General features: G+C 66.1%; 41 protein-coding genes (1 of these 41 running past the window's edge). 20 read left to right on the top strand and 21 right to left on the bottom strand.

All coding sequences use genetic code 11. The annotated features are described in order from the left end of the window. Nucleotides 1-499: 499 nt before the first annotated feature. The 7 genes from ACXN5S_RS07485 to ACXN5S_RS07455 form a co-directional block, all read right to left on the bottom strand. Nucleotides 500-793 (bottom strand): Dabb family protein, encoded by a 294-nt coding sequence (locus tag ACXN5S_RS07485; RefSeq protein ID WP_458604781.1) that lies wholly within the window; start codon nt 791-793, stop codon nt 500-502. A gap of 67 nt (nt 794-860) precedes the next feature. Next, nucleotides 861-2321, bottom strand: coding sequence for an aminotransferase class V-fold PLP-dependent enzyme (locus tag ACXN5S_RS07480; protein ID WP_458604780.1), 1461 nt, complete (start codon nt 2319-2321; stop codon nt 861-863). A gap of 79 nt (nt 2322-2400) precedes the next feature. After that, complete coding sequence (locus tag ACXN5S_RS07475; protein ID WP_458604779.1) at nt 2401-2874, bottom strand: Lrp/AsnC family transcriptional regulator; 474 nt, start codon at nt 2872-2874, stop codon at nt 2401-2403. Between the two features lie 70 nt (nt 2875-2944). Further along, nucleotides 2945-4510, bottom strand: coding sequence for an ABC transporter substrate-binding protein (locus ACXN5S_RS07470; RefSeq protein WP_458604778.1), 1566 nt, complete (start codon nt 4508-4510; stop codon nt 2945-2947). A 14-nt stretch (nt 4511-4524) separates the two neighbouring features. Beyond that, on the bottom strand, nt 4525-5910 hold the full coding sequence (locus ACXN5S_RS07465; protein ID WP_458604777.1) for an MmgE/PrpD family protein: 1386 nt from the start codon (nt 5908-5910) through the stop codon (nt 4525-4527). A 1-nt stretch (nt 5911) separates the two neighbouring features. Continuing rightward, on the bottom strand, nt 5912-6922 hold the full coding sequence (locus ACXN5S_RS07460) for an ABC transporter ATP-binding protein (protein ID WP_458604776.1): 1011 nt from the start codon (nt 6920-6922) through the stop codon (nt 5912-5914). Then, nucleotides 6915-7892 (bottom strand): ABC transporter ATP-binding protein, encoded by a 978-nt coding sequence (locus ACXN5S_RS07455; RefSeq protein ID WP_458604775.1) that lies wholly within the window; start codon nt 7890-7892, stop codon nt 6915-6917. Before ACXN5S_RS07455 ends, ACXN5S_RS07460 begins: the two co-directional genes overlap by 8 nt. 67 nt (nt 7893-7959) lie before the next feature. Here ACXN5S_RS07455 and ACXN5S_RS07450 point away from each other — a divergent pair, with 67 nt between their 5' ends. Genes ACXN5S_RS07450 through ACXN5S_RS07435 form a run of 4 tightly spaced genes read left to right on the top strand, consistent with a single transcriptional unit; the run spans nt 7960 to nt 11792 of the window. Further along, nucleotides 7960-8895 carry an ABC transporter permease gene (locus ACXN5S_RS07450; RefSeq protein ID WP_458604774.1) on the top strand — a complete coding sequence of 312 codons (936 nt, stop codon included), beginning with the start codon at nt 7960-7962 and terminating at the stop codon, nt 8893-8895. Beyond that, the gene (locus tag ACXN5S_RS07445) at nt 8892-9722 is read left to right on the top strand and encodes an ABC transporter permease (protein WP_458604773.1); all 831 of its coding nucleotides are present in this window, start codon (nt 8892-8894) and stop codon (nt 9720-9722) included. The genes ACXN5S_RS07450 and ACXN5S_RS07445 overlap by 4 nt, the downstream gene beginning before the upstream one ends. 1 nt (nt 9723) lies before the next feature. Then, nucleotides 9724-10974 carry an FAD-dependent oxidoreductase gene (locus tag ACXN5S_RS07440; RefSeq protein WP_458604772.1) on the top strand — a complete coding sequence of 417 codons (1251 nt, stop codon included), beginning with the start codon at nt 9724-9726 and terminating at the stop codon, nt 10972-10974. Then, on the top strand, nt 10971-11792 hold the full coding sequence (locus ACXN5S_RS07435) for an SDR family NAD(P)-dependent oxidoreductase (protein ID WP_458604771.1): 822 nt from the start codon (nt 10971-10973) through the stop codon (nt 11790-11792). The genes ACXN5S_RS07440 and ACXN5S_RS07435 overlap by 4 nt, the downstream gene beginning before the upstream one ends. 191 nt (nt 11793-11983) lie before the next feature. On the opposite strand, the gene ACXN5S_RS07430 is transcribed toward ACXN5S_RS07435, so the two are convergent. Genes ACXN5S_RS07430 through ACXN5S_RS07400 form a run of 7 tightly spaced genes read right to left on the bottom strand, consistent with a single transcriptional unit; the run spans nt 11984 to nt 21079 of the window. Continuing rightward, nucleotides 11984-13186 (bottom strand): MFS transporter, encoded by a 1203-nt coding sequence (locus ACXN5S_RS07430; protein ID WP_458604770.1) that lies wholly within the window; start codon nt 13184-13186, stop codon nt 11984-11986. Beyond that, nucleotides 13183-14406 carry an MFS transporter gene (locus ACXN5S_RS07425; protein WP_458604769.1) on the bottom strand — a complete coding sequence of 408 codons (1224 nt, stop codon included), beginning with the start codon at nt 14404-14406 and terminating at the stop codon, nt 13183-13185. Before ACXN5S_RS07425 ends, ACXN5S_RS07430 begins: the two co-directional genes overlap by 4 nt. Before the next feature lie 13 nt (nt 14407-14419). Then, nucleotides 14420-15511: an ABC transporter ATP-binding protein gene (locus ACXN5S_RS07420; protein ID WP_458604768.1), complete on the bottom strand. Its 1092-nt coding sequence runs from the start codon at nt 15509-15511 to the stop codon at nt 14420-14422. Between the two features lie 13 nt (nt 15512-15524). Beyond that, nucleotides 15525-16868 (bottom strand): hypothetical protein, encoded by a 1344-nt coding sequence (locus ACXN5S_RS07415; protein WP_458604767.1) that lies wholly within the window; start codon nt 16866-16868, stop codon nt 15525-15527. Nucleotides 16869-16893: 25 nt separating this feature from the next. Further along, nucleotides 16894-18387, bottom strand: a complete 1494-nt coding sequence (locus ACXN5S_RS07410; RefSeq protein ID WP_458604766.1) for a M81 family metallopeptidase — start codon at nt 18385-18387, stop codon at nt 16894-16896. Nucleotides 18388-18390: 3 nt separating this feature from the next. Then, nucleotides 18391-19905, bottom strand: a complete 1515-nt coding sequence (locus tag ACXN5S_RS07405) for a M81 family metallopeptidase (protein WP_458604765.1) — start codon at nt 19903-19905, stop codon at nt 18391-18393. Nucleotides 19906-19915: 10 nt separating this feature from the next. Then, complete coding sequence (locus ACXN5S_RS07400) at nt 19916-21079, bottom strand: ROK family transcriptional regulator (RefSeq protein ID WP_458604797.1); 1164 nt, start codon at nt 21077-21079, stop codon at nt 19916-19918. A 361-nt stretch (nt 21080-21440) separates the two neighbouring features. Between ACXN5S_RS07400 and ACXN5S_RS07395 the strand changes: the two genes are divergently transcribed. The 3 genes from ACXN5S_RS07395 (at nt 21441) to ACXN5S_RS07385 (ending at nt 24530) form a co-directional block, all read left to right on the top strand. Next, complete coding sequence (locus ACXN5S_RS07395; RefSeq protein WP_458604764.1) at nt 21441-22712, top strand: ABC transporter substrate-binding protein; 1272 nt, start codon at nt 21441-21443, stop codon at nt 22710-22712. Nucleotides 22713-22815: 103 nt separating this feature from the next. Continuing rightward, nucleotides 22816-23724, top strand: a complete 909-nt coding sequence (locus ACXN5S_RS07390; protein WP_458604763.1) for a carbohydrate ABC transporter permease — start codon at nt 22816-22818, stop codon at nt 23722-23724. Continuing rightward, complete coding sequence (locus ACXN5S_RS07385; protein WP_458604762.1) at nt 23721-24530, top strand: carbohydrate ABC transporter permease; 810 nt, start codon at nt 23721-23723, stop codon at nt 24528-24530. Before ACXN5S_RS07390 ends, ACXN5S_RS07385 begins: the two co-directional genes overlap by 4 nt. 167 nt (nt 24531-24697) lie before the next feature. Here the strand turns inward: ACXN5S_RS07385 and ACXN5S_RS07380 are convergent, their stop codons facing one another. The 3 genes from ACXN5S_RS07380 to ACXN5S_RS07370 form a co-directional block, all read right to left on the bottom strand. Continuing rightward, the gene (locus tag ACXN5S_RS07380; protein WP_458604761.1) at nt 24698-25879 is read right to left on the bottom strand and encodes a GDSL-type esterase/lipase family protein; all 1182 of its coding nucleotides are present in this window, start codon (nt 25877-25879) and stop codon (nt 24698-24700) included. Between the two features lie 13 nt (nt 25880-25892). Then, nucleotides 25893-26474: a TetR/AcrR family transcriptional regulator gene (locus tag ACXN5S_RS07375; protein WP_458604760.1), complete on the bottom strand. Its 582-nt coding sequence runs from the start codon at nt 26472-26474 to the stop codon at nt 25893-25895. 190 nt (nt 26475-26664) lie between these two features. Next, a complete protein-coding gene (locus ACXN5S_RS07370; protein ID WP_458604759.1) occupies nt 26665-27324 on the bottom strand; it encodes a TetR/AcrR family transcriptional regulator in 660 nt (219 codons plus the stop codon). Between the two features lie 76 nt (nt 27325-27400). Here ACXN5S_RS07370 and ACXN5S_RS07365 point away from each other — a divergent pair, with 76 nt between their 5' ends. From ACXN5S_RS07365 to ACXN5S_RS07345, 5 genes are all read left to right on the top strand, one after another. After that, complete coding sequence (locus ACXN5S_RS07365) at nt 27401-27736, top strand: darcynin family protein (RefSeq protein ID WP_458604758.1); 336 nt, start codon at nt 27401-27403, stop codon at nt 27734-27736. Then, complete coding sequence (locus ACXN5S_RS07360; protein WP_458604757.1) at nt 27733-28482, top strand: SDR family oxidoreductase; 750 nt, start codon at nt 27733-27735, stop codon at nt 28480-28482. Before ACXN5S_RS07365 ends, ACXN5S_RS07360 begins: the two co-directional genes overlap by 4 nt. Before the next feature lie 95 nt (nt 28483-28577). Beyond that, on the top strand, nt 28578-28913 hold the full coding sequence (locus ACXN5S_RS07355; RefSeq protein ID WP_458604756.1) for an ArsR/SmtB family transcription factor: 336 nt from the start codon (nt 28578-28580) through the stop codon (nt 28911-28913). Between the two features lie 41 nt (nt 28914-28954). Next, nucleotides 28955-30364, top strand: a complete 1410-nt coding sequence (locus ACXN5S_RS07350) for an NAD(P)-binding domain-containing protein (protein WP_458604755.1) — start codon at nt 28955-28957, stop codon at nt 30362-30364. After that, nucleotides 30361-31539, top strand: coding sequence for an MFS transporter (locus ACXN5S_RS07345; RefSeq protein ID WP_458604754.1), 1179 nt, complete (start codon nt 30361-30363; stop codon nt 31537-31539). Before ACXN5S_RS07350 ends, ACXN5S_RS07345 begins: the two co-directional genes overlap by 4 nt. 197 nt (nt 31540-31736) lie before the next feature. Here ACXN5S_RS07345 and ACXN5S_RS07340 read toward each other — a convergent pair whose 3' ends face one another. Further along, on the bottom strand, nt 31737-32108 hold the full coding sequence (locus tag ACXN5S_RS07340) for a winged helix-turn-helix transcriptional regulator (RefSeq protein ID WP_458604753.1): 372 nt from the start codon (nt 32106-32108) through the stop codon (nt 31737-31739). Between the two features lie 87 nt (nt 32109-32195). Between ACXN5S_RS07340 and ACXN5S_RS07335 the strand changes: the two genes are divergently transcribed. From ACXN5S_RS07335 to ACXN5S_RS07315, 5 genes are all read left to right on the top strand, one after another. Beyond that, entirely contained in the window at nt 32196-32771 is a 576-nt protein-coding gene (locus tag ACXN5S_RS07335; RefSeq protein WP_458604752.1) for an FMN-dependent NADH-azoreductase, read from the top strand. Nucleotides 32772-33336: 565 nt separating this feature from the next. Continuing rightward, entirely contained in the window at nt 33337-35262 is a 1926-nt protein-coding gene (locus ACXN5S_RS07330; protein WP_458604751.1) for a PhoX family protein, read from the top strand. A gap of 427 nt (nt 35263-35689) precedes the next feature. Further along, the gene (locus tag ACXN5S_RS07325) at nt 35690-37177 is read left to right on the top strand and encodes an NAD-dependent succinate-semialdehyde dehydrogenase (protein ID WP_458604750.1); all 1488 of its coding nucleotides are present in this window, start codon (nt 35690-35692) and stop codon (nt 37175-37177) included. After that, complete coding sequence (locus tag ACXN5S_RS07320; RefSeq protein WP_458604749.1) at nt 37177-38406, top strand: iron-containing alcohol dehydrogenase; 1230 nt, start codon at nt 37177-37179, stop codon at nt 38404-38406. The genes ACXN5S_RS07325 and ACXN5S_RS07320 overlap by 1 nt, the downstream gene beginning before the upstream one ends. A gap of 113 nt (nt 38407-38519) precedes the next feature. Then, nucleotides 38520-39425: an MBL fold metallo-hydrolase gene (locus ACXN5S_RS07315; protein ID WP_458604748.1), complete on the top strand. Its 906-nt coding sequence runs from the start codon at nt 38520-38522 to the stop codon at nt 39423-39425. A gap of 25 nt (nt 39426-39450) precedes the next feature. Here the strand turns inward: ACXN5S_RS07315 and ACXN5S_RS07310 are convergent, their stop codons facing one another. The 3 genes from ACXN5S_RS07310 to ACXN5S_RS07300 form a co-directional block, all read right to left on the bottom strand. Continuing rightward, the gene (locus ACXN5S_RS07310; protein ID WP_458604747.1) at nt 39451-40095 is read right to left on the bottom strand and encodes a GntR family transcriptional regulator; all 645 of its coding nucleotides are present in this window, start codon (nt 40093-40095) and stop codon (nt 39451-39453) included. Nucleotides 40096-40260: 165 nt separating this feature from the next. Further along, complete coding sequence (locus tag ACXN5S_RS07305; protein ID WP_458604746.1) at nt 40261-40974, bottom strand: SDR family NAD(P)-dependent oxidoreductase; 714 nt, start codon at nt 40972-40974, stop codon at nt 40261-40263. An 89-nt stretch (nt 40975-41063) separates the two neighbouring features. Further along, nucleotides 41064-42683, bottom strand: a complete 1620-nt coding sequence (locus ACXN5S_RS07300; protein ID WP_458604745.1) for a flavin-containing monooxygenase — start codon at nt 42681-42683, stop codon at nt 41064-41066. Between the two features lie 201 nt (nt 42684-42884). Between ACXN5S_RS07300 and ACXN5S_RS07295 the strand changes: the two genes are divergently transcribed. The 3 genes from ACXN5S_RS07295 to ACXN5S_RS07285 all read left to right on the top strand — a co-directional run. Next, nucleotides 42885-43604: an SDR family NAD(P)-dependent oxidoreductase gene (locus ACXN5S_RS07295; protein ID WP_458604744.1), complete on the top strand. Its 720-nt coding sequence runs from the start codon at nt 42885-42887 to the stop codon at nt 43602-43604. Nucleotides 43605-43844: 240 nt separating this feature from the next. Next, nucleotides 43845-45011 carry a substrate-binding domain-containing protein gene (locus tag ACXN5S_RS07290; protein WP_458604743.1) on the top strand — a complete coding sequence of 389 codons (1167 nt, stop codon included), beginning with the start codon at nt 43845-43847 and terminating at the stop codon, nt 45009-45011. A gap of 81 nt (nt 45012-45092) precedes the next feature. Continuing rightward, on the top strand, nt 45093-46683 hold the 5' portion of the coding sequence (locus ACXN5S_RS07285) for an ATP-binding cassette domain-containing protein (RefSeq protein WP_458604742.1). It continues 941 nt past the right edge of the window; only the first 1591 of its 2532 coding nucleotides appear in the window; the start codon lies at nt 45093-45095; its stop codon lies off the right edge, out of view.

Below are 46683 nucleotides of genomic sequence, written 5' to 3'. Positions count from 1 at the left end.
CACCTATTCACTCGCTGACGCGCGCAAGGCTCATGAGCGCGCCGCCGCAGGTCACATCCAGGGCAAGATCGTGTTGGCGGTGAATAGGTGGATGTAGATCAGGTCCGATTGGGATCGGCAATCCGAACGGTTTTCGCCGTCTCAATTCGGAGTGTTCAACGGGTCGGTCAGAACTGGCACGGAAATGCGGTGCAATTCTAGAGAGCGGCAGGAAGGTCCCGCTTAACAGAGTTTGCGAACCTGCCAAGGTTCGCAAACGGTGCGAACGGCAGTTTGGCGGGGCTACGCGCTCAGCTGCCTGCATTGCCTCAGGTTAGGTTTGAACGGGACCCGCAGGGCAACCATTACATCTGAGCTGGCGATGGCTAGGTTGAAAAGCGTCAGCTCCCGGGTTTGCTGAGCGATGTCGAGGCGAACCCGTATTGCCTACACGTGTTTCCGGCTCGGGCGGTCGCTTCTGGCCTACAATGCGTCCCCTGTTCCAGGCACGGCGGCCGGGTCAGAAATCCGAGGCGACTCTCATATCTCGGAGGGGACGGACGATGTCGATGGATTTTTGATAGAGCGGGTGGGCCTTGTATTGCTCCAGAGCGGCCCGATCCTTGAATTCTGCATAGACGATGACATCGACCTCGCTCGAAAGCGCGTCGAGGCTGGCGTTTTCGGTCACTTCGAACAGGCTGGAATGCGGGATGTCAGCCAGGATCGACAATCCTTCGATGATGCGCGGGATGTCTTCCTTGTTGGTGGCGCTGAACATCACAACGTGACGGAGGAAACTTCTGTCGGGCATCCGGGTCGCCTTTGCTGAGGGGCTTGAGATTAGGGGCAGGGGGCTGGCGCTTGGTCAGGCCAGGCTGTCAGGCACTGGCCGGCATCGCCAATCTGGGGCTGAACCGCGCCGTCGCGGGGTCGGCAGAGTAGGCGTCTTCCAGGCTGTCGGCCTGGTCCGCCACACTGATCACGGCAGAGAGGATGCGTTCGGCTTCGACCGGGCTATGCATGTAGCTGAGGTTCAGCCGGACCCAGCCCAGCTTTTCGAGTTCTTGGCCCGCAAGGATCGCGGCCCGCATCTCCTGCGAACCCTGCTGGTCCAGATCCAGCAAGTCGTGGGCATAGGGGCCAGCACAGGCGCATCCGCCGCGCGCCTGGATGCCGTAGCAATCGCTCAGCAGCCGCGTCGCGAGCTGGTGGTGCAGCCAGCTGCCGTCGGCCTTGCGGATCCGGAAGGAGAAGACCGGCAGCCGGTTCTGCGCGTCCGGGTTGCCGAGGAGGTCGATGCGGGGGTGATTGCCGAGGCGATCGCGGCCTTGACGGTAGAGCGCATCGTCGCGGCGCAGGATGTCTTCGGTGCCGATGGCGTCCTTCACGATCAGGCAGAGCGCGGCCCGGATATCACCGACGATATTGGGTGTGCCGCCCTCTTCCCGCGCCTCGGGGGAGGGCGCGTAATCGTGCAGCCAGGGCGAGACGAAACGCACCGTGCCGCCACCCGGAGCCGAGGGTTTGGCATTGCGCAAGACCGTGTCGCGAACGACCAGCAGGCCCGATGCGCCCGGTCCGCCCGGGAACTTGTGCGGCGACAGCACCACCGCGTCGATGAGCGCGTCTGGCGCGGGGGACATATCGATCGGCAGGTAGGGCCCGCCGCCGGCGTAATCCCAGATGGCCATGGCGCCGTGGCGTTTGAGGATGCGGGTGACCGGCTCTGGCGGCGTGACGATCCCGGTCACGTTGGAGGCCGCCGAGAAGGCGCCGATCACGAGGTCTGCGCCGGAGGCGGCGGTGAGGGCGGCCTCCAGCTGGTCAAGGTCGACACCGCCGGCCGGGGCCTCGGCGATGGCCTCAACCCAGGCACCGCTTTCCCGCCAGGGCAGGATGTTGGAATGGTGCTCATAGGGGCCGATCAGCACGCGCACGTCGTCACCCGCGCGCACCCGGGCCGCGACGCCGAGCAGGTGGACGATCCGGTTGAGGCCCGCAGTGGCGCCCGAGCCCGAGAAGATCGCGTGGCACGTCTCATCCGCACCGGTTTGGCGCAGAACGACACGCCTTGCCGCCTCGCGCAGGCGCGACATCTGCCGGCCGCAATAAGAGGCTTCGGTATGGCTGTTGGCGTAGTCGGGCAGCACCTCGTGCAGGATGAAATGTTCCACCTGTTCCAGCGCCCGGCCCGAGGCGACCCAATCGGCGTAGACCATTTCCACCTCTCCCCAGGGGCCGGAGTATATCTTCCGGCCCTGGCCGATCAGCCCTGCGCGCAACGCCTCGATGCCGCCGGATCGGATCGTTCTTCGGAAGGCGTCGAAGGGGTCGGTCATCGGTTGGTCCTATAGGCTTGGGCGAATCCGCGCCTTGCCTCATGGGGCAAACAAGACGCGGCGGAGTGCGGATCGCGGTTCAGTCGGGGTCCGAGACGGGCAGGGCCGTCGTCTCGAGTATCTCTTCCATGACGAAGCTCGTGGAGACGTCGGCGAGGTCGATCAGGCTGACAAGCTTTCGGTAGAACCTGTCGTAATCCTCGATCCCTGAGACGCGAACCTTGAGCATGTAATCCAGCTCGCCCGTCATGCGGTAGGCGCTCTGAACGTTGGGCAATTCGGCAATCGCGGCGCGAAACCTGCGCAGCCATTCGGCAGAATGGTCCGAAGTGCGGACCAATACGATGGCGGTGGCGCCAAGCCCGAGAGCCGCCGGATCGACGAGGGCGACCTGCTTGCGGATCGTGCCATTCGCCTCGAGCTGGCGGATGCGGCGCCAGGTGGCGTTCTTGGACAGGCCAAGTATCTCGGCGATATTGTCGATGCTGGTCGTGGCGTCGTTCTGGAGCAGTCGAAGTATCCTGCGGTCGGCATCGTCCAGCTTTCTCTCCACAACCTGTCCTCCATTCTGATGCAACGGGAAGGGGTGGCCCCGCGCGAAGCGGAGCCACCTTGAGACTGCCTTACTTGACGGTCACGTAGCCGGGCCCGAGGAGCATCCAGGGGCTCGAGATGGGCGTCCACTCCAGGCTGTCGCTGATCGCCCAGTTCGACACCGAGCGCCAAAGGATCAGCGCCGGTTGCTCGGTCTCCCAGATTTCGACCATCTCGCGGAAGAGCTCTACCTTCCGCGCGGTGTCGGTCTCGGCGAGGTAGGCCTCACCGGTCTCGACGAAGGCCTCCGGCGGAGTCCAGCTGCGGTCGTTCTCACGCGTGGCGCGGGCCGAATCCGGGCCCCAGAAGCCCCAGATCGCCCGGGTCGGCGTGCCGTCGAAGGTTGTGGTCATCGACATGTTCAGCAGGCCGAACGGGTGCTGAAGCGCCTGCGGCCAGCTGTCGACCACGTTGAGCCGGGCGTTGATGCCCATGGCGTTCCACTGCTCGACGATGAACTCCATCGCCAGGTCGAAGTTCGGATAGGCCCCCCGGACGACGTTCACCTGGAACTCGCCGCCGTCGTAATCCGATTCCTCAAGGTAGGCCTGGGCCGCCTCGGGGTCGTAGCCGATCATGGGCTCGATCTCGGGGTCGTAGAACGCCGGGAAGTCGGGGAAGTTGAACGGCGCCGGCGAGAAGGTCTCGTCGCCCCAGAGCGCCCGGGTCAGCGCGGCGCGGTCGATCGCGGCGGTCATGGCGTAGCGCAGGTTCACGTCGGCCACCGGGTTCGCCGGGTAGCCGTCGATCTCGAGCGTGTTGTAGGCGACCATGATGTAGTTGCCGATCGGGTTCGACAGGTAGGTGATGCCCTCATAGCCCTTGACCGTTTCGACCTCGTCGACCGGGATATCGGACATCATCTGGAAGTCGCCTGCGACCACGCCTGCAATGCGCGCGGAGTATTCCGGCACGGCGCGGAACTCGACCGATTGCAGCGGCGGCTCACCGCCCCAGTACTCGTCGAAGGCCTCCAGCTTGATGTAGCCGGCGGCATCGTACTCGGTGACCATGTAAGGGCCGGTGCCGATCGGGTCCTGGCCGAAGCCCTCGACGCCGACTTCGAGGTAGTAGTCCTTGGGAACGACATAGCCGAGCGGCGTGATGAAGCGCTGCGGCAGATTGGGGTCGTTGATGTCGGTCTTGATCTCGACGGTGGTGTCGTCGATCGCTTCGACCGAGATGATGGAGTCGGTATAGCGCTTGCCGATCGGGACCAGTGAATCCTCGCCGAAGACGCGCTCGGCGCCGATCGAGAAGGCGACATCCTCGGCGGTCATGGTCTCGCCGTTGTGGAACTTCACGCCCTCGCGGATGGTGAAGCGCCAGGTCATGTCGTCGACCTGCTCCCACTCGGTGGCCAGCGCGGGGCGCAGCTCGGCGCCCTCGGGGTCTTCCGCGAAGTTGCGGGTGACGATCTGGTCGAAGATGTTGGGAAGGATGCGCGAGGCATCGGTGGAATTGCCTTCGATGGGCTCCATCGTGCGATAGATGCCGGGCACGGCGACGACAATGTCGGGCCGGTCCTGCGCCATCGCGGGCAGCGCGGCCGAAGCGGCCACGGCCAGCGTCAGCAGGGGTTTCCAGAGTCTCATTCAGGGCTCCTTATTCAAGCGAAGATCTGGTGAATGGATGCCGATCCCGAGCTGTCGGACGCGGCGGTGAGGATATCGGTCAGCCGGGCGGCAGTCTGCGCATCGCAGAGGCCGTCGATCTTGGAGGCCAGGGCTGCGTCGCGTTCGGCGGCGGTCTGGCCATCGTAGGGCGTGGTGCGCTCAGCGGTCAGAGTTCGTCCGTCCGTGGTGGCAAGGCTCATACGGCTGGGGAAGACCCCTTCGGTCACGTGCCGTTGCTGGTAGTCCTCGTCGGCGTGCACCTCGATCCGTGACATGAAGTTGAGAACGCGCGGGTCAGCGATGGCTTCTGCCTCGAAATCGGCGAGCACGCTGCGGCCCCGGCAGAAGGCGCTGGCCACCGCGTATTTCAGCGAGAAGCGCGCCGAGACATGGGTGTTGATCGTGGAGGTCGACAGCGAGGTGGCGCTGGAGGTTTTGACGTAGACATCCACACGCTCGACCTCTTCGGGCGCCAGACCCTCGGCCAGCTCGATGGCGTTGCGGATCGCGCATTGGCAGCCGTAATTCGCCGGGTAGATCTTGAGCGCGTAGCGGTCGAGGTCGATCCCCGCCGGATCGTCCAGCATCAGGCTCTCATCCTCAGACCCGAAGCCGTAGGAGGCCAGCCAGCTGCGCGGCCCGCTGAGCGCCGAGCGCGGCCCCGTCGCGCCGTTGGCGGCGAGCCGGGCGCAGTCGAGCGCGTGGCGGGCGGAGAAGCCGACCGAAAGGTCCTTGTCGACCGAGAACGATCCGGTGTCCGGCGACATCGCGGCAAGCAGGCCCGCGGGCAGGCTGCAGGCGCAGATCGCGGCGGCGTGGGCGGCGATCTCGGTCTCCTCCGACAGGAGCAGCCCGCCGGCGAGGGCAGCGGCGATCGGCGCGGTCAGCGAGGTGGTGCGAAACCCGGGCCGGCCATCGCGGTGGCCCCGGCCCAGGGCGCGGGCCAGAAGCGCATTGGCGGCAAAGGCCACCCGCAGGGCGCGCATCAGCCGGTCGTCGCCGGCATTCTCGCGCAGGCTGTCCAGCGCGACGAGGGCGGGCACGATCACCACGGCCGCATGGCCGTTGTTGCGCCCGTCGATGAAGACCTCCTGAAAATCGAGCGCTTCGGCGGCGCTGCCGTTCAGGAAGGCAGCGGTCAGGGGATCGGTCCGCCTCGTGGTGCCCCAGATTTCGGCGGGGCCCTCCGCCGGCGTGCCTACCATGTCAGAGGCGCAGGCGCCGGTCTGGTTGCGCCGGGCGTAGCTGGCGATGGCTACCGTATCGATCAGCAGCCGCATGAGCTGGCGGGCATCCTCGGCGGGCACGGGCTCGCGCATCATGCCGGCGAACTGCTCGGCGAAGCGCGAGATCGAAACGTAGTCGTCGGCGGTAGTCACCTCAGGCGACCTCCTTCTCATCGGTAATCGGGAAATGGCATGCGGCCTTGTGGCTGGCGCTGCGGCCCGAACCGGGCGTGCTCTCCAGCGGCGGCGAAACGGCGCAAGCCTCGCCCGCCCGCGGGCACCGCGCCCGGAAGGCGCAGCCTTCCGGCGGGGCAGTGTTGGACGGTAGCACCACCGGCTCACCATAGCTGTCGGAGGGGCCGATGCGGCGACCGTCCGGGCTGAGTGACGAACGCAGCAGGAGGCGCGTGTAGGGGTGGGCCGGGCTGTCCATCACCTCTTCGACCGGGCCGCATTCGACGATTTGTCCGAGGTAGAGAACGGCGACGGTGTCGGCGACATATTTGATGACGCCAAGGTCGTGGCTGATGAAGATCATCGACAGGTCGAGTTCGGCCTGCAGCTTCTTGAGCAGGTTCAGGATCGTCGCCTGAACCGAGACGTCGAGGGCACTGACGGATTCGTCGCAGATCAGCAGGCCGGGACGGGTGATGACGGCGCGGCCGATACCAATCCGCTGGGCCTGCCCGCCGGACAGCTCGTGACTGAACCGTGACATGACCTCGCGCCGCAGGCCCACGGTTTCAAGCACCTCGGCGACGCGGTCGGTCATCTCGGCTCGTGACAGCGAGGGCAGGTGGGTGCGCAGCGGCTCGGCCAGGACGTCGAACACCCGCATCTTGGGGTTCAGCGAGGAGAACGGGTCCTGAAACACCATCTGGATGTCTTTGCGCAGCGCGCGGAAGTCGCGCTCGCCCAGACCCGAGATCGTATTGCCCCGCCAGCTCACCTCGCCGGCGCTGACCGGCGCGAGGCCGACAAGGGCGCGTGCAAGCGAGGACTTTCCGCAGCCGGATTCCCCCACGATGCCAAGCGTATGGCCGCGCGGCACGTCGAAGCTCACATCGCGGACGGCCTGCACCGGCGGGCGCGGATTGAACAGGCTGCGCCCGGTGCTGAAGGTCACCGACAGCGAGCGAACGGAGAGGCCGGCTGTCTCAGGCATTGGCCGGCACCTCACCGAGCGGGTAGTGGCAGGCCGCCACGGCACTGCCAACGCGCCTGCTGGCCGGGCGCTCGGCCCGGCAGAGCGGCGCGCTCTGGAAGCAGCGATCGGCGAAAAGGCAGCGGTCTCGCGGTGTCTCGGGCCCGGGCAGGCCGCCCGGTATGCCCTCGAGCATCCGTGACTTCGGGTGCGCGACGTCCGGCGTGCTCTCGATGAGTTGCCGCGTGTAGGGATGGCTGGGCGCTTTGATGAGGCTCTGCACGTCGGAGCGTTCCGCCACACGGCCGGCATACATCACCAGCACCTCGTCGCAGACCGCCGAGACCACGCCGATGTCATGCGAGATCAGAACGATGGAGACGCCGGTGCTCTCGTTCAGGGCGCGCAGGAGCTGCAGGATCTGCAGCTGCACCGTCGCGTCGAGGGCGGTGGTCGGCTCGTCAGCGATCAGAACCTTCGGCTCGGCCATCAGCGCCATGGCGATAACCACGCGCTGCCGCATGCCGCCGGACAGCTCGTGCGGATGGTTGGCGAGAACCCGGTCTGGGTCGGGGATGTGAACCTTGCTCAGCAGATCGCGGGCCCGCTCCATGGCGGCGCTGTGCGAAAGGCCGAGGTGGCGGATGGCGACCTCGCAGAGCTGGGTGCGAATCCTCAGGAACGGGTTCAGCGAGGTCATCGGGTCTTGGAAGACATACGCGATGTCGCGCCCGCGCAGGCGGGCGAGGCGGCGCGGAGGCAGCGACAGGATGTCCTCTCCCTCAAGCAGCGCCCGGCCAGTAACCTGCCCGCGAGATAATCCGGTTACGGCCTTGAAAAGCTGAGACTTCCCCGAGCCGGATTCGCCGACCACACCCAGGACCTGCCCTTGCGCGAGGTCAAGCGAGACATCATCCACCGCCTGGACGAGGGTCCCTTCTGAGCGGAAGGAAACCGAGATGTTCCTGATTTCGAGAATCTGAACGCCCAATCAAAATTTGTACCAAAATCTTCCCCAATTGGATTGTTTTGTCAACCAATCAGGGGCTATTTGAGGTATGAAGTTTCAAAACGTCCTGATTCGACTTTTTCGGATCGTGCTCACGGCATGGGCGGCGGCGACGTTTGTTTTCATCGTTCTTCGGTTGGCGGGCGATCCGGTTGCCGCGCTGATCCCCAGCGACCTTCCACAGGATGTCATCGACAGCTATCGCGAGCGCTACGGCCTCGATCGGTCGCTGGTCGTGCAATACGTGAACTACCTGCTGGCCTTGCTTCAGGGCGATTTCGGCTACTCGTTCCGCACCGGTGACCCGGCGATCAAACTGTTCCTCGACAGGGTCCCGGCGACGCTCATTCTCGCGGGGGCGTCGCTGGTGCTGGCGATCGTGATCGGCGTTATCTCGGGCGTAATCGCGGCGCTGTATCGCAACACCTTTGTTGACCGTTTCTTTATGACCCTGTCGGTCTTCGGCTTTGCCATGCCGAACTTCTTCTTCGGCATCCTGCTCATCCTGTTCTTCACGCTCAATCTGCGGCTGTTGCCCAGCAGCGGCTTCGAGAGCTGGAGCAGCCTGATCATGCCGGCGGTGACGCTCGGCTTCGCGGCCTCTGGCAGCTACGCGCGAATGACGCGCTCGGCGCTGCTGGAGGTGCTGAGCCAGCCCTATATCGAGATGGCCCGCGCCAAGGGCCTTGCGCCCATGCGGGTGCTGGTGGTGCACGCGATGCGGGCGATCACGGTGCCGCTGGTCAGCCTGCTGGGCTTCAGCATCGGCGCGATGCTCGCCGGCGCGGTGGTGACCGAGACGGTCTTTGCCTGGCCCGGGATCGGGCGGCTGCTGGTGGTGTCGGTCACCGAGCGTGACCTCGCCGTGGTGCAGGTCGTGGTGATCTTCTCGGCGCTGGTCATGGCGATCTCGAACACCCTGATCGACCTGGCGCTTGCGGTGCTCGACCCGCGCATCGGCACGGCACGGAGCAACGCGTCATGAAGCTGCCGTCGCTTCGCATCGCCTTTCCAGCGCTCATGCTCGTGCTGATCTTGCTGTTCACCGCGTTCGGCTCGTTCCTGACGCCCTACGACTACTCCACATCCTCGCTGCTCGATCGCAACATGCCGCCCGTCTTCCTTGGCGGGGAGTGGGAGCATCCGCTCGGCACCGACGGGCTGGGGCGCGACTATCTGGAACGGCTGGTGGTGGGCAGCCGGGTGAGCCTTGGCCTTGCCCTCGTCGGCACGGTGATCGGCGCGATCCTCGGCACCGGGCTGGGCCTTCTGGCCGCCCGCGGCAACCGCTTCATCGACGGCCTCGTCATGGCGGCGATCGACTTTCAGGCGGCGGTGCCCTTCATGATCATGGCCCTGTCAGTGCTCGCGGTCTTCGGGTCGACCCTCTCGCTCTTCGTGGTCCTTCTCGGGCTCTACGGATGGGAGACCTACGCGCGGCTGGCGCGGAACAATGCGCTCTCGGCCCATACCCTGCAGTTCGTCGAGGCCGCCCGGGTGACGGGCGTGCGCCCCGGCGTGATCGACCGGCGCCACATCCTGCCGACGATTTCCAACGTCATCATCGTGCAGGCGACGCTGAATTTTCCCCAAACCATCCTGCTCGAAAGCGGGCTGAGCTTTCTCGGCCTCGGGATCCAGCCGCCGATGACCAGCCTCGGCCAGCTCCTCGGCAGCGGCCGCGACAGCCTGGCGCGCGCCTGGTGGATCGCGGTCATGCCGGGAACGCTCATTCTTCTGACGACGCTCTCGATCAGCCTTCTTGGCGATGTGCTGCGCGACAAGCTCGACCCGACGACCAGAAAGGACTGACGTGCCCGACAGTTATGACGTGATCGTCGCAGGCGGCGGATCCGGCGGATTCGGCGCGGCCATCGGGGCCGCCCGCGCCGGGGCCCGGGTGCTCCTGCTCGAAAAGTATGGCTTTCTCGGCGGGGCCGCGACCAACAGCAACGTGCTGGCCTTCTGCGGGCTCTTCGAGAACGGCGGCAAGACAGAGCCGGTGCCGGCGGTGGGCGGCGCAAACGACGTGCTCATGGCCGAGCTGAACGCGCTCGGCATGGATACATCGCCGAAGCTCAACAGCAATACCGGCAACTGGCTGGTCCTGCTGGAGCCCGAGCGTCTCAAGCTTGCCATGGATCGCTGCCTTGCCGAGGCGGGCGTCGATGTTCTGCTGCATGCGCGGACCGGCGGGGTGCAATGTGATGGCTCGGCGGTTCAGAGCATTGCGGTCGAGGCCCACGAAGGCCCGCAGACAATCGCGGCGGGCGCCTTCGTCGATGCCACGGGCGATGGGCATCTGGTTCGGCGCGTCGATACCGGGGCGGGGCACACCGAGGCGAACGCCAGCCGCCAGCCCTACACCGCCCCGCTCCGGATCGGCGGGCTGCCGGAAGGGCTGACGATCGATCGTGCCTCGCTGGCGGAGGCCGTGGCCGATTACAACCGCACCGGCGCCTATCCGATCCACCGGGCCAATGGCGGCTTTTTCGCGCCGATCCCGGGCAGCGACGACATGTGGTGGATGGTCATCGACATCCCTTGCGAAGACGCAACTTCCGCCGAGCTGACAAAGGCAGAGATGTACCTGCGCCGCGCCGCGCATGACTACATCGCGCTCCTGCGCCGCGTGCAGCCCGAGACGGCGAAGGCCGAACTGGTGCAGTCCGGCCCGCAGGTCGGCATCCGCGAAAGCGGCCACGGCGCCGCACAGGAGCGCGTCACCGAGAGCGACTTGCTGAATGGCCGGCTTCGGCCCGACGGCGTCGCGCGCGCGACCTGGCCGATGGAGGATTACGTCCGGCTGGGCAAGGCAAAGTACACCCAGGTTGGCGGTGTCGGCTACGCCCACGTACCGCTCGGTGCGCTGCAGGCGCGCAATGCGTCGAACTTGTACCTCGCAGGCCGCGCCATCGGCGCTGACGCTATGGCCTATGCCTCCGTCCGGGTCATGGGCACCGCCTTTGCCACGGGATTTGCCGCTGGCGTGGCCGCTGCGAATACCGGCGATGCGGCTGGCGAGATCGTCTCGAAAGTATCGAAATTCGGAGGGCTGATATGAGCGCGAACGATAACAGAGCGGAACTGTTCGGCCTTGAAGGCAAGGTCTGTGTGGTGACCGGCGCCGGCGGCGAGATCGGGCAGGGGATCGCCGCGGCTCTCGCCGAGCATGGCGCGCGCGTCGCCCTCACCGACATCAACGCCGCCGCAGTCGAAGCGGTGGCCGACGGGCTGACGAAGGCCGGCGGCACGGTCATGGCGTTGCCCCATGACGTGACCTCGCCCTCCTCATGGCAAGAGGTCTTTGCCGCTGTCACCTCGGCCTGGGGGGCACTGGGCGTGCTGGCCAATGTCGCCGGCGTGATCCCGGCCAAATCCGCAGACCTCGCAACCCTGTCGCTCGAGGAATGGCGGCGCTTTCACGCGGTCAACCTCGACGGCGCCTTCCTCGGCGTTCAGGCCGCCGTCAACGGCATGGCGCCGGGCGGATCGATCATCAACATCGGCTCCATCGTCGGCTACTTTGGTGCCCGCAGCGGCATCGCCTACGGCACCAGCAAGGCCGCGATCCGCGGGTTGTCGATGCAGGCCGCCGCGGCTGTCGTGGCGGACGGGCTCGACCTGCGCATCAACACGCTGCATCCGGGCTACATCCTGACAGATGCCGCCCTGGGCGAGCAGGTCGAAGAGCTGGGATCGCGCGAGGCGGCAGAAGAGGCGTTTGCCTCGCGCAACCCGCGCAACCGCTGTCTCACGCCGGATGCCCTTGTCGGCCCCTTGCTCTTTCTGGCATCGGACGCATCGCGCTACATGAACGGCGCGGAATTGGTGGTCGACGATGGCATGTCGGTGCAGATGCCAGGGCGCGCCTTTGCCTGAAGTTCGATGCGGTTCCTACGCCCCGGCTTGTCTTTGCCGGTGAGGCGGCCCTTCTGCAGTTTTCTGCAGCAGGTATTCCTGATCCCAGCCGCTGAACGCCTCCAGGGCCTCTCTTGAGGGGCGCCGGGACATGCTTTGTCCAGCATCCTGTCGGACTCGTTGTTCAGCTTGTAGGCCAGTCTCCGAGATGCTCACCGCCCGGCCTTGAGCCGGTGCGTCGGCATTTGGCGCAGGGAAAGGAGGCAGAAGCCCGCTGCCGCAAGACCGAGTGCGGCAGCGTAGAGGTACACGCGCGGGCCGATGGCCTCGGCGCCGTAGCCGAAGCCGAGGAGGGCGAGGAAGGCCGTGCCCTGGCGGAGGACCGACAGCAGGCTTTGCGACTGCGCCGCCAGCGCGTCGCCCGACCAGCGGGCGATGAAGGCGACCGCGGCGAGGTAGGAGATGCCGAAGGTGACGCCGTGCAGCATCTGTGCGCCGACCACCAGGGGCAGCGAGGGGTCGAAGGCCAGCAGCGTCCAGCGCAGGGCAACGGCGGCGCTGGCCGCGATCAGGAGCGCGCGGGCCGACAGGCGAGCCATCAACCGCGGAAAGACAGCCATCACGGCCACCTCGCTCGCCCCTGCGATGAACCAGAAGAGGCCGATCTGCCAGCCGGTGAAGCCGGCGTCGGCCCAGAAGAGCGTGCCGAGGGCGTTGAGCGCGAAATGGCTGGCGTTGAGCAGGGCGCTCGCCAGCGCGGGCAGGATGAACCAGGGGCGAAAGAGCTGTCCGAAGCGCTGCGCCTCCAGTCCGCCGGTGGCGCGGGAGGAGGGCAGGGGCGCGCGCGCATCGGCGATGAGGCGGGGCTCGACCTTGAACTCCGGCAGCAAAGCGGCCCCGGCGAAGCGCAGGAGGCCCAGGCCGATGAGCAGGGGCACGAAGACACCGATGCCCCAGAACCCGTAGGACCAGCTCGCCGCCACCGTGACGGACATGTGCCCGATCGTCGCCCAGAGGCGGATATGGCTGAAGCTGCCGCCCCTCAGCTTGACGTAGCGCACCGAGGCGGCATCCGAGATCGGCACCATCAGGTTCACGGGCGACAGAACCAGCACCCAGACGAGCGCCAGCGCCAGCCAGCTCTCTGCGGCGGGCAGCAACATGGGGGCGAGGAAGCCGAGCCCGGTGCCGCAGAGGATCGTCAGCTTCCACCGCTGCGCCCGGTCGGCCAGTCGCCCGATGACGAGGTTGATCGTCAGCATCACCGCCAGGGGCAGGGCGTTGACCTGGGCGATCTGGCTCTCGGTCAGCCCCTTGCCGTCGAGGTAGATGGCCAGCAGCGGCGTCGCCACCGCGCTGACGGTCATCAGCGAGAAGTAATAGCCCGAGAGGCGGGCATAGGGTGGGATCGTCACGCCCTGTCCTGCCGCCGGGCACGCCAGAGCAGCAGACCGGCAACCACGCAGCCCGCCGCGATAGCGAGGAAGGGCGTCCGGTAGGTGCCGAGGAGCGGCACGAGCAGCGAGAAGAGCACCGTGGAGGTGACGACGCCGATGAAGGTGCCGGCCAGAAGGGTGGCGGTGGCGGCGCTGGCATGCTCGGGCGGGGCGCAGCGGTCGGCCTCGGCGATCATCACGCCGGACCAGCCGCTGGAGAGCAGGCCGATGCCGGTGAGCAGCGGCAGGAGCAGCCACAGGGGCGGATGGCTGAGCGCCAGGGCTACCGTCAGCGCCGCCAGCACGGTGGCGATGCCGATCAGCACCGCCAGCCCGTCGCGCAGCCAGTCGGCCAGCCCGCCCATCCCGACCCGCCCGAAGATGCCCGCGCCCTGCACCAGCGAGAGCGAGGCGCCGGCGGCGATGGCCGGCATGCCGAAATCGGTGACGAGGAGGAGGACGAGAAAGGTCGAGACGCAGAGCTGCGCCGCCGCAAGCAGCACGCCCGCGCCGAAGATGGGCTTGAAGCGGGGCATGGCGAAGCAGCGGATGAGATCGGAGAGGGGCGCGCGCAGCACCGGGTGTTCCGGGCGGCGGTCGCCATCCCAGAGCCGGCGCACGGGGCCGAGGAGGAGAGCGAGCGCGAGACATCCCACGGCCGGAACCGTCAGCGCGACCTGCCAGCCGACGAACTGGCAGAGCGCGGCGGTGCAGATGCCGCCCAGCATCCCGCCGAAGGGCACGCCGCCCTGCTTGATGGAGAAAAGTAGGTTCCGGCGTGCTGGCGGCGTGAAGAGCCGCAGCAGATGGCTCGCCGCCGGGTTGGGCAGCCCGTAGGCGAGGCCCATCAGCACGAGACCCGGCACCAGCAGCCAGACGGCCCCCGCGGCAACGCAGAGCGCCCCCAGCCCCATGGCGCCGAGCGCCATCTGCGAGGTGCGCGCCCCGCCGAAGCGGCGCACCACGTTGGCGGAGACGAGCGAGGCGAAGACGGCGACGAAGTAGATGCCGGAGATCTGGAAGCCCACGATCCAGGGCGGCAGCCCGAGTGCGGGGGCGTAGTAGACGCTGGCCACCGGCAGCGACAGCAGCACGTAGGAGATCGCCGCCTGCACCGCCGTCGTCAGCGACACGACGGTGACAGGCCGCTGTTCCCAGCGCAGACCGGGCTGCTTGGGCGGAAGGTCCGCGATGTTCATCGGCTCTGCCTGCCTAGTAGACCACCAGGTCGGACTTCGGGTCGATCAGATGCGCCTTGGCCATGTCGAAGCGGAACTCCACCTCGCTGCCCGTCGCGGGCTCGTCCTCGGGCCCGAAGCGGGCGCAGCACTTGGCGCCGCCGATCTCGGCATAGATGAGTGTCTCGATGCCCATCGGCTCGATCACCTGCACGCGGCCCGGCACCGATGCGCCGGGGCCGTCATGGCTGACCTGCTCGGGGCGGATGCCGAGCACCATCTTGCGGCCATCATGCTTCATCCACGCATCGGCCTTCTCGTCGGCGATGGGCAGGCGGTGGCCGCCTTGCTCGAGGATCAGCGCCGGGCCGGTATCGGTGCGGGCGACCCGCACGTCGATGAAGTTCATGCTCGGCGCGCCGATGAAGCCGGCGACGAAGCGGGTGGCGGGCCGCTTGTAGAGCTCCTGCGGCGGGCCGACCTGCTGGATGACGCCGGCATTCATCACGACGACGCGGTCGGCCATGGTCATGGCCTCGATCTGGTCGTGCGTCACGTAGACCGTCGTCGTCGGCACCAGCTGGTGCAGGCGCTTGATCTCGGTGCGCATCTGGCCACGGAGCTGGGCGTCGAGGTTCGACAAGGGCTCGTCGAAGAGGAAGACCTGCGGGTTGCGCACGATGGCGCGCCCCATGGCCACCCGTTGCCGCTGCCCGCCCGAGAGCGCGCGGGGCTTGCGGGGCAGCAGAGCCTCGATCTCGAGGATGCGCGCCGCCTCGTCCACCGCCTTGCGGATCTCGGCCTTCGGCATCTTGCGCTGCTTGAGGCCGAAGGCGATGTTCTCCTCCACGCTCATATGCGGGTAGAGCGCGTAGTTCTGGAAGACCATCGCGATGTCCCGGTTGCCGGGCGCGATGTCGTTGACCTTCCGCTCGCCGATCCTCAGCGCGCCGTCGGTGATGTCCTCCAGCCCCGCGACCATGCGCAGGGTGGTGGACTTGCCGCAGCCGGAGGGGCCGACGAAGACCATGAACTCGTTGTCGCGGATCTCCAGATCGATGCCTTTGACGGCCTCGAAGCCGTTGTCGTAGCGCTTGGTGAGCTTGTCGAAGGTAACGGTTGCCATGGGGCAGGTCTCCTCAGGCGGTGATCAGCTTGTCCGGCGCCATCCAGAACGGGGCCAGGCAGAGCGGCGTGTTGGAAAGGGGAAGGATCGACGGCTTGAGCGCGACGCCGATCTGGTCGGCGAGGAACGCGCGGCGTGCCTCGATGCGGGCCCAGACCTCGGGGTGCTTCGCGGCGATCTCCCCGCGGAGGGTGTCGTCGGCGAAGACGACGGCGTCTTCGCAATTGAGCGCCTGTCCGGCCTTTTGCGGCACCGGGATCACGTCGACCTGGAAGGGCATGCCGGAGACGATGGCTTCGGTGGAGCCGGGGCGGATCGGGGAATGCGCCCATTCGTCGTAGGAGACGAGGTGGCCGGGGTTCAGCGCAGACTTCATGCCCGTGCCGTCGAAGGCGCCCGCGACGGCGTCGAACATGTCGCCGCCCGTCACGCCGATCTCGGCCGTCTCGTACCAGGTGCGCAGGACGCCAAAGTAATCCTTGCAGACCTTGAGGAAGGCCTCGTCCACCTCATCCGTGAGAATGCCCGCGCGGGAGGAGAGGCCGCCCCAGTAGCCGATGCCGCAGGTCACGCCATCGCCTTTCTGCATCAGGCGCCCAGAGGGGCTGGCGAGGCCGACGACACCGCCGCCGGGCGCGGCGCCGGAGGTCATCACGTGGCAGGAGAGCGGCTCGCCGGCATAGGCCATCAGGCTCGCCGCCTCCATCTCCGACATGCCGGGCCGGGTGCCCGAGACGATGCGCCACGCGGCATCGGAGGCGCGGGCGGCGCCCCATTCGAAGGTCGCGATCTGGTCGGCATCGACGATCGAGCGCTGGCCGGTGGCCGGGTGCATCAGCACCCGCGTCGCATCGGTGAGCCCGTCGCGTCCGGCGACCTTCGCCAGCGCGCGCACGTGGCTCTCGGGCAGCAGGAAACCCTCGCCCTCCGCGGCTTCGAGGTATTTCCAGCCGACAAGCCCGATGCTGTCGCCGCTTTTCACGCCGATCTCGGCCAGCACCTCGGCGAGGTTCGGCGCCGTGTCGCGCCATTGCGCCATCAGCGAGAGCGACTGGGAGAGGACCGTCTCCAGCCCGTCCAGACCGGCGCGCGGCGCGTAATCCAAGCTCTCGTTGCCGAGAAGGAGGATACGGCGGCCCTTGCCGAGGAGCAGCACGCCCTCTTCGAAGCGCGGCTCGATGCCGGCAAGGTGCAGCATGTTCGCCGAATGCTCGCGGTCGGCATAGACGTAGAGCCAGTCGGTGCCGGCGGCGGCCAGCGCGGCATCGCAGCGGGCGGCATAGGTGGCCGAAGGGATCGCCGGCACGGCCAGCGGCGTGCCGAAGGCGGGGATCTCGATGGAACGGTAGTCGGGCATGTGATGGTCTTTCTTGCGAGAAGGGTCAGGCCGGCAGGAGGCCGCTCTCGGCGGTCCACTCCATGTCGGGGTCGAAGGGATAGGCGGGGCGGTTGATGCGCGTGTAGCTCAGGCGCGTCAGATCGAGGTTCGACGTGCCGTCCGACATCAGCATGATGTGGCGGGGCGTCTCGTGCATCAAAAGCGGGTGCAGATAGCCGAGCTTGAAGACGATGGCCTTCCAGTCGGCGAGGGCGAGGCCCATGGCGGCAAGATGCGCCGGCGAGATGATCGCCGTGCGGTGCTTGTGGAACGTCGCCGTCACCTCGCCGAAGCGGATCACGGCCCATGGGCCGGTATCGGATTCGGCCGCGTAGCCGGCGCCGGCCACCATCGTCTCGCCCGTCGCGATGACGTCCCCGGTGCAGATCGTCGCCGTCGTCTCGCGGGAGACATGCTCGGCGCCCAGCGTCACCTCGATCGTCGCGCCGGGGCCGGCCGCCGCGGCCGCCGCCTGCACTTGGGGGGCAGCGATGCCGGGCACGAGGAGGCGCGACGCCTCGGGCAGCGCCAGCGCCTCCTGCAGCACGAAGGTCAGGTCGCCGAAGGCGCCGGCGGTCACGTTGTCTCCGCTGTCGGAGAGGAAGACGGGCTCTTCGGGCGAGGCCATGGCAGCCGCCAGACCCTCACGCACCTCCAGCGCCTCGGAGCTGAGGCCAAATTCCTCGTGACGCGACCAGATGAGCTGCGCCAGCTCCAGCGCCATGCGCTCGGCCTCGGCGCGGTCGCTTTCATGGATGACGATGGCGTTCATGCCGATCCACGGCCGGTCGTTCCACGCGAAGCCCACGAAGATGCTGGATTCCAGCACGCCCGGCCGGGCGTCGATCTCGTCCAGTGCGGCAAAGCAGCTGCGTGCCGGCTCGACATCCGTCACGCAGCGCTCGCCCGGCAGGAAGAGGGGGATGCGCACCACGGCCATCCTGGGGCTCAGCCCGTCGCGCAGGATGCGCATGAGCTGCTCCGCCGCCGCGCGCCCGGTGCGCACATCGTCGCGGTGGGGCGCGGTGCGGAAGGCGGAGAGGCCGTTCAGCAGCTTCGCCTGCTCGTCGGTAAGCTGGCCGTGATGATCCATCCCGGCGGTCATCGGCACATCGGGGCCGACGACCTCGCGCACGGCGCGCAAGAGCACGGTGTCCCCGTTGGTGTCATACTCGGCGATCTCGCAGGCGCCGTGGTTGGCCATGCAGATGCCGTCGAAGGGGCCCTGCGCCTTCAGCCCCTCCACGATTTCGGCGACGAAGCCCTCGAAGAGGTCCTTCGGAAACGCCCCGGCGGCGCCGCAGCGGACATGCAGGAGGGGGACGATCTCGACATCCGCCTCCTCGCGCAGCCGCTCAACGATCCCGCGCATGGTGAAGACGTCATCGCCCAGCACCTCGGCGCCGCGCGAGATGACGAGCGTGTCATCCGTCAGCGGCACGGGAGAGTTGAGCATGGCTTCGTGGACGATGCCGAAAACGGCGATGCGGATGGTCATATCTCAGCCCTCGCTGACGAAGAGGTTGTCTTCCGGCACCCAGGTGGCGCCCTTGTCCATCGGCCAGGCGGGGCGGTCGATCTGCACCCAGTCCAGTGCGTCGTAATCCATGTTCCCGGCGCCTTCGCTGACGAGCAGGATGAAGCGGGCGGCGATGTCCTCCAGAGCCGGCAGGAGGTAGCCGAACTTGGCGACGTAGGTCTTGTGCTCGGTCGGGTGGATGCCGAGCGCCTCGTAGTGCTGGGGGCTGGCGATGTAGATGCGCACCGCGTGGAAGGTGGCGATGACATTGCCGATCCGCACCCGCGCCCAGGCCCCGACGGAACGGCGGGGCGCCATGCTGTTGGGGTCGAGCGTGGTGAGCTCGATGGCGTCGCCAAGCGCTTCGACCCTCGCCGTCACCTCCTTCACCTGCACGGGCGCCGACTTGTGGTGCGCGCCGAGCGGCAGGACCACCTCGGCGCCTTCGCCGGCCTCCTGGCAGAGCCTGAGCAGCTCGGGCGCGAAGAGGCCCGTCACCACCACATCGTCGAGCCCCGGATGGTCGATGACCTTCTGGAGCAGGAACGTCAGGTCGCCCCCTGCGCCGGCGGAGACATTGTCGCCGCTGTCGGTGAGGTAGAGGGGCCGCTCCGGCGCTGCCGCTGCGACTTCCAGCCCTTCGTCGACGTCGTAATGCTCCATCTCGAAGGTGAACGCGGCCCGGCTCTCCCAGATCTTCCGGGCCCATTCGATGGCCTTGCGCTTCGCCAGCTCGGCATCGCCGTCGGTCACCACGACGGCCTGGGTCTTCACCCAGGGGCGGTCGTTCCAGCCGAAGCCGAGCATCATGGTGGATTCGATGACGCCCGGGTCCTTGTCGATCTCCCAGGCCTCGCCGAAGAGCGATTTCGCCGGCTCATATTGTGTCATCGCCTTCTCGCCGGGGATGTGCATCGGCAATTGCACCATGGCGCGCACGGGCCGGTGCTTGCCGCGGATCACGTCGAGCAGCTGACCGGTGCAGCGGTAGCCTGTTTCGAACTGGTCGCGGTGCGGGGCGGTGCGCAGGCCCGAGATGGCCTGCAGCTCGGCCAGCATCTCGGGGGTGATCTGGCCGTGATGGTCGAAAGCGTCGCCCAGCGGGACATCGGGGCCGACCGCCTCGCGCACGGCGAGAATGAAATCGGTGTCGCCATGCCGATCGAACCCGTCGACCTCCATGGCGCCATGGTTGCCGATCATGACGCCGTCGAAGGGGCCGTGCTCTTTCAGCAGATCCACCGTCTCGGCCTTGATCTCCTCGTAGAACGCAGGCTCGAGGCTGCCGCCGGAGAGGGCGCGCGCGAAGATCAGGGGCACGATCTCGACCTCGGGGTCTTCACGCAGGCGCGCCACGATGCCGGGGATCACCCGGTAACTGGAGACATCCAGCACCGCCTCGCCGCGGTCGACGAAGACGGTCTCGCGCGTCGTCAGGTAGGGCGAGCGCGTCATGGCTTCGTGCACGAAGCCGACGATGGCGATGCGGAGGGTCATCTCTGTCCTTTCAGGCGGGGGCCAGCGGGGCCTTGCCCCGGGCCGCGTTGGTCACGCCATCGAGCGCGACGGCGACGCCGCCGAGCGGCGTCTCGCTGGTGTTGCGCGTGGTGGTGAGCTGGATGGTGTCGCGGAAGGGCTCGAGCAGGTTGCGCTCCATCGCCTCTTTCGCGCCCTCCAGGATGAAATCGGCCCCGCGCGCGAAGGTACCGCCGAAGACGATCTCGGGCACGTCGAGCATGTGCAGCATGTTGGCGAGCCCGAAGCCGAGATAGCGGCCCGTCTCGTTGAGATGCGCGATCACCGCCTCGTCGCCCCGGCGCGCGGCGGCGAGCATCTCGGGCATGTCGGCGAAGGTGAGGCCCGTTTCGGCGGCGCGGGCGAGGATGTTGGGGTCGGCCGTGTAGGCCGAGATGCAGCCCTTGTTGCCACAGCGGCACTGCCGCCCGTCGGGCACGATCTTGGTGTGGCCGATCTCGTTGGCGAAGCCGTGGTAGCCGCGGTGCAGGTTGCCATCGACGAGCAGGCCGCCGCCCACGCCGATGCCGCTTTCGATGTAGAAGAAGTCCCCCGCGCCGAAGCTGCGGGCGAACAGGTGCTCGGCCAGCGCGGCGCCGGCGGAGTTGTTCTCGACGAAGACCGGCATCGGCAGTTCGGCCCGCAGCGACTGGCCGATCTCCACCCCGCGCAGCACCAGGTTGGGCGAGACGAGAAGGGTGCCCTCGCGGCCCACCACGCCGGGCACGCAGACGCCCACGGCGCGGACGTCCGAAACACTGCTGCCGACGGACATGCTGACGGCCTGGATGGCGTTCATCACCTGCGCGGGCAGCTGGGCCATATCGTCCGGCATCGGCATCACCAGCGTCGTGATCGGCTTGCCATCGAGCGTGGCGCCCACGTAGCGCACTTCATGCGGACGAGGATGCACGCCGATGAGCAGGCCGCCGGTGGGGGAGAGCTCGTAGCCTTCGGCGGGGCGTCCGCGCTGGCCCTTCTTGCTCTCGCCGGCCACCCGCCGAATCAACCCGGCCGCCTCGAACCCCTGCAGAACCGACGAGACGGTTGAGCGCTCGGCCCCCGTCATCTCCCTGATTTCCTTCTGCATTATGCCCGGATTCGTCCGGATCGCGTGAAAGACGCGCAAGGCATGGGTGGGGCGAAGGAGGTTCATCGGCATTGGGTGTTCTTATTTTTCCTTTGTCTGGAAAAATTATGTTTCAGGATCGCGGAGCGGTCAACCGCGTCTGATGCTCCCAAGGTAAAGAAGGCGGGTCGAAGGGTGATTCGATGGAGGTATGCTGAAGGATCGTGCGGCGAGCGCCCTGATCGGACCAAAAAATTCCCTTATATACAGTATTATAATGTGCCCTCTGGGCCCGGTTGTATTGCGTAAATTTTAGACGCCGCTGCGAGTGACCTGTCCTTCCCGCGCTCACCGGCCTTGACAGCTCGCCCATTGCTGGCGTCTCTTTTGTCCAAGACGTGGAAAAATAGTTCCCGCCAAATCCAGCACAACCTGTGAGGATGAGACCATGAAATTTACCAATCGGATCAGCGCGATAGCGCTTGCTGCTGCATTGCCGGCGGCTGCCTCGGCTCAGGATGCCGAGATTTGGCACTACCTGACGGCAGGCGGCGAGCTCGATGCGATGGTCGCGCTGACGGAGGTCGCCAACGAGCAGCACCCCGACACGCCCATCGCACAGGTGACGGTGCCCGGTGGCCCCGCGGGCCTGCGCCAGCAGGTGCAGGTCGCCGTGCTAGGCGGTGACCCGCCGGCGCTCTACCAGACGTCACTTGGCCGCGAGCTGCTGGAAGTCTCGCTCACCGGTCGCCTGCAGCCGGTCACCGACATCTGGAACGAGCTCGGTGGGGATGACATCTATCCCGAGGCGCTGAAGGCCGTGACCATGTTCAATGGCGAGGTCTGGGCCCTGCCGGTCAACATCGGGATCATCACGAACGTCTATTACAACACGGCGATCTTCGAGGAATACGGCCTTGAGCCGCCGACAACCTATGACGAGTGGCTGACGATCTGCGAGACCGTCGAAGCCAACGGCATCGCCTGTCTCGGCAACGGGCAGGGCTATGCCTGGTCGCTCTACAACTTCTACGGCTCGCTCCTCGCCACGCTGGGCGGCGAGGGCTTCTATGGCGTTGCCGAGGGCACGCTCGATCTCAGCTCCGACGAGTTCAAGCAGGCGCTCGAGCACTACCGCACCCATTACGGCGAGCATTACATGCCGAACTGGACGGGCGGGCAGTGGACAGCCGGTGCCGATGCGCTCGCCGCCGGTGACGTGGCGATGTACCATGTCGGCGACTGGGGCTCGGCCTATCTGCAGGGCCTCGGCATGGAGCCGGGTGTAGATTTCGACTATTTCCCCGCCCCCGTCGGCTTCAACGCCACCGTCCTTCAGCCCGATGGCATCGCGATGCCGGCCGGTATCTCGGAGGAGGCGCAGGCCGCCGCCGAGAACTTCCTGCGCGCTGTCGGCAGCGCCGAAGGGCAGGTGGCCTTTAACTCCAACAAGGGCTCGCTCGCGGCGATGTCGGAAACCCCGACCGACTTCTACGACCCGCTGCAGGCCCGCACGTTCGAGCGGATGAATGAGGAGGGCGCCCAGACCTTCCCGAACCTGCTGACGCTTCTTCCCGCCTCCATCTCGCAGGATTTCGGTTCGGCCATCGAGCGCTTCGCCGATGAGCCGACCGAGGAGATGGTGGAAGAGACCTCCGAGCGCTTGGAAGCGCTGCGCCAGCAGGGCCTGTCGGAAGACGGCTTCCAGACCTGGCATTGACCGGGTGCTGACAGGGCAGGGGGCGCTTGGCCCCCTGCCTGCAAGGAAATGGCGCGGCGGGGTCTCCGCCGCGCCGCGATGACGACCAGAAGAAAGGCCCGGCATGCCGCTCCGCTTAGCTCATGACCATAGACGCAGGACGCGGCTCACCTACGCCGCCTTCCTCGCCCTGCCGGTCATCCTGTTCTCGGCCGTCTACATCTACCCGCTGCTCTATTCCGTCGCGATGTCCTTCCACTCCTGGGACGGCATGTCGCCGAGTTGGACATGGGTCGGCTTTCGAAACTACATCTCGCTCACCGGCGACGAGCGGTTCTGGGTGGCGCTCGGCAACAACTTCCGCTGGCTGATCTTCGAGCTCGTCGTGCCGACCGCGCTCGGCCTCGCGCTCGCCCTTCTGCTCAACGAGCGGCTGCGCGGTGCGAGCATCTACAAGACACTGATCTTCCTGCCCTTCACCATGACGCCCATCGCCGTCGCCGCCTTCTGGCGCTGGATCTACGACCCGTCGAAGGGTGTGGCGGAAGATGTGCTCTCGGCCATCGGCCTTGGCGCGCTGCAGCAGAACTGGCTGGGCGACCCGGATCTCGTGACCTATTCGATCATGTTCTCGTCGCTCTGGTGGAAGACGGGCTTCTCCTTCCTCCTCTATTTTGCCGGCCTCCGCGCCGTGCCGCATGAGTATATCGAGGCGGCCCGCATCGACGGCGCCAGCGCCTGGACGATCTTCTGGCGCATCACCTTCCCCATGCTCTTTCCCACGACCATCGTCGTGCTCGGCATCTCGGGGATCGACGCGATGCGCGTCTTCGACCTCGTGCAGGGGATGACGCAGGGCGGCCCCTACAACTCGTCGCATGTGCTGGCGACGCTCATGTATGACGTCAGCTTCCAGCGCTTCCAGATGGGCCTCGGCGCCGCCATCGCCGTCTGCCTCATGCTCGTCGCGATGATCGTCGTGCTTCCCTACATCATCTACATGTCCGGCCGGATCGAGGATGTTCGCGAATGACCAGACAAAACGACATCTGGCGCCATGGTTTTCTGCTCGTGGCCGCCGTCTTCTTCATGGGCCCGCTGCTCGTGGCCATCTTCGCCTCGTTCAAGACGACCGAAGAGATGCTGACGCCGCTGGCGCTGCCCAACACATTCTACCTCGGCAATTACCGCGAGGCCTTCGCCGACCTCTGGCGCCCGCTGATAAACTCGGTGCTCATCACGGTGCCCGCCGTGGCGCTCTCCATCCTCGTCGGCTGCCTGGCGGCCTTCCCGCTCAGCCAGATGGGGACGAAGTCGGGCCGGTGGGTCTATATCTTCCTGCTTCTGGGCATGTTCATCCCCTTCCAGATCATCCAGATCCCGATCTTCTTCATCGTGCGCGCGCTCGGGCTATACGACACGATCTACGGGCTCTGGGTGGTGCATCTCGCGCTCGGCATCCCGTTCTGCACGTTCTTCATGCGCAACTACTTCGCCACCGTGCCCCGGACGATGTGGGAGGCCGCGCAGATCGACGGCTGCGGCGCGACCGGGTACTTCTTCAAGATCCTGATGCCGGCCTCCATCTCGGGCATCGCGGCGCTCGCCATCGTGCAGAGCCGCGGCGTCTGGAACGACCTTCTCTTCGCCCTCACCCTCACCCGCTCGCCCGACGCCTCGCCGGTGACGCGGGAGCTTTACGGCATGGTCGGCGCGTTCCAGATCGAGGAGGGGCCGCTCATGGCCTCCGCCATCGTCTCGACCCTGCCGATGGTGCTGGTGTTCCTGTTGTTCCAGAAGGCCTTCACGCGCGGGCTGCTTGGCGGCAGCTCGAAATAAGGCGGCATGAGTTGTCGCGCTGCCCTACCGGTCATCATTTATGATGCCACGCAGCTGTCCTAATGCCGGCAAGCATTCGATGCCGTGCGCGGCCCGTAATCCGGTTCTGTGAAGCCGCAGCAGTGAAAGGCTGGCGCACGGCCCCAATTGGGCCGCGTTGCTCCCGCTTAGCCGCGCGCGTTCACCATTGGCACCATTTGCTGAAGGTTCCGCGCAAACCGGGTCCCGATCAGGCGGTGGGTTTCGGCATCCGGGTGCAGGCGATCCGGCAGCGGCAGGCGGGCGTGGTCCGGCGCTCCGTAAAGCTCCAGGCCGTCCAGGTAAAAGATGTTGGCGTCTTCTCCCGCCCGTTGTTTGACGATGGCCTTCAGCTGCTCGCGGATGATGGTCAGGGTGAGCTTGCCTGCGCGTGTGTCCTCGGGATTGCCGAGAGCGACGAACTTCGTCTCGCCCTTGGCCAGGGCTTCGAGGTCGAACATGCCGGGGCCGGGCGTCGTTTCATGGATCGGGCAGAATATGGGAGAGATGACCAGGAGCGGCGCGTCCGGGTGTCCGTCTCTGATCGTATCTAGAAACCCGTGCACCGCCGGGCCAAAGGCGCGAAGCCGCATCAGGTCGGCGTTGACGAGATTGATGCCGAGCTTGACGCTGATGATGTCGGCTGGCTGATCTCTGATCGCCCGGGCCGTGAAGGGGTCGAGAAGGGCGCTGCCCCCAAATCCCATGTTCATCAGATCGAGGCCGGCCGAGGCCGCGGCGATCGCCGGCCAGATCCCGGTGGGCGAGGCGGCGTTCGAACCATGGCTGATCGAGCTGCCGTGGTGAACCCATCTCGGCCCGGCCGAGCCTGCCCGCGGGGTGATGGGCGCATTCGCCCTCAGCGCCCCGAGTTCGGTGATCTCGTTATGCGGCAACCAGAGTTCGACATGTTTGTCCTTGGCCGGCAATTCGTCGAACCGAATGGTCTGCACACCGGCGGCGTCGCGCTCCGTGGTTCCGGTTGCCATGTCGAGGCGCAAGACGGTGGCGTCCTTGGCGGATTGCTGGCGGCACAGGCGACCGTCGATACAAAGATCATAGACGCCCGCAGGCCGGGCCGGAACGCCGACAATCTCTCGCCGGGTGGTCATGACGTCGAGTTCGACGGTGGTCGCTGCGGTTTCGAAGACCAGTCGGACACCTGACGCTTCTGCTTCTGCCGATGCGAGCTGCGGATCATCGCATTGCGCTTGCGCCCTGGCGGGAAGCCTGTGGGGGAGCCACCCGAATTCGGTCTGCTCAAGTTGGGCAAAGCCGTGGAGCAGCGAAGGATCGACTCGCGGCGACGTGGTTGGGTCGAAGGTGGTCATCTTTCTGTTGCTTTCATGTGTCGTCTCGCGGGTCGGCCCAGCTGCGCAAGAGCGCATCGAGGGCCTCGAGATCGCGCCTCCAGGAGAGGTCGGCCTCCGGGGCGCTGTGGTCGAAGCTGCCGGCCAGCTCCAGCAGGGAGAACCCCAGGACGAACGAGCCGATCAGCCGGGTGGCATGCACGCGGTCCTCTTCGCCAAGGGCGTATCCGCGCAGCATCGCGTGATTGACCTTGGCAAGTCGCGCGCCGCCGCTTCGTGCCGCGCTGTCACCGTCCAGCGGATAGCGAGCGGCCTGGAACAGGCCGGGGTGCTGCCGTGCGAAGGCGCGATGCGTGTCAGCCAGAGCAATCAGGGCGTCCTTGCCCGCTCTGCCAGCGACCGCCTCTTCAGTCTTCTCGGCCAGACGCTGAAGTCCAAGAAGAGCGAGGCCCTGCCTGAGCTCGTGCACGCTGGCCACGTGGCCATAGAGGCTGGGCAACCGGACATCGAAGTGCCGGGCGACGGCCGCAAGCGTCAGGCTGTCGAAGCCCTCGTCATCGGCCAGCTTGCCCGCCGCGGCCAGGATCTTTTCTCTGGTGAGTCCGACTCTGGGCATCGTGCAAGTCTCACTAATAACGCTAGGGGGATACCTAATACCATTAGTTTTTGAGATTGCAAATGAGTGAAGCGGGCCGCCGTGGGGCGCCAGAAGCGTCAACGGCCACTGTTCAAGGCATCTACATTGATCAGGGAACAGGGCGGTCTGGACCTGCGCCCGACCGACTCAGGTGAGCTGCGTTGCCAGATCAACCGGCATTTTCACGCGGCGACGATGAGCTGTGCACGAGGCACCGGTCATCACGCAGACCAGAGTCAAACCCCAAATACCCCCGCGCCAGCTTCCTCGTCCTCTGAAACAGCGCCTCTTGATCGGTTTCTCCGCTGAGCCCGGCGGCATCGATCATCCCACGCAAGGCCGCGACCAAGTCGCGTGTAGCCAGCTCTGTGTCGTGCTGTCCGGCATGACGCAGGCCGTCGGCCACGGTCCGAAGGATGGCCGCGTTCAAGGCGCCGGTTTCTTCTTCCAGCGGCAGGAAGGTGTCGCAATATTCCAGCATGCGGGCCAGCTTCGGCTGACGCAGTTGGTGGGTCACTGCGGCCCACAGGAGTTTGTCGAGGGTTTGGTCGAAGGTCTCCCGCTCCATATTGCCGGTCGCAGCGGTCAGGTCTTCCAGCAGAATCTTGCGCTCCTCGCGGACGAGTTCCGTCAGGATCGCCTCCTTCGTCGGGAAGTACTGGTAGAGCGTCCCGATGCTGACGCCGGCGACCTCCGCGATCCGATTGGTATTCAGCCTCTCGACTCCGCTCTCCACCAGAATGCGAGCAGTGGCTTCGAGTATCGCAGCATAAGTGGCGCGCGCACGTGCCTGTTTCGGTGCTTTTCTGGGATTGATCCGTTCGGTCATGGCCACCCTCCGATGCGAGTTGAGAAACGCGAGCGATCGCTCATCATTCGGAGCGGTACAAGGAAAGGCAAGACACATGACATGGACGATCTTCGTCACTCTGCTCGCAACGCCCTTATGGCTGAAACACTCTCAGGAAGAACGCGACAGGATTGCCTCTGATAGTCTCGGGCAAGCTTTGGTGGATGACCGCGTCACCATGCGGTTTTTCGATGCCGAGGCCTTTTGCGCAACGTGCTCGGACGTGGCCGTTTTCGAAACGACGGACATGCTGGCCTATTATTTCGTGATGGAGCGGCTTCGCAATTCACCGCTGGTATCCACTCCATATTTCGAAATCGTCTCGATCATCCCTGCTTTGGAAAACGGGTTTCAGGCCTTCCATCAGGCCGAGCAGGGGCGTTCGGCATGAGGCTCGATCTTGGCCGGAGCACCGCTCTTGTGACCGGCGGAGCACGGGGTATCGGGCTGGAGCTGACACGGCAGCTGGTTAATCGTGGAGCAAAGGTCATCGCGGTCGGCCGGAACGAGGTTGACCTCAATGCGCTGCGAGCCGCCTACCCAAACGCGGTAGAATCGCGGGCAGCGGATCTATCCTCGGTGAAAGAGGTTGACGCTCTCGTTGCCGATCTTTCTGCAACCGCCCCGGACATAAACATCCTAATCAACAACGCCGGGGTTCAGTTCGAGATCGACCTGTTTGGCTCGAAACCGGACGACGCCACCGCCATGGCGCGCCGTGAAATCGCGATCAATCTGGAGGCCGTTGTCGCGCTGACAATGGGGCTTCTTCCAATCATTGCAAGGCAGGAGCAGGGCGCGATCGTTAATATCAGCTCAGGTTTGGCTATCGCCCCCAAGGCGGCCTCGCCGGTTTATTGTGCCACGAAGGCTGCGGTTCGATCCTTCACCAAGTCTCTGAGGTACCAATGTGCCGAGAACGCTCCGCATATTGCAGTAAGCGAAGCGATCATGGCGCTGGTCGATACGGGCATGACCAGAGGCCGTAGTTCGGCGAAGATCACGGCCCAACAGGCCGCCGCCGAAGTCGTGGCTGCCTTGGTGAGGCAAAAGCCCGAGGTATGGGTTGCCAAAGCGAAACTGCTGCGACTGGTGAACAGGCTCTCACCAAGACTTGCCGAAATGCTCATGCGATAGGGCCAGCTTCGACCCCTCGGCGATCTAGAGGCTCTTCTTTCGATAATTCTCGAAATTAGCTTGACGGCCTCGCGGACTGGCTACAACTTACTTCCATGAATTTAGAAATAGCCTCCCGCCAGCTCGAAGCACTCGGCAATCAGACACGTCTTGAGATCTACCGGACGCTCGTTCGTGCTGGCACGGGCGGGCGCACGGTGGGCCAGATCCAGGATCATGTCGGCTTGCCGGCGTCGACCCTGTCGCACCATCTGAAGCGGCTGATCGATCAGCGTCTCGTGCGGCAGGAGCGATCCGGAACAAGCTTGATATGTCATGCCGAATACCCGGCGATGACAGCCCTGATCGGCTTTCTGTCCGATGAATGCTGCGCCGACCAGACGTCGAACGAGTGCGCTGGAGAGTGCCGGAAAGAGGCCACTGACGGCTGAAAATTTGCCCTTTATTTCCATTATACTGGAAGGACGGAATAATGACCCATAAAGCTGAACTCCCGGTCGCCGTGATCGGCGCCGGCCCCGTCGGCCTCGCCGCCGCCGCGCATCTTCTCGCGCGCGGGCTGGAGCCGCAGGTCTTCGAGCGCGGCCTGAGCGCCGCCGCCAACGTCGCCGAATGGGGCCATGTGCGCGTCTTCTCGCCCTGGGAATACAACGTCGATGCCGCCGCGAGGACACTCCTGGAGCGCACCGGGTGGACGATGCCAGACCCGGACTATCTACCGACCGGCGATGAGCTGATCGCCGATTACCTCGCCCCGCTCGCGGCGCATCCCGACATCGCCCCAAGGCTTCACCTCGGCGCGGAGGTGACCGCGATCACGCGGCAGGGGCATTCCAAGCTCTCCAGCGTCGGCCGCGACCAATCCCCGTTTGTGGTGGTCTGGACGGACGCCGCGGGCGGACAACACCGCACCCTGGCGCGCGCCGTCATCGACGCCTCCGGCACCTGGATGAGCCCCAATCCGATCGGCAGTGATGGTCTGCCGGTCGCCGGCGAGATCGAGGCGAAGGCCCGCATCGCCTATGGCATTCCCGATGTGCTCGGCAAGGCGCGGGCGGATCACGGCGGACGCCACACGCTCGTCATCGGGGCCGGGCATTCCGCCATCAACGCGGCGCTCGACCTGATGGACCTGCAGGACGAAGAGCCCGCCACGCGCATCACCTGGGCGACGCGCTCCGGCGGCATCGAGCGCATTCTCGGCGGCGGGCTGGCCGACGAGCTGCCGGGCCGCGGCCGGCTGGGGCTTCGCGCGGCCGAGGCCGTCAAATCCGGGCGGGTCACCTTCCGTTCGCCCTTCGTGGTGGAGGAGATCGCCCGGCAGGGCGAGGGCCTCATCGTCAGCGGCACCGAGGACGGCGAGCCCACGAGCTTCGAGGTCGACCGCATCGTGGTCGCCACCGGCTTTCGCCCCGACCTCTCGATCCTCTCCGAACTCCGCCTGTCCCTCGACCCGGCCGTCGAGGCCACCCCGGCGCTCGCCCCGCTCATCGACCCGAACCTCCATTCCTGCGGCACGGTTCGCCCGCATGGCGTGGTCGAGCTGACCCAGCCGGAGAAGGACGTCTACATCGTCGGCATGAAATCCTACGGCCGCGCGCCGACCTTCCTGATGACCACCGGCTACGAACAGGTGCGCTCAGTGGTCGCCGAGCTGGCAGGTGACCCCGTGGCGGCGCGCGAGGTGCGGCTGAAGCTGCCCGAGACGGGCGTCTGCAAGGTGTCCTCCAAGCCCGCGCCTGTGGCAGCCGGATGCTGCGGCGGGGCGCCGAAGGCGGACGCCTCGGCCTGCTGCGCCAAGGACGAGGCGGCCAAGGCGGAGGGCAAGGACGGCTGCGGCTGCGGCTGCAGCACCAAGAGTGAGACCGAGCTCGCCCAATGACACGCGCGGCGCGGCTGGGAACGGTCTCGGCCCTCGGCATCATCGAGATCTTTGCCTGGGGCACCAGCTTCTACCTGATCGCCGTCCTCGCCGGGCCGATCGGGGCCGAGACCGGCTGGTCCGGGGCCGCGATCTCCGCCGGGGTGTCTCTCGGCCTGCTGGTCTCGGGCCTCTTCGCCGCGCTCGTGGGCCAGATGATCGAGCGGCACGGGGGGCGCCCCGTGCTGGCGCTTGGCATGGTCCTCCTCTCCTGCGGGCTGGGGCTGCTCGGGCTCTCCCGGAGCCTGCCTGCCTATTACCTCGCCTGGGCCGTCATGGGGGCCGGCATGTCCTGCGGCCTCTACGACGCCGCCTTCTCGACCCTCGGCCGCATCTTCGGCCGAGACGCCCGGTCCGCGATCACGCAGCTGACCCTCTGGGGCGGGTTCGCCAGCACCGTCTGCTGGCCACTCTCGGCCTGGCTGGTCGAGGCCGTGGGCTGGCGCGGCGCCTGCTTCGCCTATGCCGGCTTTCACCTCCTCGTCACCCTGCCGCTCGCGCTCGTCGCGATCCCGCGGGCCGAGGCGCCTCCGCGCGGCGTGCCGAGGCAGCCCCTGCCGGTCGCGGCGGCGGTGCCGGTGACGGACGTGCGGTTCCTCTGCCTCGCCACAGCCGGCGTCGTGCTGGCGATGCTCTCGACGATCTGGTCGGTGCATTTCGTCTCGATCCTGACGGCCACGGGCTACGGAGTGCCCGCCGCCATCGCCATCGGCACCCTCATCGGCCCCGCCCAGGTCGCGGCCCGCGTGCTGGAGATGATGGGCCGTGGTCGCCATCACCCGATCTGGACGATGCTCGCCTCCACGAGTTCTGTCGTCGCTGCGTTCTTTGGCCTGCTCTTCGGCCTGCCCGCGGCCCTCGCGATGATCGCCTGGGGGGCCGGCAACGGGCTTTGGTCGATCGCGCGGGGTGCCCTGCCGCTCTCGATCTTCGGCTCCGAAGGCTATGCGCGAACCATGGGGCGCCTCGCGACACCGGTACTGATCTCGTCCGCCGCAGCCCCGTCCATCGGAGCGTTGATGAAAGACGTTCTCACCGCAGACGCCATGCTGGGTGTCATGGCGACAGCAGCCATCGTCCCGCTTGCGATGGCCCTTGTCCTGCTGCGGCACAGAGGGCCGGCTCTGGCTGCTTGAGATCGATCCCGATGATCGCGCCACACGGAAGGCCAGTGACGAGGGCATCGAAGACGCGGGGGGCTGGAAGGTCTGCTTTGCTGACGTCCGAGGAAAATAGGATGCGCTTATCCCGACCGTCGGTTTCAGGTTGCCGCACCTTGTTCGTCTAGACGTCTCGTTGACATGCGCCGGAATTATCAACCTGACGCAACGCGTCAGGTCCTCCCGGCCAGATACTTGCGCTCGTTCGCTTCGATCTCGTCGATATGCCCATCGACCCACAGGCCAAGCTCCTCAAGCGGAGACGCCAGAGACCGTCCCAGATCGGTCAGGGCGTAGGTCACTTCAGGAGGGGTCAGCGGGGTGACGGTTCGGCTCACCAGACCATAGGCCTGCAGCCCCTTGAGCGTGCGGGTCAGCATCTGCCGGGAGATCCCGTGGACCGCCCGGTTCAATGCATTGAAGCGGTGCGGCTCTTCCCGCAGCACCATGATGATCAGCACGCTCCACTTGTCCCCGAGCAGGCCCAGAACGCGGATGAGCCGCGCGCATTCTGGCTCTGCTGTGAAGCCGGTAGGCATATTCATGTGACCTGGTCCTGTCTCTGTGCGTTCTTGGCGCGGTGTGGGCGCTCCAATATTTGATCCTGGTCACAAAAACAGACTGGGACCAGAATGCAAATCCTCCACATCGACTCCTCCATTCAAGGCGAGGCCTCCGTAAGCCGCCAGATCTCCGCCGCTGCGGCCCAGGCGCTCGTCAGGGGCAACCGGAACGCGGAGCTCGTCTATCGCGATCTGGCGACATCGCCGATCGATCACTTGACCCTCGGGTCCTTCGCAGACCCCCAGGCATCCGAAATCCTCGAAGAGTTCCTGTCCGCGGATGTCGTGGTGCTGGGCGTGGGCTTTTACAACTTCACGATCCCGAGCCAGCTGAAAGCCTGGTTCGACCGTATTCTCATGCCGGGCCAGACGTTCAAATATGATGACGAGGGCAGGCAGGTTGGCCTCGTCCCAGACAAGAAACTGCTCGTCGCTCTGTCACGCGGCGGCCTCTATGCGCAGGGCGCGCCCTTGGCGCATACCGAACACGCGGAGACATTGATCGGGTGGTTCGCGCAGTACATGGGTATCACCGACGTCGAATTCATCATCGCCGAAGGTGTCCGCATGAGTGACGAGGCGAGAGACGCCGCCCTCTCGGAAGCCCTGCTGCAAGCTGACGCTCTTTCCTTGGCAAACGCCTGAGCGCCCGCCCGCCGGGCTGCGACTTGAAGCGGACCTTCTCCGAGGGGCACCCACGCCTGGAACCGGTCGCTATCATAATCAGCCGGGTGCCTATCGGTTCTGAACCAGCGCCGCTCCGCCCGGGAGCGGGGAAGCGGCGCTGGTTTACCGGCGGCCTTTGTCTCCGCTCACCTTAGGGGCCAGGTCCCCTGATCTGGCGTCTCGGGGGGCGCCTCTTGCGGCGCCTGAGCATTGATCTGCATGCCGCCATGGGCGGGGCAAGACCGCGTGATGCCCCAGATGGTGTATGCCCGCCTGTGCCGGCAATGTTCGGGGTCAGTGGCGGTGCTGCGAGACCAGGTCGATGAGCAGATCCGTTTGCTGGTAGATGAGGCCGGCCGCATCCGCGGGTTCACGGCCCTGAGCGCGTTGCAATCCCCCGGCGCGACAGATGCCATCTTCCTTCGCACTGTTGACGCTGGGTACATGTTATAACGTCACATAACCTGCATGAAGCCTTGTTACCTCCATCGGGCGCCCCGCCGGTTCCGGCGATGAGGCGGCTCTGAAAGAACAGGGAACCTTCATGACCGACAAACACCCCATGTCCGCCGACGAGTGGGACGAACTCAACTTCCCGCGCCCCAAGGTTCAGGACTTCGATCGCGTCGTCGAACGCGCCATCTCCCGCCGTGGCTTTCTGGGCGGCGTGCTGACCTTTGGCTCCGGCGCCGCCGTGATGGGCGCCGGCCTGCTGAAGGGCTCCACGGCGCTGGCCCAGGGCTCCAGCCGCTTTGCCTTCGAGAACCTTCCTGCCCAGACCGACAGCACGGTCCACGTGCCGGATGGCTATTCCTGGGACATCCTGGTGCGCTGGGGCGACCCGCTGTTCTCCGACGCGCCGGACTTCGACCCGGCCCTCGGCATTCCCACCGAAGGCTCCACCCGCGTGTTCGGTGAGAACACCGACGGCATGGAGCTCTTCTCGATCGACGGTCGCGAGATCCTTGTCGTGAACTCCGAATACACCAACAACGAGACCAACCTCGTCGGCTCCGCTGGCACCGAGCAGGAAGAGTTCACCGTCGCCTCCGCCGATGACGTGCTGCGCCTGCAGAACTTCCAGGGCGTCAACGTGTTGGAGATCGCGGAAGGCCCGAGCGGCTGGTCGGTCGTGATTGACAGCCCCTACAACCGCCGCATCCACCACAACACGCCGATGATGATCGACGGCCCCGCCGCCGGCCACGCGCTGCTGCAGACCGAAGCCGACCCGACGGGCACAGAGAGCCTCGGCACGTTCAACAATTGCGGTGCCGGCCGCACGCCCTGGGGCACGTATCTGACCTGCGAAGAGAACTTTAACGGCTACTTCGGCGCCACAGAAGGCCTGCCGACCGATGAGCAGATCGCCGCGGGCTACCAGCGCTACGGCATCAGCGAGACGGGCTTCGACTACAACTACCACCTCTTCGACACCCGCTTCGACGTCTCGAAGAATCCCAACGAACCCCACCGCGCCGGCTACATCGTCGAGATCGACCCGGCCAATGCCGATGCCACCCCGATCAAGCGCACCGCCCTCGGCCGCTTCAAACACGAGAATGCGGCCTGCACGCTCGCCAATGACAACCGCGTGGTCGTCTACATGGGCGACGATGAGCGCGGCGAGTTCATCTACAAGTGGGTCAGCCGCGACGCCTATGAAGAGGGCGGCGACACCTCGACGCTGCTCACCGAAGGCCAGCTCTACGTCGCCGTCTTCAACGACGACATGTCGGGCGAGTGGGTTGCGCTCACAGAAGAGGCGACGGGCATGAGCGCCGCCGAGATTGCCATCTTCACCCGGACCGCCGGCTCCGCCGTCGGCGCGACGACGATGGACCGCCCCGAATGGGTCGCCGTCAACCCGACTGCCGTCGAGGCCTATTGCTGCCTCACCAACAACTCCCGCCGCGGCGTCGAGAACGACGCGGGCGAGGTGATTGCCAATGCCGGCGGCGACCCGATGGTGCTCAACGCGCCGAACCCGCGTGAGGCCAACGATTACGGCCAGATCGTGCGCTGGCGCCCTGTGGGCGAAGATCATGGCGCCGATGGCTTCGAGTGGGATCTCTACGTCATGGCCGGTAACCCGGCCGCCGAAGAGGCGCCCTACGATGGCAGCGAGAACATCAATGCCGGCAACCTTTTCAACTCTCCCGACGGGATGCAGATCGACACGACCGGTCTCATCTGGATCCAGACGGACGGCGACGACAGCAACGAGGGCGACTTCGAGGGCATGGGCAACAACCAGATGCTCGCCGGCGACCCGGAGACGGGCGAGATCCGCCGCTTCCTGACCGGCCCGAAGGGCTCGGAGGTGACGGGCCTGACCTGGTCGTCCGACCGCAAGACGATGTTCGTCGGCATCCAGCACCCGGGCGCGCCCTTCCCGGACGGCGAAGGCGCGCTGCCCCGCTCCTCCATCGTCGTGGTGAAGCGCAACGACCACGCCGTGCTCGGCTGAGACTGACGCAAAAGACTCTTAAGCGGGCCGCTCCGAATGGGGCGACCCGTGGACGGTGGGTAGCTCTCGGAGGCGCTAAAGAGGGGCCACTGGGCTCTCGCAATTCCACGACACAGCCATCTCGCTCCTAGATCATCCCGAGACTAGCCGCACCATGGCGCTTCACCTGATACCGCGGTGTTCCGCGTCCTCCAGCATATCTAGTAGCTGGAGCGAGCGATAGCATAGTCGCCGTCGCCGAATTCTTGGGACCCGCGCGCGACCGCGCACCCGCAGACCCCGCACACCACCCAACCCTATACAAAGCCTACGTAACCGCCTCGACCGACCTGCCGGCACGATCCGGGTTGCGCACGCGTTAGGACCGTATTACGATCATACCGTCTGATGACGGGCCTTTGGAGCCGTCGGCCGGGGAGGGAACAGAATGGACGCCAGTCAGCTCAGTGCGCAGGGGATCGCGGAGATCGTCGCCTCGGTACCCACGGGCCTTTACATCGATGGCCGCTGGATCGAGGGGGATGGCGAGATCGAGGTGCTCAACCCGGCTGACGGGCAGGTCGTAGTCCGCGTCGCGAGCGGCACTGCCGGTCATGCGCGTTCCGCTCTGGATGCTGCGGCTAGGGCGCAGGCAGCGTGGGGCCGCCTTGCCCCGCGGGCGCGCGCCAACCTGCTGCACAAGGCGCACCGGCTGATGCTGGAGCGCGAGCAGGCCATTGTCACCGCGATGACGCTCGAAAGCGGCAAGCCCCTCACCGAGTCGCGCGCCGAATTCCTGCTCTCCGCCGACTTCCTGCTCTGGTTCGCCGAGCAGGCCGCGCATCTGCACGGCTCTTACGCCAGCTCGTCCAGCGGCGGCTTCCGCGTGCTGGTCACGCACCAGCCCGTCGGCCCCTGCCTGCTCATCACCCCCTGGAACTTCCCGCTCCTTATGATCGTGCGCAAGGCCGGGGCGGCGCTGGCTGCCGGCTGCACCACGATCACCAAGACGGCGAAGGAGACGCCGATGACCGGCGCGCTGTTCACGCAGGTGCTGCATGATGCCGGCTTCCCGGCGGGCGTGGCGAACCTAGTTCACACCAAGACCTCGTCGGAGATTTCCAAGATGCTGCTGCGCGACCCGCGGCTGCGCAAGGTCAGCTTCACCGGCTCGACCGGCGTCGGCGCCACGCTCATGGGGCTGGCGGCAGAGAACATCGTCAGCTCGTCGATGGAGCTCGGCGGCGACGGCCCGTTCATCGTGCTCGACGATGCTGATGTGGAGCTCGCCGTCGATCAGGCGATCATCTGCAAGTTCCGCAATGCGGGGCAGGCCTGTGTGGCCGCGAACCGCATCATCGTTGACCGCAAGGTCGAGCCGAAATTTACTGACCAGTTCGTGGCGAAGGTGAAGAAGCTGACCGTCGGCAATGGAATGGAGGCGGTCGACGTCGGCCCCATGATCTCCGCCCGCCAGCGTGACAGGCTCTACGACACCGTGCAGAGCCTGAAGGACGCGGGCGGCGAGGTGCTGACGGGCGGGCGCGCCATCCAGTCGCCGGGCTTCTTCTTCGAGCCGACGACGATCCGCTTCGATGGGCCCAACGAGGTCATGTGCTCCAATGAGCTCTTCGCCCCCATCGCCGCGATCTTCGCCGTCGACGGGCCGAAGGAGGCGCTCGATTTCGCAAATGACTCCCGCTACGGGCTTGCCTCTTACGTGTTCACCCGCGACCTGTCGCGGGCGGTGAGTTTCGGCGAGCAGCTGGAATACGGCATGGTGGGGATCAACCGCGGTATCATGGCCGACCCGGCGGCGCCTTTCGGCGGCACGAAAGCCTCGGGCATCGGGCGCGAGGCCGGACAGGACGGGATCTACGAGTTCATGGAGAAGAAATACATGGCCCTGACCGTGCAGGACGCGGAGCTCATCTGATGATGGAGAATACCCTTGGTCTGGGCCTCGTCCGTCAGCCGCGCGCCGTACTCTTCGGGCCCGGCCAGCGGCGCCAGCTTCCGCAGATCGTGGCGGGGCTCGGGCAGCACGCGCTGATCGTCACCGATGCGCGCATGGCCACGACACCCGAGTTTCGAGACATGGCAGAGGGCATCGCCGCCGCAGGCGTGAAGGTCTCGCTTTTCGACCAGGCTCAGCCGGAGCTGCCGCGCGAGGATGTGGCAAAAGCGGCCGCGGCGGGGCAGGGGGCGGAGGTCGTCGTTGGCATCGGCGGCGGCTCATGCATGGATCTCGCCAAGGCGACGGCGGCGCTGCTGGCGCATGGCGGCGATGTGCGCGGCTTCTTCGGCGAGTTCCAGCTGCCGGGGCCGGCCCTGCCCATCGTGACCGTGCCCACCACCGGCGGCACGGGGGCCGAGGTCACCTGCCTCTCCATCGTCTGGGACGAGGAGCGCGGGCTGAAGATGGCCATCGCCGATGCCGCGATCGCGCCGCACACCGCCGTCATCGACCCTGAGCTGACGCTGACCTGCCCGCCCGGCCTCACCGCCGCGACGGCCGCCGATGCGCTGAGCCATCTCGTCGAGGGCTTCACGGCGCGGCCAAAGAACCCGACGCCGGAGGAGCTGGCGAGCCAGATCTACACGGGCAAGAACCGCATCACCGACATCTTCGCCGCCGAGGGCCTGCGCCTGATGAACCGCGCCCTGCCACGGCTGGCGGCGGAGCCGGACAGCCTGCAGGTCCGCGCAGACGTTATGTTCGCGGCCTATTGCGCCGGCATGGTTATCAACACCACCGGCACCGCCGGCGCCCATGCCATCCAGTCGCCGATGGCCGCCTTCGGCCATGCGCCGCACGGTATGGGGGTGGGTGCGCTGCTCCCCTACATCATGCGCTGGAACCTGCCCCATGCGAGCGACGAGTTCGCCGCCCTGGGGGATATCCTCGGCTGCGATGGCGTGAATGCGCAGGTCGTCGCCCGCGCCGGCATCGAGCGCATCGATGCGCTGCTGCAAGCCGTGGCCGTGCCGGCCGATATCGGCACGCTCGGCGTGGAGGAGGCCCATTTCGACGCCATCGCCAAGGGCGCCGTCTCTGCTGCCCGCCTTGTGCGCAACAACCCCGCGCCGATGACCACCGACAGCGTGCGCGCTCTGCTGGCCCGGGCTACTTCCGGTGACCGGAGCTGGTGGGAGGCGGCGTGACCGGCCCGCCGCGACAAGTCGGGCCGGTCACGCCGGCATATTGCTGCAAGAGCAATGATTTAAGATGAAAGGACCGCCGGGCCCCTCTGCCCGGCCCCTGGGAGGAGGACCAAATGAACGCACCCGTGACCAACCGCCAGAATGCTGGCTGGCATCGTTTCCGCCTCGGCGCCTTCGAAGGTACCGTTGTGTGGGATGGCTACATTCACCACCCCTACGAGAGCTTCTTTCCCAATGCCCCGGCGGAGGAGATGGCCCGGTTGAAGGAAGAGTATCGTCTGCCCGAGGATCACATCCCCATGGATCTGAATCCGGTGGTCATGAACACCTGCGGCAAGCTCTGGCTGATTGACACCGGCATGGGCCCGACCGTCACCTGGTGGGGCGAGACGATGGGCGAGATCATCTCCAACCTGAAGGCCGCCGGCATCGAGCCCGATCAGATCGACGGCATTCTTCTCACCCACCTGCACCCCGACCATGCCTTCGGGCTGATCGATGCGGAGGGCCGCGCCGCCTTCCCGAACGCGACCCTGTATGTGTCAGATGTCGATTGGGCGGAATGGACGAACGAGGCGAACGTCAGCAAGACAGACAGCCATATCGGCAGTTGGACGGAAGGCGCGCGGAAGGCTGTGGCGCCCTATCGCGACCGTCTCTCGATCTTTAAGGCGGGTGAAGACATCGCCCCCGGCATCACGACCTTCTCGGTCGCGGGTCACGCGGCGGGTATGGTGGCCTTCATCTTCGAGTCAGAAGGACAGAAGATGGCCTTCACAGGCGATGCCTGCCACCATCAGGTCTACGATCCGCACCACCCCGAGTGGTTCTTCCACATGGAGTTCGATACCTCGCCCGAGCAGGGGACAGAGGCGAAGCGGGCCATCTTCAAGAAATGCGTCGAGGAGGGGATCACCTTCCACGGCTACCATTTCCCCTATCCCGGCATGGGCGAGATCATCGACCATGGCGACGGCACATACCGCTTCATGCCGGTTATGGTGAACCCGCGGCTCTAGGAGAGAAATCGGGGTGGGCTGTCTCTCAGCCCTCCCCCTCCGTCACCTCGGGATTGCGGCGGGTGTATTCCATCACCGCCAGATCGCCAGCCAGGATGATATGGTGCTCGCAGGCGGCCGCCGCGGCATCAGCATCGCGGTCGCGGGCGGCAGCGTTGATGATGGCTTCGAGCTCGGCGATCGAGGGCTCGATCCGCGCCGGATCGACGAAGGCGTAGCGGCGGAAAACGGCAATGCGCGCGTGGATGGCCTTCAGGTTCTCCGTCAGCACGTCATTGCCGGTGCCGGCGGAAAGAAGTTGATAGAAATCCGCCTTGATCGCCTCGCGGGAATCCACGTCGCCATGCCGGTATTCGGCATCGAGACGGTCGCGCAGCTCGATAAGGGCTTTCGCCTGCGCCTCGTCGGCATTCTGTGCGAAAAGCTTGCCTGTCAGCCCCTCGAGCGCCGCGCGTACCACGTAGATCGCCTTGATCTCTTTTACCGTCAGTACGGTCACAACGGGGCCGAGGTTCGCGCGGACCTGGATGAGATGCTCGCTCTCCAGCTGGCGCAGGGCCTCACGGATAACGGTGCGCGACACGCCATAGACCTCGCAGAGCGCGTTCTCGACCAGCCGCTGCCCGGGAACAAGCGCGCCGTTGAGTATATCCTCACGGATCAGGCGCACGACTTGCTGGCGCAGAGGGGCGGCGGTTCGGGAAATTATGGTGCTGGGCATTAGGGCCATCGATTGTGGAGGTATGACCTTTTATCGCAGGTGCCGCCAGAAACGAAGGCGGGTTTCCGCAATTGCGGGCATATTTCGGTTTCTGAGTGACGAGCGGTTAGAACGTTATCCAACTGTGACACCGCCGCAGACGAAAAGGGTCTGCCCGGTGACGAAACTCGCGCGTGGATCGCAGAAAAAGGCCACGGCATTGGCCACGTCCTCTGGCGAGCCCATCCGGCCCACCGGCACGGCATCGACAATGGCACGTGTCTCCGGCGCATCGGGCGGGTTGTTCTGCCAGAAAACCGAGGTCGCGATGGGGCCGGGCGCCACGCAGTTCACCGTGATCCCGTCGCCGGCCAGCTCCAGCGCCCAGGTGCGGGCCATGGCTTCCGCCGCGCCCTTGGAGGCGGAGTAGAGAGTGCGGGCCTCCTTGCCGAGCGTCACGCGCGAAGTGTTCATAACAATCCGCCCGCCGCCCTGCGCCCGCATCACCGGCACCAGCGCCTTGGCCGCGATGAGGGAGGTGCGGGTGTTCAGATGCAGGACGCGGTCGAAATCCTGCAGGTCCACATCGTCGAAGAGGGCAGGGCGGACGACGCCCACGTTGTTGACTAGCACACTGACCGGCAGGGTCGCTGCGATGTAGGCGAAGGCCGCCTCGGCCTCGGCCCGGTCAGAAAGATCGACGCGGCGGGCATCGGCGCGAAAGATCTCGTCTTCGGGCTCCTCGATGTCGAGCACGACAACACGGTAGCCATCCTCATGCAGGCGCTGGGCAATGGCCGCACCGATGTTGCGTGCGCCGCCGGTCACCACTGCGCAGGTCTGGGTCATCTCATGGTCCTGTCGGTTGGCAGGGCGAGCGTGGGTCTCGCCGGAAGGGCCCGGGGGCGATGTACCACACCCGGGCCGTAGGCTTGGCGTCAAGCGACCTTGAAGCCGCGGTAATTGTCGTCGCGGATGTCGTTGAGTTCGGACATGTAGTTCGACATGCCGCCCATGAACCACATCGAGGTGCGCGGCTTGCCGGGGATGTTGGCGCCGTTAATCCACGAGTCCGTCACCTCGAACAGCGTGCCCGCCAGGCCTTCCTGGCAGATCTTCACCCATTCCTCCTGCGCCGACAGTTCGGTATCGACGATGGCGCCGGTCCGCTCGGCCTCTTGAATGAGATCGGTGAAGTAGTTCACCTGCCATTCATGCACGAGCGGCTGGCTGGTGAACGGGCTGAAGGGGCCGAACACCATGAAGAAGTTCGGGAAGCCTGCGACCGTCATCCCCGCATAGCTGTGCGGGCCGTCGCTCCACTGATCGGCAAGGCGCTGGCCGCCGCGGCCCACCGTTTCGATCTTGAGGTAATTGCCGGTCATCGCGTCGAAGCCCGTCGCCATGATGACCACGTCGAGCTCGATCTCTTCGCCGCCGATCACCAGGCCCTTCTCGGTGTAGCGCTCGATCGGGTTGGCCTTCACGTTGTGCAGGGTGACATTGTCGCGGTTGTAGACGTCGTAATACCCGTCAGCCGCCAGCGGGCGCCGGGCGTAGTAGTCGCTCGGCGTCAGCATCTCGGCGATCTTGGGGTCTTTTACGATGCTGTCGATCTTCGACTTGATGAAGTCGGTTGCCGTCTTGTTGGCCTCGGGCGAGACGACGATGTCGGTGAAGGTCTCCAGCATGAAGCTGAAGCCGTTGCCCTTCTGCCAGGCTTTCTCGTAGCGCTGGTCGCGCTCTTCGGGCGAGACTTCGAGCGCCGACTCTGTGGCATCCGGGAAGCCGAAGACAGAAACGGTATCGAGCGCGGAGTCGCGAAAGCCCGTCGGGTTCTGCTTGATGCGCTCGCGCGCCTCCTGCGGGAAGGGGCCGATGCCGAGCGGCACCACCCATTGCGCGGTGCGCTGCAGCACGTGCAGGTGGCCCACCTTCGGCGCGAGCTCGGTGATGATCTGGATGCCGGTGGAGCCGGTGCCGACAACGGCGACACGCTTGCCCTCCAGCTCCGGGTCGGTCTCCGGCCATTTCGAGGCGACGAGCACCTGGCCCTTGAACTTGTCCTGATCGGGAAATTGCGGTGCGTAGGACGAGGACAGCAGGCCTACCGCCTCGATAAGGTAGCGCGTCCGCACCTCCTCGCCGTTTCCGGTCGTCAGCACCCAGCGCTGGGCATCATCGTCCCATTTGGCGCTGTCGATCTTCGTGTTGAAGTTGATCGAGCGCTTGAGGTCGTGCTTGTCGGCAACGGCGTTCATGTATTCCAGTACTTCGGCCTGGCGGGCATAGCGCTCGGACCAGTGCCAGTTCTGAAACATCTCGAGGTCGAAGGAATAGGTGTAGACGGTCGATTCCGTGTCGACCCGGCAGCCGGGGTAGCGGTTCCAGTACCAGGTCCCGCCCACGCCGCCGGCCATGTCGAAGGCTTGGGCGTTCAGCCCCAGCGTCTCGCGCATGCTGTAGAGGGCATAAAGCCCGCCAACACCGGCGCCGATGATCGCCACATCCAGTTCCCGACCATCGAGCTTCGATTGCGCCACGTTCGACTGCGCCATTGGTTTCCTCCCGGTATCTCTTTCAAAATCAGTCTGGGCGCCCCTCACGGGCTTCGCCCATCCTCCACGGCCCGCATACTGTAATACGGTATTACTGTCAACGGATCTGGTTGACGTAATACCGTATTACAGTATGTTGAGGGCGCATCAATAGGGTGTCGGTCCCCCGGTCTCACGGGCGGAGCGCAAGGGAGGAAGCAGATGAGATTGAACGGGAAAGTGGCGCTGGTCACCGGCGCATCGCGCGGGATCGGCCTGGGTATCGTCGAGCGGTTCGCAGAGGAGGGGGCCATCGTCTATGCCGGCAGCACCTCGAACCCGGGCGGCGTGTATCCGGAGGGAGTGACTGGCGTGGAGCTGGATGTCACCAGCGAGGAGAGCTGGAAGACTGTCGTGGCCCGCATCGTGGAGGAGAACGGCCATATCGACGTGCTGGTGAACAACGCCGGCATCATCGTCTACGACCCGGTCCACACCCTTCACATCGACGACTGGCACAAGGTCATCGCCGTCAACCAGACCGGCGTCTTCCTCGGCATGAGGGAGGTGATCCCGCATATGCAGAAGCAAAAGGCCGGGTCGATCATCAACGTCTCGTCGATCTGGGGCAATGCCGCGGTCGCCGGGGCTCATGCCTACCACGCCACCAAAGGCGCGGTGCGCATCATGTCTCGGAACGCTGCCATCATCTATGTCGGTGATGGCATCCGCGTGAACTCGCTGCACCCCGGCTTCATCGACACGCCGCTCACCCAGAGTCAGGACGCCGACATGAACGCCATGGTCGTCGCCGCCACGCCGATGAAGCGGCCCGGCACCCCGCGCGAAATCGCGAACGGCGCGCTGTTTCTCGCCTCCGACGAGGCAAGCTTCATGACGGGAGCAGAGCTCGTGATCGACGGGGGATACCTCGCTCAGTAGCCCGCATCGGGTTTTCAGTTGATCATTACTGTAATCCCGTATTACGGTATTACCGGGAAGAGGACGCATCTACTGATTCGTACGGGCTGTTGCCCGGTACCGGCCGGAATGGGTCGGGGCCGGAGCATCCCGCACGCCCCGTCGATGCCGCCGGCGGCCTCGCTGGATTGCCCGCAAAGAAGGCCCCGGAGGAGGGGCGACTGCCAAAGCGCCCAGGCTGGCGCGATCAGGGAGAGAGAAATGACGAGATTCACGTTCGGGACCTCGGCCGCCGCTGCGGCGCTGGTCTCGCTGCTGCCCATGGCCGGTCTGGCGCAGAGCGCCGAAGACCTGATGGTATCGACGCTGGGCACGGCCGAGGCCGACCCCGTCATCATGGAAGCGATGGAGCACGCCGCCGAGCCCGTCACCGAAGAGATGCGCGCCAAGGCGCTGGAATGCTGGAACAACAATTCCTGCGACACCGGCACCGGCGGCGACGTCACCGTCGCCTATGCCGACGGCTTCGGGGAGAACGTCTGGCGCCGTGTGACGGCGATGGAGTTCATCCAGCAGGCGCTCACCTATCCCGAGATCGGCGAGATCCTTTACACCTCGGCGCGTGGCGACGCGGCCAAGGCCATCTCCGACCTGCGCGCCTATATCGCCCAAGGTGTCGACGTGATCGTCGTCTTCGCGGATGCGGGCGAGGCGCTGGCTCCGGTCGTGCGCGAGGCCACCGAGGCCGGCATCAAGGTCGTGCTGCACAATGGCACCGGCGCCGGCGTGGCGGGCGAAGATTACCTCACCAACATCTCCGAGAATATCTGCGATCTCGGCACCGAGATGGTCCGCGCCATCGCCTCCACCAACCACCCAGGCCCGATCGTGGCGCTGGGCGGTGTGCCGGGCAACCCGCTCTCGGCTGAGGTGCAGCGCTGCGCCAATATCGAGATCGACAACACCGAGGGCCTCGAGATGGCCGCTTCGATCGACACGATGTGGACGCAGGAAGGCAACGTGACCGCCACCTCGACCGCACTGTCGCAATACGGCGAAATCGGCGGCTACATCACCGAATATGCCGACGGCTTCCGTGGTGCGCTGCGCGCCTACGAACAGGCCGGGCTCGACCCGGTGTTCACCGTCGCCTCGCGGACCGATGAGCAGGGCCTGTTCTGCGACTGGGAAGACGCGGGCAAGTCCTTCGACGTGTTCTATTCTTCGGGCCAGAACTACCAGTCCCGCTTCGCGCTGACCGCCGCGATGATGGCGATCGAAGGTGAAGAGGTCGCGCCCGTGATCGAGGTGCCCTTCTCGATGAAGCCGGCGACGGATGAGCTCTGCAACCCCGAGCTGCCCATGGAGACCTCCGTGTCGACTCTCGTCGATACCGAAACGCTCAAGCAGATGTTCGCTGGCAACTGAGCCCCGGCGCCTACTGAGGCAGGGGCCGGATCATCGGCCCCTGCCAGCTTTCTGCAACGACCAGCATTCCGGGGCCCGGCCATGACGGAACTCGTCCTCCAGATCGAGAACGTGTCGAAAACCTATCCCGGCGTCCGCGCCTTGGATCATGTCTCGCTCGACGCCCGCGCGGGCGAGGTGCATGCGATCCTGGGCGAGAACGGCTCGGGCAAGTCGACGCTGATGAAGATCGCCTCTGGCGCCGTGACGCCCGATTCCGGCAGCGTCACCATCGCCGGCAAGGCGCTGACGCAGGCCGACCCCGGACTTGCGCGCGATCTGGGCCTTAGCTCCGTCTATCAGGACGACAGCCTCGTGCGTGAGCTGACCGTCGCGCAGAACCTCTTCATGGGCGCCCCTCCGGGCAGCGTGCCCTATGGCCAGATGGTCAGCTGGGCCGAAAAGCGGCTCGCCCCCTTCGACCTTGGCATCTCCGCCCGCGCTCGCGTGGCCGATCTCACCCCGGCGCACCGGCAATTCGTAGAGATCGTGAAGGCGCTGATAGCCCAGCCGCGCGTGCTTCTGCTCGACGAGCCGACCTCGACGCTCGACATCGACGGGGTGCGCCAGCTCATGGGCATCGTCCGCGAGCTGACGTTGCAGGGGACGGGCGTGCTCTACGTCAGCCATCGTCTGCCCGAGATCCTCGAGCTGGCGGACCGCGTAACCATCCTGCGCGACGGCGTGCACCAGGGCACCTTCGACGTGACGCCCGAGATTTCCGAGAACGACCTCGTCGCCCGCATGATCGGCCGCGACGTGGAAAGCGAATTTCCCCCGAAACTCGCCACGGTGAGCGACCGCGTCGTGCTTTCGGTCTCGGGCCTGTCGGGCAACGAGTTCCATGGGCTGACGCTTCAGGCGCGCGAGGGCGAAATCCTCGGCTTCGCGGGGGCCGAGGGCAACGGTCAGCGCGAGGCGCTGCGCGGCATCGTCGGGCTGGACGAGGCGCAGGGCCATGTCGCCGTCATGGGCCGGCCCGTCGACGTCAGCTCGCCCCGCGCGGCGCTGGCGGGGGGCATCGCCTTTCTCTCCGCCGACCGACCCGGCGAGGCGATCTTCCCCGACCTTTCGGTGCAGAAGAACATGGTGCTGACGCGCCTCGGCTCGTTCATGTCGCGCGGGCTCCTCTCCGGTGCGCGCGAGCGGGCCGACGGTGCCCTGATGAAGGACGATTTCGGCGTGGCGGCGGCGAGCCTCGACGTGCCGGTGATCGGCCTTTCGGGCGGTAACCAGCAAAAGGCGGTGCTGGCGAGGGCCTTCCGCTCCGGCGCCCGGGTGTTCCTCATCGACGAGCCGACGCAGGGGGTCGATGCCGGCGCCCGCTACGAGATCTACAAGGCTGTCCGCGAGAACCTCGCTGAGGGCGGCGCCTGCATCGTCAATTGCTCCGACGCGCAGGAGCTGGCGGGCATCTGCGACCGGGTGCTGGTGTTCTCGCGCGGGCAGGTCGTGGCCGAGCTCACGGGCGACGAGGTGACGGAGGAGCGCATCGTCGGCTCGTTCCTCACCTCGCGCCACGGCAAGGCGAAGGTCGAAGGGCCGCGCCCCGGCCTGTTCTCGCGCATCGCGGGCGGCACCTCACAGCCCTGGGTGCCCGTCGCCTTTCTCGCCGCGCTGACGCTGCTCGTCG

This window comes from Pseudoroseicyclus sp. H15 (assembly GCF_054353345.1).
Note: the sequence above shows the minus strand (reverse complement) of the source record. Positions and strands in the feature narration are given on the sequence as shown.

Bases quoted from the DNA above. Each gene is read 5' to 3' on its own strand.
- ACXN5S_RS07330 (WP_458604751.1), top strand. From the start codon at position 33,337: ATGACCGACAAACACCCCATGTCCGCCGACGAGTGGGACGAACTCAAC.
- ACXN5S_RS07445 (WP_458604773.1), top strand. From the start codon at position 8,892: ATGAAGCTGCCGTCGCTTCGCATCGCCTTTCCAGCGCTCATGCTCGTG.
- ACXN5S_RS07400 (WP_458604797.1), bottom strand. From the start codon at position 21,079: ATGAACCTCCTTCGCCCCACCCATGCCTTGCGCGTCTTTCACGCGATC.
- ACXN5S_RS07340 (WP_458604753.1), bottom strand. From the start codon at position 32,108: ATGAATATGCCTACCGGCTTCACAGCAGAGCCAGAATGCGCGCGGCTC.
- ACXN5S_RS07300 (WP_458604745.1), bottom strand. From the start codon at position 42,683: ATGGCGCAGTCGAACGTGGCGCAATCGAAGCTCGATGGTCGGGAACTG.
- ACXN5S_RS07485 (WP_458604781.1), bottom strand. From the start codon at position 793: ATGCCCGACAGAAGTTTCCTCCGTCACGTTGTGATGTTCAGCGCCACC.
- ACXN5S_RS07315 (WP_458604748.1), top strand. From the start codon at position 38,520: ATGAACGCACCCGTGACCAACCGCCAGAATGCTGGCTGGCATCGTTTC.
- ACXN5S_RS07370 (WP_458604759.1), bottom strand. From the start codon at position 27,324: ATGACCGAACGGATCAATCCCAGAAAAGCACCGAAACAGGCACGTGCG.
- ACXN5S_RS07325 (WP_458604750.1), top strand. From the start codon at position 35,690: ATGGACGCCAGTCAGCTCAGTGCGCAGGGGATCGCGGAGATCGTCGCC.
- ACXN5S_RS07360 (WP_458604757.1), top strand. From the start codon at position 27,733: ATGAGGCTCGATCTTGGCCGGAGCACCGCTCTTGTGACCGGCGGAGCA.
- ACXN5S_RS07420 (WP_458604768.1), bottom strand. From the start codon at position 15,511: ATGGCAACCGTTACCTTCGACAAGCTCACCAAGCGCTACGACAACGGC.
- ACXN5S_RS07305 (WP_458604746.1), bottom strand. From the start codon at position 40,974: ATGACCCAGACCTGCGCAGTGGTGACCGGCGGCGCACGCAACATCGGT.
- ACXN5S_RS07375 (WP_458604760.1), bottom strand. From the start codon at position 26,474: ATGCCCAGAGTCGGACTCACCAGAGAAAAGATCCTGGCCGCGGCGGGC.
- ACXN5S_RS07385 (WP_458604762.1), top strand. From the start codon at position 23,721: ATGACCAGACAAAACGACATCTGGCGCCATGGTTTTCTGCTCGTGGCC.
- ACXN5S_RS07295 (WP_458604744.1), top strand. From the start codon at position 42,885: ATGAGATTGAACGGGAAAGTGGCGCTGGTCACCGGCGCATCGCGCGGG.
- ACXN5S_RS07395 (WP_458604764.1), top strand. From the start codon at position 21,441: ATGAAATTTACCAATCGGATCAGCGCGATAGCGCTTGCTGCTGCATTG.
- ACXN5S_RS07390 (WP_458604763.1), top strand. From the start codon at position 22,816: ATGCCGCTCCGCTTAGCTCATGACCATAGACGCAGGACGCGGCTCACC.
- ACXN5S_RS07415 (WP_458604767.1), bottom strand. From the start codon at position 16,868: ATGCCCGACTACCGTTCCATCGAGATCCCCGCCTTCGGCACGCCGCTG.
- ACXN5S_RS07355 (WP_458604756.1), top strand. From the start codon at position 28,578: ATGAATTTAGAAATAGCCTCCCGCCAGCTCGAAGCACTCGGCAATCAG.
- ACXN5S_RS07460 (WP_458604776.1), bottom strand. From the start codon at position 6,922: ATGCCTGAGACAGCCGGCCTCTCCGTTCGCTCGCTGTCGGTGACCTTC.
- ACXN5S_RS07480 (WP_458604780.1), bottom strand. From the start codon at position 2,321: ATGACCGACCCCTTCGACGCCTTCCGAAGAACGATCCGATCCGGCGGC.
- ACXN5S_RS07335 (WP_458604752.1), top strand. From the start codon at position 32,196: ATGCAAATCCTCCACATCGACTCCTCCATTCAAGGCGAGGCCTCCGTA.
- ACXN5S_RS07425 (WP_458604769.1), bottom strand. From the start codon at position 14,406: ATGAACATCGCGGACCTTCCGCCCAAGCAGCCCGGTCTGCGCTGGGAA.
- ACXN5S_RS07450 (WP_458604774.1), top strand. From the start codon at position 7,960: ATGAAGTTTCAAAACGTCCTGATTCGACTTTTTCGGATCGTGCTCACG.
- ACXN5S_RS07405 (WP_458604765.1), bottom strand. From the start codon at position 19,905: ATGACCCTCCGCATCGCCATCGTCGGCTTCGTGCACGAAGCCATGACG.
- ACXN5S_RS07290 (WP_458604743.1), top strand. From the start codon at position 43,845: ATGACGAGATTCACGTTCGGGACCTCGGCCGCCGCTGCGGCGCTGGTC.
- ACXN5S_RS07380 (WP_458604761.1), bottom strand. From the start codon at position 25,879: ATGACCACCTTCGACCCAACCACGTCGCCGCGAGTCGATCCTTCGCTG.
- ACXN5S_RS07320 (WP_458604749.1), top strand. From the start codon at position 37,177: ATGATGGAGAATACCCTTGGTCTGGGCCTCGTCCGTCAGCCGCGCGCC.
- ACXN5S_RS07345 (WP_458604754.1), top strand. From the start codon at position 30,361: ATGACACGCGCGGCGCGGCTGGGAACGGTCTCGGCCCTCGGCATCATC.
- ACXN5S_RS07350 (WP_458604755.1), top strand. From the start codon at position 28,955: ATGACCCATAAAGCTGAACTCCCGGTCGCCGTGATCGGCGCCGGCCCC.
- ACXN5S_RS07365 (WP_458604758.1), top strand. From the start codon at position 27,401: ATGACATGGACGATCTTCGTCACTCTGCTCGCAACGCCCTTATGGCTG.
- ACXN5S_RS07410 (WP_458604766.1), bottom strand. From the start codon at position 18,387: ATGACCATCCGCATCGCCGTTTTCGGCATCGTCCACGAAGCCATGCTC.
- ACXN5S_RS07470 (WP_458604778.1), bottom strand. From the start codon at position 4,510: ATGAGACTCTGGAAACCCCTGCTGACGCTGGCCGTGGCCGCTTCGGCC.
- ACXN5S_RS07435 (WP_458604771.1), top strand. From the start codon at position 10,971: ATGAGCGCGAACGATAACAGAGCGGAACTGTTCGGCCTTGAAGGCAAG.